The organism is Wenjunlia vitaminophila DSM 41686 (genome assembly GCF_000380165.1).
GTDB classification, from domain to species: Bacteria; Actinomycetota; Actinomycetes; order Streptomycetales; family Streptomycetaceae; genus Wenjunlia; species Wenjunlia vitaminophila.
The window spans coordinates 171,669-228,979 of record NZ_KB904634.1 but is presented as its reverse complement, the minus strand read 5'-3'; the positions used below and the strand labels follow the sequence as shown (position 1 = coordinate 228,979).

Below are 57,311 nucleotides of genomic sequence, written 5' to 3'. Positions count from 1 at the left end.
TGGCCGGGTCGGTTCTCGTCATCCCCGACGCGGGCCAGGGGCTCCCGGGGCACGCCTTCGCCGGCTGAGCCCGGGGCCTGCCGACGCCGGGCCGGGCCCCTGTGCTCATGTCAACAAGGCGACGGCCCGGTCTCTCGAGCGGGATTCGAGCGTCCTTCGGTCGCCGCGCCGGCCGACGCGCCCGTGGATGTGCCATGGTGTCAGTGGCTCGCGGGGAGCCGTGTCAGTGGTCGAAGTCATGTTCATGTTGCCCAGGACGTGACAGACCCCTGCCCGGCGGGAATCACCATCTCGTGGACGCGTCCACGGGAACCCCGGGGGAGGGCGCATGGCTGGTTCGACAGGGGGCCCGGAGCACGCTCCGGACACTCCGGACGAGGTCCGGCGGCTCGCGGGATCAGGGCCCAGGGCGCCGGTGACCGATCCCACCGTGGGCGTTCCGCTGCGGCCCACCTGGCAGGGCGCACCGAGGCACCGCCTGGTCACCATCGGCGACTCCCTCACCCACGGCTTCCAGAGCGGCGCCGTCTTCGCCACCGACCTCTCCTACCCGGCGATCATCGCCCACGAGCTGGGCTGGAGCGAACACTTCCGGCGGCCGAACTACCCCGGACTCGGCGGACTCCCGCTCAACATCGAGGTGCTGCTGCGCGACCTCGAACGGCGGTACGGCGCCGAACTGGACTGGTGGGAGGCGCCAGGGGCGGTCTTCCACGCCCGGGACCTGATGGACAGGGTGGAGGACTACTGGGAGCGCGGCCCCGGCACCGTCCGGCCCCTCACCCAGGGGATCAACCACAACCTGGGGATCTACGGCTGGGACCTGCGGGACGTGCTCGACCGCACGGCCAAGAGCTGCGCGGACGAACTGCGCAGGCCCAAGGACCACCTGCTGAGGCAGGTCATCGAGCACAACAACGCCCGCGCCGCGCTGCGGGTCCTGCCGTCGATGACCCCGGAGGAGCGTTCCCTGACCGTCCCCGCGGCGGCAGCCCAACTCGGCGAGGAGGTCGGTGGCCCGGGCGGCGACCCCGACCACGGGGTGGAGACGCTGGTCGTCTTCCTCGGCGCCAACAACGCCCTGTCCGCGGTGAGTCAGCTCAAGGTGGTCTGGAGCGACGACGGCTATGACGACCTCGAGCGCAAGCGCGACTTCACGGTGTGGCGGCCCAGCCACTTCCGGGCCGAGCTGGCCGAGCTCGCCGCGCAGGTGCTCGCCATCCGGGCCAGGCACGTCATCTGGTGCACGGTCCCGCACGTCACCATCGCCCCCATCGCGCGCGGTGTGCGGGCCAAGGTCCGCCCGGGTTCCCGGTACTTCCCCTACTACACCCGCCCCTGGATCAGCGACGACGACTTCGACCCGGACCAGGACCCCCACCTGACGGGAGCCCAGGCGCGGGACATCGACCTGGCCGTGGACCAGTACAACGAGGACATCACGGCCGTGGTGCGGGCGGCCCGCCGCGAGGGCCGGGACTGGTTGCTGCTGGATGTCGCCGGGGTCCTGGACCGCCTCGCCTGCCGGCGTTACCTGGAGGACCCGCTGGCCAGGCCCGACTGGTGGGAGCCCTACCCCCTGCCGCCGGAAGTGGCCGCCCTCGACCCGCCGCCCGACTCCCGGTTCCTGTCCGTGGACGGCGGCCGTCGCTGCCGCGGCGGGCTGTTCTCCCTGGACGGGGTGCACCCCACCACCGTCGGCTACGGCCTGATCGCCCAGGAACTGATCAACGTCATGCAGGGGGCGGGCGTGGAGTTCCGCCGCCCTGACGGCCGCACGCCGCGCACCGCGCCGGTCACCGTGGACTTCCGCCGGTTGATCAGGCGGGACACGTTGATCAACCGGCCGCCGGCGAACCTGGACTCCTCGCTGTCCGTGCTGGCCTGGGGCGACGAGGTGCTGGACCTGTTCCGTCGCACCCTGCGCTTCCGGTTCTGACCTGCCGCCGACCCCCGTTGCCCAACGGGTCCCGGTGTGGGGACCCGTACTGGGGTGACTGACGAGCCGCCAGCCGCCAGGCCCGGTTCACCCACCACGAGCGGTACCCGCCTGCCCGCGCTGCCCCATCGCGCGGCACGGTGCGCGGGTCACCGCGCCACGGCCGCCGCGCGGGGCCGAGAGGTGCACCCCCGGGACCGATCCCGCCCCGCGCCCCGCCACCCCGGCCCGAGAGGCCCTCTCGAGCCGTCCGTCCTGTGCGGACATGTCATTTCGCAACTCAGGAGAACACGATCCATGGGTCACCACCATCACCCTCACGGACACCACCACGACCACAGCCACCACGAGCACCATGGGTCCACGGACCTGCCGGAGCTGCTGGACACCTCGATCCCCGACTCCGAGCTGGACCCCAAGAAGGTGTCCCGGCGGGGGATGCTGCGCTCCGCCGGCCTGCTGGGGGCCGCGGTGGCCGCCGGCAGCGTGCTGCAGGGCCAGGGGACCGCGGCGGCCGAGGACAGCGGGGGCGCCGCCACCACGGAGACCAACAGCGGCGGCTACCAGTGGCTCACCGGTGACCACCACATACACACCCAGTACTCCCCGGACGGCAAGTACCGGGTGATCGACCAGGTGCGCCAGGGCCACCTGCACGGCCTGGACTGGATGGTGATCACCGACCACGGCTACGACGCCCACGTCAAGATCGGCGTGGACAAGATCAACCCGGAGATCAGGACGGCCCGGCAGGAGTACCCGAGGGCGCTCGTCTTCCACGGCCTGGAGTGGAACATCCCGGCGGCCGAGCACGGCACCGTGATCATTCCCCCCAGCTCCCAGGAGGTGTCGGTCCTCAAGGACTTCGAACTCGCCTACGACGGCCTCGTCAACCGGGCCACCAGCTCCACCCCCACCAACGAGGCGCTGGCCATCGCCGGCGTCAACTGGCTCGCTGACGCCGTGCGCGCCAAGCGCATCCAGGACGCGCTGTTCGTCGCCAACCACCCGGCGCGCCGCGGCATCGACTCCCCGCACGAACTGCGTGCCTGGAGGGACACCGCACCGCACATCGCCGTCGGCATGGAGGCCGCCCCCGGGCACCAGGCGGCCGGCATCCCCAAGCCGCTCGGTCCGGGACAGGCCCGCGGCCTGTACGGGATGGAGCCCACCGTGGACTCCTTCCCCGACTACCCCGCGGAGTGCTACCGGACCCACGGGGGGTTCGACTGGATGACCGCCACGGTCGGCGGCCTGTGGGACAGCCTGCTCGCCGAGGGCAAGCCCTGGTGGATCACCGCCAACTCCGACTCCCACACGGTGTACGCGGACACCACGAAGGTCGGCCCGGGCAGCGACTTCGCGACCAACGGGAAGCTCAACGACCCGGTGTACAGCGGCACGCTCGACCTGGATGGCGTGGACTTCTGGCCCGGCCAGTACACCCGCACCCACGTGGGAGCGGACAGCTTCGGGTACCTCGCGGTCATGGCGGGAATCCGGGCGGGCCGCGTCTGGGTGGACCACGGCGCGCTGCTGAAGGACCTGAACATCCGGGCCCGGGGCGGCGGCCGGCTGGCCGGCCTCGGCGGCACCCTCACCGTCGCCCGCGGCACCAGTGTGGACCTGGTGATGGACATCACCCCGGCCAACCGGCCCAACTGGGCCGGGTTCGTACCCAAACTGGCCAAGGTGGACGTGATCCAGGGCGCGGTGACCGGACCGGTCAGGGACAAGGACACCTTCACCACCCCCAGGACCCGGGTGGTGAAGTCCTACGACGCCAGCACCCAGACCGGGGCGTTCCGGCTGGTCTACTCGCTCGGTCCGGTGGAGGAGCCGTTGTACCTGCGGGTGCGCGGCAGCGACGGGAACCGCACCGCGCCCGGCCTGATGGGGGCCGACGTGGACCCCGCGGGCCCCGCCCAGGACGTCGTCGCTGACGCCGACCCGTGGCTGGACCTGTGGTTCTACGCCAACCCCATCTTCGTCGTGCCGGTCTGACCGACACCCGGCGGCCACGTCGGCGGACGTGGCCGCCGTCCGGCGGCGGACGGCACGCCAACCGACTCGTCCAGCGGTGGGGGCCGCGACGAGCACGGGGCGGGCAGCCCCGGCCAACGGTATGCTGCCGCCGCCGGAGGCACCGCCCGACGGCGAGGGCCGGTTCGGTGGCGACGTCTGTGCGACGGAGGTGCGTCGTGTTCGGCAGTTCGGTTGACGTGGTGCTGGTGAAGGCCGGCCGCACCAAGCTCCGCTATCCCGCGACCGTCGTCTCCGACGACGGCACCCGGCTCACGGTGCGCGCGGCCTGGGCCGCCGAGGGGGCGCGGGACTTCGGCTTCGTCCGCTTCGAGCCGGGTGACGTCCTCACCGAGCACTACTGGAGGGACCGCTGGTACGCGGTGAAAGAGGTCCGCGCGGGCGACGGCACGCTGAAGGGCTGGTACTGCGACGTGACCCGCCCGGCCGCGATCGCCGGCGGGGAGGTGGTCTCCGAGGACCTGGACCTGGACCTGTGGGTCTCGGCGGACGGTGCCACCGTGCTGCGCCTTGACGAGGACGAGTTCGCCGCGAGCGGCCTGGCCGACCGGGACCCGGCGGCGGCCGACCACGCCCGTCGGGCCCTCGACGAGCTCGAACTGCGGGCGAACGGCGCCGGACTCGGGGACCTGCTGGCGTAGCACGCGGGCGCCCTGCCCCACGCGGCCCGCTCCCCGGCGGGCTGGGTCCTTCGGCCCGGGACGAGGGACCGCCGCCCCTGGCGGGGCGGCGGTCGTGCTCGGGCACCCCCGCGGGGGTGCCCGAACGGGGACGGACCCTAGTCCTGCTGGGCGCCCGCCGGGAGCTGCCGCAGCGTCATCGTGCTCGCGGTGCTGCTGCCGTAGGCGTAGTCCAGTAGCTTGGCCGCGTCGGTGTACCGGTTGGTGTCGTTGAGGACCACACCGGCCACCACGTGGCCGTTGCGGCTGGCGGCGAAGACCAGGCAGGGCCCGGCGGCGGTGCCGGTTCCGGTCTTGATGCCGATCGCCCCGGTGTAGGAGCCCAGCAGCTTGTTGGTGTTGTACCAGGTGTAGGTGCGGCCGTTGGTGGCCCTCTGCACCGACTTCTTCTTCGTCGTCACCGCGCGCAGCGTCTTGTTGGTGATCGCGCGCCTGGCGAGCCTGGCCATGTCCTGCGGGGTGGAGTAGGTGTAGCCGTTGGGGGAGATGCCGTCGAAGGAGTCGAACTTGGTCCTGGTCATCCCCAACGCCACCGCCTTGCTGTTCATCTGGCTGATGAACGAGGTGGTGCGGGCCTTGATGCTGGTGCCCCGGCCGAAGGTGTCGGCGAGCGCGTACGCCGCGTCACAGCCCGAGGGCAGCATCAGCGCGTCCAGGAGCTGGCGAACCGTCAGCTTGTCCCCTGCCTTGAGGTCCGCCGTGCTCGCCCCCTCGCGGACCACGTAGTCGCGGTAGGTCTGCTTGATGGTGACCAGCCGGTCGAGGTTGAGGTTGGACTGCTCCAGGACCACGATCGCAGTCATGATCTTGGTCGTGCTGGCCAGTGGCCGCTTCGTGGTGCCGGCCTTGCTGTACCGCGTCCTGTTGGCGCTGACGTCCAGCAGGTAAGCGCCCTTGGCCGAGATGCTGGGCAGTGTCGCCAGGGTGGAGGCGGACGACGAGGTCGCGGTGGTCGTCGCCGTCGAGGTCGACGGCTGTGGCGAGTCGGCCGCGTAGGCCGACACGGCCGGTGCCCCGGTCACCAGCAGGCCGGACGCGATGACCGCCGCGCCGAGCCGCTTCGCTCCGGAGGTACGAGATATCACCTGTGCTCCGCTTCTTTCGGGTGGAGGTTTCCGGTGCACATCGTCGCAGCGGGAAGAGTGGGCAGGCGCACGGGGGAGCGAATTCCGGTATCACGTCGCCGAAGTGTTACCGCCCACGCCGTTTCCGCGCCGGAACCACTGGGGAAACCAGGGGTTCCGCTCGCGCTGGCGCGGCGCCACGGGCGTGGACGAACCCCGGCGCGCGGGTGCGGCGGGCGGCTGGGGTTCGATCGAGCGGTGCGTCTCAGCCGAAGTGGGCGGTCAGTACCGGAGTGTCTGACTGGATGAAGGCAACCGACTGGATGTCGCTGACCCGCACGGGGATCTTGCCGCCCCAGGCGATCGCCTTCGTGGACGCCTCGAACGGCCGCAGCGCCAGGCAACGGCCGTCCTTCGACAACAGGTGCACCTGGTAGTTGCCGGGGTCGGGCGGGCTGCGGAAGGTGGCGTAGACCCAGGAGGGCTCGCCCTGGTAGGCGAAGAGGGTCCCGATCTCGGTTCCCTTGCGGGTCCGCAGCGGTGCGGCGCTGAGCCCCTGACCGTGTGCCACCTCCAGGGTGTGCCGGTAGGCCGCGGCCAACTCCCGGTCGTCCTCGGTGGCCCGCCAGACGAGACCGGCGGCGAGCAGGGCCAGCGCGACCGTCGCCGCTGCCACCACGCCCAGCAGGGTCAACCGGTTCCGGCCCGGCGGTGGGAGCCAGGCCAGGCGCGACCAGCGCGACGGACGCCCGGGGGGGACCGCGGAGGCCGCCACCGGGGCGGTGGGCGCCGGGACGGGCGACGGGACGGGCGACGGGACGGGCGCGCCGGCGTCGTCCTCCTCGTTCAACCGGGCCAGGACGGAGCACTCGAAGCCGGTGCCTGGCTCCTCCTCCGGGACGAGCAGCAGCAACTCGTCCATCAGGTCCGTGGTCGCGGCCAGCTCACGCCGGCAGTCGAGACACCTGCCGAGGTGCGCCAGGGCGTCCGCGCGCTCGTCCCCCGCGGCCGTGCCGGCCGCGAGCTCGGGGACGAGTTGCCGCGTCACCGCGCACTCCGGCCGCTCAGTCATCAACCACTCCCAGCACATCCCGCAGCTTCGCGAGGCCGCGCCTGATCCGGGTCTTCACCGTACCCAGCGGGATGCCCTCCTTCTCCGCGATCTCCCTGGCCGTCATGCCATGGAACACCGATAGCACGATGGGCGTGCGCTGTTCCGGGGGAAGCGCCCGCAGCGCCGTGCGGAGGTGCTCCCGCTCCGCGTAGTCCGACGCCGTCTCGGTGCCGCTCTCCCCCGACACCAGCGCCGCGGTCAGCACGTGCGGGTCCATGGGACGTTCGCCGCGCAGCCGGAGCGTGTCGATGGCGAGGTTCCTGGTGATGGTCAACAGCCAGGTGGCCACCCGGCCCCGGCGCGGGTCATAGGTGGCGGCGTGCCGCCAGGCGCGGACGAACGCCTCCTGGGCCACCTCCTCGGCCACCGCCCGGGACCCGACGATGGCCATCGCCATGCCGAACACCCGGGACTGGTAGCGGCGCACGAACGCCGCCGTGGCCTCGGGGTCCCGGGTGGCCATTCCGGCCAGTAAAGACTCGTCTGTCAGCGCTCCCACCGGTCTCCTGCCCCACGCGTGGACATCGCTCCCGCCCTCCTGTCGTCGCCGCATCATGTCGGAGCCGGCCCGCCGCGTCGACCGGGTCCGCCCCGAGCCGGTCGTCGGACACGGCCAGCGGTGGCCCGGAGCCCCCGGCGGTGGGCACCGCCGGGGAGGACGTCGTACACCTCCTGGGCGGGGTGGGCCCGGGCGGTCCCTTCCCCCTCCTGCGGGGACAGCGCCGCCACGGGTCACACCGCCCGGGGCCCCGCGGCGGAGAGGGAGGAGTCCCAGTCCGTCCGCGGGTTCGGCCCCTGGGCACCGGTGCCGGTGGGCGGTGGGGTGACGGGGAGGGGCCGACGGTGCCGCGGAGTGCGGTGGAAGGGGGCGCCCGGACCCGGGCCCTCCTCCGGCGCCGGGTACGGGCGCCCCGCCCGCTGCCGGGGGTACCCGAGTCGCAGACCCGGCGGGCCGGCACCGGTCAGCCGGTAGTCGGTGGCTTCCACGCGGTTCCTCCGAGGTCGTCGCCGAGGTGTGCCCCCTTGCAGGGGTTGTACGGCGGCGACACCCGGAGGGATTCACCCCGCTGTCACGAGTTGACGGTGAAACCGGTGAACTCCACCAGCCCCCTGGCCCCGCTGCCGCCGTTGGCCGCCGACATGAACAGGCCCACGTCCTGTCCGCCGGCCGTGCCGCCGGGCGCGGTGACGGTGGCGACGGTCCGCCAGGTCACCCCGTCGTCGGTGGAGAACTCGCCGGTGTACGCGGCGCCGGACCGGGTCAGCCGCAGGGTCACCGGGGCCTTGACCCCGGTGACCCGCCGGTAGGTGTCCAGGGTTCCGTCGCCGTTGGCGTCGAACGACAGCACCACGCCGTTCGCCGGGGTCACTGACAGGTTCACGAACCCCCGGGAGCCGGCGGTCGCCAGACTGTCCCGGACGATGATCCCGGCCCGCGCCCACGGACCGGTGACGGCCTGGCTGTCCACCCGGGTGGTCACCGAGGTCCCGTCGCCCATCGCGCCGGCCCGCACGATCGCCCCGAAGTGGGCCTGCGCGGTCCACAGGTCGTTGCCCGCGCCGTCGATCGCGTACCGCTCACCGAGCTGCCCGAAGACCGCGTCGTTGTTGGTGACCGTGGTCAGCGCCGCGTCCAGCGGCCCGGCCACGTAGAGGCTGCCCGAACGCACCGTCCGCACCCGGGGCTGGCCCTGCGGCCCGTAGGTGGCGGTCAACTCGTACGGCAGCGGGCGCAGCGGGCGGTCGAGCGGCCCCTGGGGTGCGGTGGCCTGCCACCGCACCGTTCCCTGCCCGCCCGCGGGGACCTGCGGCAGCCAGGTCGGGCCCTCGGGCCGGGCGTCGGGACCGGTCAGCTCCAGGTCCACCCTGCCGGTGGGGGCGAGACCGTTGACGTTGGTGAAGGTGGCGGTGAGCAGGGTGAGCCGGTCGGGGGACAGGGTGGTGGGCTCCGCGCTGATCGTCACGTTCCCCTGGTGGGGGGCGCGGGCGAGCACGTCGCGCACCCGCTGCGCCGCCGGGTGGGGGAGCGCCACCGGCCGCTGCGGGTAGGGCGTGCGGTCCCTGGTCCACGGCTCCTCCATGGCGTACCAGTCGATCGACCTGGGGGCCCTGCCCTCGACCAGCGCGTCCTCCAGCTCCGTGAAGTACCGCTGCCAGCGGGGCAGGTAGAAGTCGCTGATCAGGCCGTGCCACTCCCGGTTCGCGTACTCGGCCAGGTCGCCGGCGTCCGCCGCCGCCCGGTGGCCCCAGGTGGTCACCAGCACCCGGGCGGTGCGCTCCAGCTCCGCCGACTCCGACGCGCTCGACGCCATGCGCTGGGCGTCGGCCAGCCAGGGACCGAGCAGGAAGTGCCGGTGGGTGCCGGCGAGTTCGTCGCTGAGCCGCATCAGCCGCAGCCACAGCTCGGTGATGTCGCGGAACGTCTCCAGGTCCTTGCGCGCGTAGGCCGTCCTGAGCACCGGCAGCAACTGCCGGCTCCGGTTGGCCAGCGCCTGGCGGGCGACGTCCACCAGGTCCTGGCGGTACGAGTCCCGCTCCCGCAGCTCCGGGCGCACCCGCAGCAACTCGTCCAGCGCGGTGTCCAGCACGGAGGGGTCGTACGTGAGCGTCTGGGGTGCGAACACGGCGGCCGAGTTGGCCGTGAGCGAGGGGCGTGCCTGGAACAGGCTGTCGTGCGGGTCGCTGCGCTGGCGCGCGGAGTGCTGGTACGCGCTGAGGTGCAGCGCCGACCAGGCCTTCCTGGCGTGTCCGTCGCGGTCTCCGTAGCGCAGGTCCGCGTACTCCGCGAACCACTGCTCGGCGTCCATGGGCTCGTCCCGCCAGGCCAACTCGCTGAAGAACTCGAACGCCGCCGGGTCGCGGTCCACCGCCTCGGGGAGGTAGGCGGTGCCCACCAGGGCGCTGCCGGGCTTGTCGCGCCAGGCGAAGTACCTGTCCAGCCACCGGTGGGTCCTGGCGCCGAGGGTGGTGCGTCCGCCGTAGTTGGGGATGGTGCCGAACGCGTAGGGCGTGCCGCCCCAGTCCACGTCCCGGTCGGCCTCCGCGTCGTACCGGTCGGAGAGCCCGTCCACGATGAGCATCTGCTGCTTGTCGATCGCGTCGAGCAACTGCCGGCGCGGGTTGTTCTGCCAGCCCAGGATCACCCAGGTGCTCTGCGGGTGGGCGGCGCGCAGTGCCCGTTCCACGCCGCGGGCCGCGTCCCCCACCGGGACGTCACCGGGGGTGCCGCCCTCGTGCAACAGGTCCATCTTGAAGTACCGGGCCGATCCGAACAGGTCCCTCTGGTGCCGGTAGAACGAGGCGGCGAACTCCCCGAACACCGCCGTGCGCGGGTCCTGCCAGTCCGGGCGGCGGAACCCCTGCCACGTGCCCTGGGGCACCACCCGCGCACCGGGGTTGCGGTCCACGAACCCCTCCGGAACCTGCCCGAAGTAGCCGGGGAACACCGGTTCCATCTCCAGGGCCCGCAGCCGCTCCGCGATCCGTTGGCCCAGCTCGATGCGGGTGGCCAGCAACTCCTCGCTGATGGGTCCGCCGTAGCCGCTGAGGTTCTGCAACAGCCACCAGGGCTGGTGGGTGGGGGCGGGAATCCAGGCCCGCGCCTCGGCGTCGGAGTAGCCGAATTCCATCAGTGCCCGGTGGTAGACCGCCTCCATCCCCGCGATCACCAGGACCTCGTTGCAGCCGTGCAGGGCCAGCACGTCGATCAGCCGCTCCCAGTGCGACCAGTCGCCGTACGGCCTGGTGTAGCCGTCGTTGGTGTCGTTCAGCGCGAACCGGTGTGGCACCGTCGTCCGCTGCCGCAGGGTCTGGCCCACCGCGGGCAGCGTGTCCGGCAGGTCGAGTTGGTCGTTGGTCCAGGAGACCTGGGCCCGACACACGTATTTCAGGTACCAGTGGACACCGGTCAACAACGTGGTCGGGGAGGTGCCCCGCACCTCGATCCGTCCGGCGGGGCCGGAGACCACGAACTCCTCCTGGGAGTCGGAGCGCGGGACCGGAACGAGCTGGAACTGCGCCGCGTGGGTGGGGCCGAGCAACCGCACCAGCGCCTCGTTCGCCGAAGCGGTGGCGAACGGTTGGTCCGTGGCGCCCGCGGGCGCGTAGCCGCCCAGCGCGGTGCCGGCACCGAGGATGGCCGCCGTGCCCAGCACGGTGCGCCTGGAAAGCTCCGTCATCGTTCGCTCCCTTGGCTGAAAATGTGTCAGCGGAAGTGGCAGGGAGCACCGTAACGACCGGCAACTTTGCAAAGCAACAAAACTGACATGGGTGCATAAATATGCGGTTCATGTTTGAGTTGACTTCTGGTCAATATTGGTCGTGATCTTGTCACATTGACACTCCGGACCGCCCAGGCCCAGGATTCCTGAGTACTGCCCGCTGTCGTTACGACACACCACGTGAGATCCACGAGCACTGCGTCGGCGGCGAATGGGGGATCGGTACCGGCCACGCCGCCATCGCGGCATGTCCTTTCCCTCTCCGACCGGTGCCCGACGCATCGCCTGGAGGAGAGCGGTTTTGCGCATGCCATTAGATCTGGGGCTCGGACACATCGAGTTCTTCGTCACCGACATCGCCGCCACCGGAGCCGACCTGGTCGCACGGTACGGATTCCAGCCGGTCGGCTGGGCCGGATCACGGGGGGCCGAGGGGGACAGCTACTCCCTCGCGCTGCGTCAGGGAGCCATCTCACTGGTGCTGACCAGGGGACTCAGCCAGGACCACCCCGCCAGCCGCTACGTCCTGGCCCATGGGAACGGTGTCGCCGACATCGCCCTGACCACCGGAGACGTCCCCGCGGCGGTGCGGGAGGCGACCCGCGCCGGCGGCCGGGTGGTGGCCGGCCCCGACACCCTCGCCGACGGCAGCGTCACCGCCACCATCAGCGGTTTCGGGGACGTCACGCACACCCTGGTGCAGCGGTCCGCGGACACCCCGGACGGGCTGCCGCCGGGCTTCACCCCGGTTCCGGACCTCCAGGACCAACCGCGGACCCACCTGCTCAACGCCCTGGACCACCTCGCGGTGTGCCTGGAACCCGGGCAGCTCGAACCGACCGTGCGGTTCTACGAGACGGTCCTCGGCTTCACGACGATCTTCACCGAGCACATAGCCGTCGGCCGCCAGGCGATGAACTCCAAGGTGGTGCGCAGCGCCGCGGGTGAGGTGGTGCTGACCCTGATCGAGCCGGACACCTCCGCCGCCCCCGGACAGATCGACGAGTTCCTCCGGGACCACGGCGGCCCCGGCGTCCAGCACCTGGCGTTCCGCACCGACGACGTCGTCGGGGCCGTGGGGACGCTGCGAGAGGCGGGGGTGCGGTTCCTGAGCACCCCGGACGCCTACTACGACCTGATGCGCGGGCGCCTCGAACTGGTCGCCCACGACGTGGAGCAGCTCCGCGACCTGAACGTCCTGGCCGACGAGGACCACGACGGTCAGCTCTTCCAGATCTTCACCCGTTCCACCCACCCGCGCGGCACCCTGTTCTTCGAGGTCATCGAACGGTGCGGGGCGCGGACCTTCGGCAGCGGCAACATCAAGGCGCTCTACGAGGCCGTGGAGGCCGAGCGGCTCAGGGCCCAGGGAACCCCGGCGTGACCCCCGACGCGGCCGCCGTCACCCCCTCCCCGCCCGTCCCCGACGCCGTCGGGCGCGCCCTGCGTCTGGACGACCTCGCCGACGCCGCCAGACGGGCACTGCCCCGCGACGTGTGGGACTTCGTCAGCGGCGGCAGCGGCACCGAGTCCGCCCTCGCCGGCAACCGGGCCGCCTTCGACCGGCTGCGCGCGGTGCCCCGGGTGCTCGCCGGCCAGCCCGAGGGCCCCGGGGCGTGGGACCTGGTCGGCGTCCGCGCCCGGCTCCCCCTGGCCATCGCACCCATGGCCTACCAGCGGATGCTGCACCCGCGGGGAGAACTGGCCACCGCCGGGGCCGCGGCAGCCGCCGGGGTCCCGTTCACCATCAGCACCCTCAGCAGCCAGCGCATCGAGGACATCACCGCGCTCGGCGGCACGCCCTGGTTCCAGCTCTACTGGCTCCGGGACCGGGGGCTCGTGCACGACCTGGTCCAGCGGGCCGAGGACAGCGGGTGCCGGGCGCTGATGGTCACCGTGGACGTCCCCCGGATGGGCCGGCGGCTGCGGGACATCCGCAACGACTTCGCCCTGCCGGTCGGCGTCAGCGCGGTCAACCTCAGCCCCGAGGTCGCCCGCGGACCCCAGGACCGCCGGGCCGGGGCGTCCGCCGTCGCCGACCACACGAGCTCCGCCTTCGACCCGACCCTGAGCTGGGACGACCTGGCCCGACTGCGGGAGCGGACCCGGCTGCCGCTGATCCTCAAGGGAGTGCTCCACCCCGACGACGCCGACCGGGCAGCCGACCTGGGCGTCGCCGCCCTGGTCGTGTCCAACCACGGCGGCCGACAGTTCGACGGCGCGGTGGCCTCCGTCGACGCCCTCCCCGCGGTGCGCGACGCGGTCGCCGGGCGGTGCGCCCTGCTGCTGGACAGCGGGGTGCGCCACGGGACCGACGTGCTCAAGGCCCTGGCGCTGGGCGCCAGCGGGGTGCTGATCGGCCGCCCCGCCCTGTGGGGCCTGGCCGCGGGTGGGCAGGAGGGGGTGCGTACCGCGCTGTCGCTGCTCGACGAGGAACTGCGCGAGGCCATGGCCCTGTCCGGCTGCGCCGACCCGTCCGCCGTCCGGCGCCTGCGGCTGGTCAACGGGCCGTGCCACACCCCCGACGCACCGCCCCGGGCGCGCTGGGAACCGATCTCGTCCCCCGTCCGCCCGGAGGGCGGGGCATCCACGGAGGAACCCCGATGACGACGAACCCGTTCGTGCTCACCGACACCGAACTCGACCTGCTGCCCACCGACGAGGACGTGCGCTTCTACCAGGAACACGGCTGGTACCTGAGCAAGAAGCTGCTCACCGATGACGAGGTGGACGCCCTGACCCGGGCCAGCGACGACTTCTACGCCGGCCACCGCGACCACCCGCTGCCCACCCACCCCCCGCGCATCGCCTACTGGACCCCGGAGCACGGCGAGGTACAGCGGCACAACGACTACGTGCACGTCGAGGTGGACGCCATCCGCCGCGTCCTCACCAAGCCCTTGATCGGCGCGGTGGCGGCCCGCCTGGCCGGCGCCGAGGCGATACGGGTCTTCCAGGCCACGATGATCTACAAGCCGCCGCGGCCCGAGGAGCAGAGCAACATCGTGCCCTGGCACTTCGACAAGCACTACTGGTCCACCAGCACCTCGGAGCGGATGCTCACCGCCTTCATACCGTTCCACGACTGCACCGAGGAGATGGGCACCATCACCATGGTGGACGGCAGTCACCAGTGGAAGGAGATCGGCGCGGACGACTCGGTGACCCGGCACTTCGCCGACCGGGACCGGTCCGAGCTGGAGGCCATGCTCGCCGCCAACGCCGAGCACAACGGGGCCGAGGTGACCAAGGTCCCGATGGTGATCCCCCGGGGACACATGAGCTTCCACCACTGCAAGACCTACCACGGCAGCGGAGCCAACCGCAGCGACCGGCCCCGTCGGGCCATCTCCCTGCACCTCCAGGACGGCGACAACCGTTGGCAGCGGTACCCCCTGGCCGACGGGTCGGTGCTCAGCTACAACCACGACCACGTGGTGCGCCGCGACGCGCAGGGCAACCCGGACTACACCGACCCGCGCTACTGCCCGCAGACGTGGGCGGGCCCGACCGCATGACCAGCCGTGTCGAGCCGGCCGTGGCCGCCGGGCGCCTCCACCTGCACGACCTGCACCCGTCGCTCGGCGATCCGGCCCTGCTGTCGATGAACTTCCTCAACGAGGTGGCCAACCGGTTCCCCGACGCCGTCTCGTTCGCGCCCGGTCGGCCCAGCGAGGCGGGGTTCGACGTCGCGGACCTCCACCGGTACCTGGACCGCTTCTGCGACCACCTGGCGCGGGACCTGCACTACGACGACGAGCGGGTGCGCCGCACCCTGTTCCAGTACGGCCGCACCAAGGGCGTCATCCACCACCTGATCGCGAGGAACCTGGCGGTGGACGAGGGGATCGAGGTGGACCCGGAGTCCATCGTGGTGACCGTGGGCTGCCAGGAGGCGCTCTTCCTGACGCTGCGTGCCCTGCGCGCGGACGAACGGGACGCCGTCCTGGCCGTCTCCCCGACCTACGTCGGGCTCACCGGGGCGGCCCGGCTGCTCGACATGCCGGTGCTGCCGGTGCGCGAGGACGGCACCGGGGTGGACCTGGACGACCTCCGGGCGAAGATCGGCACGGCCAGGCAGGCCGGCGTCCGCCCCCGGGCGCTGTACCTGGTGCCGGACTTCTCCAACCCGGCCGGGGTCAGCCTGTCGGCGGCGACCCGCCGGGAGCTGCTGCGGGTCGCCGCCGACGAGGGGGTGCTGCTGCTCGAGGACAACCCCTACGGCCTGTTCTCCGCCGACGGGACCCACCCCCCCACGCTCAAGGCGCTCGACACCGAACGCGGCGTCGTCTACCTGGGTTCGCTCGCCAAGACCTGCTTCCCCGGGGCCAGGATCGGCTTCGCCGTCGCCGACCAGCGGGTCGTGGCCGCGGACGGCACGGAGTCCCTGTTCGCCGACGAGCTGTCAAAGGTCAAGAGCATGCTCACGGTGAACACCTCGCCGGTGAGCCAGGCGGTCGCCGCGGGCAAGCTGCTCGAGCACGACGGCAGCCTGCTGCGGGCCAGCGCCCGGGAGGCCGAGATCTACCGGAAGAACCTCGCCCGGGTCCTCGACGGGCTGCGGCAGCGGTTCGCCGGGGTCCCGACGGTGAGCTGGAACACGCCGGCCGGAGGGTTCTTCGTGGTGGTCACGGTGCCCTTCGCGGCGGACGATACGCTGCTGGAGCACTCGGCACGGCGGCACGGGGTCCTGTGGACGCCGATGAGCCACTTCTACGAGGGCGACGGCGGACGCACCCAGCTCAGGCTGGCTTGCAGCTCGTTGACCCCGAGCGAGATCGACGAGGGCCTGGACCGGCTCGCCGCCCTGGTGCACGAGCGCCTGGCCGTCGGATGACGGCCGCCCGCCGCCGCGGGCCGCGCCACCCGGGGCACCGCCCGCGGCACTGAGCAACCCCCCGCACCACCCCTGACGCCACGCCCGTTCACCGTCATCGGGCCAGTAACGAAGGAGAGTTGATGGCCGGCGCCCCCGCATCCGGGCCCACGGTGCAGCGCAAGACCCTGCCCGTCCTGCTGTTCGCGCTGATCGTGGCGTTGTGGGGCTCCACCTGGATCGGCATCCAGCTCCAACTCGGCAGTGTGGACCCGGCGGTGTCGGTGGCCTACCGCTTCCTGCTCGCCCAGGCGTGCATGTTCGCGTGGTGCTTCGCCCGCCGGTTGCCGTTGCGGTTCCCGGGGACCACGCACCTGCGGTTCGCCCTGGTCGGCCTGCTCCAGTACTGCGGCAACTACGTGCTCTTCTACTACGCCTCCGACCACATGGTGTCCGGCCTGGTCTCCATCGTCTTCGCCCTGTCGGTGGGCTTCAACATCCTCGGCGGGGTGGCGTTCCTCGGACGCAAGGTCACGCTGTCCGTGGTCGCCGCGGCCGGCTCCGGGGTGCTGGGGCTCGTGTTGGTGTTCTGGCAGGAGATCTCCGCGGCGGGCGGCTCGGACACCCTGGCCATCGGGGTGCTGCTGGGGGTGGGCGGCACCGCCTCGTTCTCCCTGGGGAACATCGTCTCGGCCAAGAACCACCAGGCGGGGCTGCCGGTGGTGCAGGCCACCGCGTGGAGCATGCTCTACGGCTCGCTGTTCACCTCCCTCGGCTGTCTGGCCACCGGCCAGCGGTTCACCGTGGAGATGAGTTGGTCGTACCTCGCCGGACTCGCCTACCTCGCACTGTTCGGCTCCGCGTTCGCCTACGTCGCCTACCTCACCCTGCTCGGCTGGATCGGCCCGGACCGCGCCGCGTTCGCCACCGTGGTCTTCCCGCTGGTGTCCCTGCTGCTTTCGACGATCTTCGAGGACTACTCGTGGTCGGCGCTGGCCTTCGTCGGGGTCGCGGTGGTGCTGGCCGCCAACGCGGTGATCCTGGTCGGTCCGCAGCTCAGGACCGCGGCGCTGGCCCTGGCCCCCGGCCGGAAGGAGGTCGCCGCGACCCGGGCCGCCCCGGGTCAGCAGGAGCGGTGAACGTAACCGGGGTCACCCGGGGTGGACACCGCGAGGTCCCGCTGGACCACCGCGAGCCGTTCTCCCCAGGTGTCGCACGCCCGGCGGAAGTCCACCGTGCGGTACTCCACGTCCAACACCCGGCCGGGGTAGGCGTCGAGGTAGGCGCCGCACTCCCGGTACCGCGCGCAGTCCTCGACCACCGCGAAGTCGAAGCCGATCCGGGAACGCCGGTCGAGCAGCTCAACGGTGTTCTTCTGGGCGGCGGCGAGGCCGCGCAGGTGGGCTCGGCGCACCAGCAGTCGGGCCATGTCGGCGGCGTGCTCCTGGGTGAGCCGACCCCCTGAGCGGGAGTACGAGTCCAGGTTGTCGAACTCCACGGCCTGGAAACCGTTGCTGGCGCAGCCGTCGGTCCAGCCGCCCACCACCGTGGCGACGCGTCCGCGCTTCGCCGCGGTGGACAGGTCGAGCAACGCCTCGTCCCAGTCGCGGTCGATCACCAGGGAGCCCTGCTCGTCCCTGAGCAGCAGGTCGGGATGGTTCCGCCGCCACCAGGCCAGCTCGTCGGGCTGCGCCTGGAAGGCGTTGACGTAGCAGATGGAGTAGGCGCCGGGCGCCGGCCGGTCCCTGCGGTCGCGGGCGACCACCCGGACACCGTCGGCCGGCGGGTAGCCCTCGGTGATCTGGTAGTCGAACGCGCCGCCCGTGGGGGGCGGTTCGACCGCGGGTCGCGGCGGCGTCTTCGTGGTGGGCTCCGGGGAACAGCCGCCGGCCAGGAGGGCGACGGTGGCTACCGCGGCCATGGCCAGTGCGGCGGCGACCCGGTCGGAGGTACGCACGTACGGGAAGGTATCAGCCGTGCCGGGGCACCCTGATGGGGCGGCAGACGGCGCCGCTGGCGTGGGAGAACGGCTGCGTCCTCCAGTCGAGGCCCTCGGGGAGGGTGAGCAGTGCGGCGGCGACGTGCTCGTCCTCGGTGTCCAGGACGTCCACCACCGGGCCCGCGTCCTCCACCGGGCGCCCGGAGCCCCGGCACACGCTCAGGCCGAACGGGTTCCAGGGTGTGGGACACAGGGCGTGCTCGGGCAGCACCTCCTCGTCGGCCAGGAGCGCGATCGGCTGCCGGCAGTCGGGACAGACCACGCGGAAGATCTCCCACATGTCCTCATCGGTCGTGCCCGTTCCTGCGAAACCGTCACCGGGGTCGGCGGACTGGTCGCTGGTGGATGGGCGCAATGGCTCAGAACTGCGCATGACTTCCCCCTCGAGGTGGGCCTGGCGGGCCTTCTGCCTCGGCCATAGCGAGCATTTCCCGTCCCGTGACCTGGCTAATCCCGTGGTCTCACGCCGTGGATCGCACTCGGTGTGGCGTTCGTCACACGAAGCGTCACCGAGCTGCCCGCCGGCCACCGCGCGGCGGTCACGGCGGGCTGGTGCGGGGGTCCTGGAGGACCGCCCTGCGGAGCTGCTCCAGGCGGTAGGGCAGCGGCTCCCAGCCGGCACGGCCAGCCATCTCGGCGTTCAGCCGCACCACCGCCCGGGTGTAGGCGCGGGCCAGACCACGCGGCATCAACGGCATGCCGGCAGGGCGCCGACTGGCCCTCCCGTCCTCGTCGAGGACGCCCGCGTGGTTGCTCCGCACCGACACCCACAGCGCCGTCTTCGCGCCCTGCAGACCGGCCACCAACTCCTCGCGGGCGGGGAGCCAGTGCCGAAGGGCCGCGCGGGACGGCGCGGACAGCGGCAACACCTCGGTGACCGGCGGACTCACCGACCGGGCCTGGGGGCGGCGCACGATCCGCACCGTCGTGAGGTCATCCGCCAGGTCGTCCACGCGCAGGGCGCACAACTCACCCGCCCGTGCCCCGGTGTCGAGCACCACCCCCACCAGGGCCAGCAGGCGCACCCGCCCCGCGTCCGCGTCCCGGTGCCCGGCCTGGTCCGCCAGGTGCCGTCGCAGCAGCGACCGCTGCCGCGACGGCACCACCGGCCTGGGGTCGGGCGCCACCGGCCGCTGGGCGGGGGGCGGCGGCAGCCCCGCCGCCCCCGCCACCAACTCCAGGCAGTCGGCGCGCACCCGCATGCTGGCGTCGGACACCCGGGCCGGGTCCGGCACCACCCGGGTACGCAGCTCCCCCCGGCGGGCCAGGGCCAGGTAGGCGGTCACGGCGGGGGAGTCGAGCAGAGCGGCCAGTGAGGCGCCCGCGCCGGCGGGGAACTCCCGGTGCCCGCTGGCGCGCCGGATCTCACCGGCGACCCAGCGGAGCTGACGCGCCCGCGCACCGCTCACCCCGGGGCGCTCCACCAACTCGCCCACCACCCGGTCCAGCTCGGCGAGACCGGCGTCGCGGGGGCCGCCCGCGTCGCCGGGCCCCCCACGACCACCGGGCCCACCGGACCCCCCGTTGATCCCCCCACCACCGGTGTCCGCCGCACCGCCGGTGCCGTCCGCTCCGTCCCTGCGCGGTCCGCGGGGACCCGCGGGCCCGGAGGAGCCCGGGCTGTCCCCCCGCACGCCGGAGAACCTGGTCACAGCAGCCATGGGCGTCAAGGTAACCGGCACCTCCGACAGCCCGTGCCGTCCTCCGGGGGCACCTCCCCGTCCGGCCGGCGGTCCGGTGCGCGGGGTCCACGGATCGAGACCGCGCAGCTCGGTGGGTGCGCCGACCCCGCTGACCCGAGTAGGTTGATCCGCTGTGGAGGACCTCGACCGGCAGATCGTACGACTGCTCCTCGCCGACGGGCGGATGAGCTACACGGACCTGGGCAGGTCCACCGGCCTGTCCACCTCGGCGGTGCACCAGCGGGTGCGCCGACTCGAGCAGCGGGGGGTGATCCGCGGCTACACCGCGGTGGTGGACTGCGAGGCGGTGGGGCTGCCGCTGACCGCGTTCATCTCGGTCAAGCCGTTCGACCCCAGCGCCCCCGACGACCTGCCGGAACGGCTCTCGCAGGTGCGGGAGATCGAGGCGTGCCACAGCGTCGCGGGAGACGAGAACTACATCCTCAAGGTCCGGGTGGCCGCCCCCGGCGAACTGGAGCACCTGCTGGCCAGGATCAGGTCCCTGGCCGGCGTCTCCACCCGCACCACCGTGGTGCTCAGCACCCCGTACGAGGCCAGGCCGCCGATCACCTGACCGGTCCCCGCGGCCCGGGACCCGCCGGGCACACTGGGCGCATGACTGAGCACCCGGCCCGCACCGTGCTGCTGCGCGGTGGCACCGTCCACAGCCCCGCCGACCCGTTCGCCACCGCGATGCTCGTCCAGGGCGAGCGGATCGCCTGGATCGGCTCGGACGACGCCGCCGCCTCGTTCGCCGACGGGGCGGACGAGTGCGTGGACCTCCACGGGGCGCTGGTCACCGCCGCGTTCACCGACGCCCACGTGCACGCCACCGCCACCGGGCTGGCCCTCACCGGCCTCGACCTGACCGACTGCCCCTCGCTGACCACCGCGCTGGACCGGGTCGCCGCGCACGCCGCCGCGCACCCGCACCACCGGGTGGTGCTGGGCCACGGCTGGGACTCGGCGCGCTGGCCCGAGCGCCGCGCCCCCAGCCCCGCCGAGCTCGACGCCGCCGCGCCCGGCAGGGCCGTCTACCTCACCCGTACGGACATGCACTCCGCAGCGGTGTCCCCGGCGCTGCTCGCCGCCGTCCCCGACATCGCGGCCCTGCCCGGGCACGAGGCCGACGGGACCCTCACCCGGGACGCCCACCACGCCGCCCGGCGGGCCGCCCGCGCCGCGGTGCCCCCGGCACAGCGCAGGGACGCCCAGCGCGCCGCCCTGCGCCACGCCGCCGGCCTGGGCATCGGGGCACTGCACGAGTGCGCGGGACCGGACATCTCCGACGAGGACGACCTCACGGACCTGCTGCGGCTCGCCGCGGAGGAACCCGGCCCGCTGGTCTTCGGCTACTGGGCCCAGGCGCTGACCGCGGGCGACGCCGACGGGGCGGCCCGAATCCGTGACCTCGGTGCCGTCGGGGCGGCGGGCGACCTGTTCGTGGACGGTGCGCTGGGCTCGCACACCGCGCTGCTCAACCAGCCCTACGCCGACGCCGAAGGACGGCGGGGAACCGCGTTCCTCGACGCGGACGGCGTCGCGGAACACCTGACGGCGTGCGCGGAGGCCGGCCTGCAGGGCGGGTTCCACGCGATCGGCGACGCCGCCGTGGAGAGCGTCGTCGCCGGCGCCAGGCGGGTCGCGGAACGTCTGGGGCCGACCCGGCTGGCAGCCGCCAGGCACCGGGTGGAGCACGCCGAGATGCTCACCCCGGCGACCGTCGACGCCTTCGCCGAGCTCGGGCTGATCGCCTCCGTCCAGCCGGCCTTCGACGCGGCGTGGGGCGGCGAGGAGGGCATGTACGCCGCGCGGCTCGGCGCCGACCGGGCCCGCACCCTCAACCCCTTCGCGAGCCTGCTGCGGGCCGGGGTGCCGCTCGCCCTGGGCTCCGACTCCCCGGTCACCCCGCTCGACCCGTGGGGGTCGGTCCGCGCCGCGGCGTTCCACCGCACCCCGGAACACCGGATCTCCGTCCGTGCCGCGTTCACCGCGCACACCAGGGGCGGCTGGCGGGCCCTGGGCCGCGACGACACCGGCGCCCTGCTCCCCGGCGCGCCCGCGCACTACGCGGTCTGGGCGGCCGGCGACCTCGTCGTCCAGGTCCCGGACGACCGGGTCGCCGGCTGGTCCACCGACCCGCGCTCGGGGACCCCGGGTCTCCCGGACCTCTCCCCGGGCCGTGACCTGCCCCGCTGTCTGAGGACCGTGGTCGCGGGACGTCCGGTGTTCACCGCGCCGAACGGGTGAACGCGAGCGGGAGATACCGCCGAACGACGTGCCCTCAGCCTGTGTTGCGGAGCCCGCCAACCCCGCACTGACCTGCTGATTTTCCGTATCCACGCAGGTGAGACGGTTGTTGACAGGCAACGGGCGCGGGCGAGTAGGTTCTGCGGCGTCCACCTACGGGACGTCCGACCGGGAAAACCGCACACCTGGAGTGCCAGTCGCCCCTGGGCCACAGGCGGTGCGCGCCGCACAGGCGTACCGCCTCGTCCGAGCCAGGTCCAGCGCCCGACCACTTCGACGGTGGCCGTCCGGTCCGGTCGACGGGTGCGACGCGGACGGGACCCGGACGCTCAGTAGACAACGGCTTGTCGTCGATCCGCAGCCAGCGGGTTCCGGGCCGGCCCGAAGGGTGTTCCGGGTCCTCGTCCGCAGCCGGAATCCGGTGTGAGCGGTCATACGTTGTACGGTCACTCCACCAACCGGAACAGCAGGAAGGCGGCGACCCGTGCGTTCGCGTCCCGAATCCCCCGCCGTCGCGCCCCCCGAACGCCCCGACGGCGGCTCCGGAGCCCTCGCGGCTCCCGCTGACGAGCCGGCCGACGGCGGTCGGGACCAGGCGGCGGTCGGGTCGGAGTCGTCCGGGAGCGACACCGCACCCCCGGTGGCCGCGGCTGAGGAGCCCGCGGGCGGTCCGCGGCCCGGCCGCTGGCAGCGCTTCACCCGCACGGCCCGGGCCGCGGCCCCCAGCAGCGCCGTGGCGGCGGTGAGCGGGCTCGGCCTGGCCGCCGCGTTCCCCCCGTACGACGTCTGGCCGCTGTCGGTGGTGTCGGTGGCGGCGTTCGCCCTGGTGGTCCGGGGACGCACCGCGCGGCAGGGCGCCTGGCTCGGGTTCGCGTTCGGGCTGCCGTTCTTCTGCTGGCTGCTGATCTGGCTGCGGGTGGTGGGCCTCGACGCCACCTTCGGCCTCTCCGCCATCGAGTCCGGGTTCTTCGTGCTGATGGGCGCCGGCATGGCGGTGACCTGGCGCCTGCCGGGGGCTCCCCTGTGGGGCGCCTGCCTGTGGGTGGCGCAGGAGTGGGCCAGGGACCGCGTGCCGTTCGGCGGTTTCCCCTGGGGCCGACTGGCGTTCGCCAACACCGCTTCGCCCTACACCCCGCTGGCCGCCCTCGGGGGTGCGCCGCTGGTCACCTTCGCGGTGGCGTTGACCGGTGGGCTGCTCGCCTGGGCCGCGTGGCGGCTGTGGCGGGCCCGGGGCCGGTTCGACCTGGTCGCGGTCGCCGCGACCGCCGGGGCCGGTGCCCTCGTCGCCGCCGGTTTCGCGGTCCCGGTGCCGACCGACGCCGACGACACCGTGGACATCGCGGTGGTCCAGGGCAACGTGCAGAAGCCCGGCATGGACTTCCTGGGCCGCCCCATGATGATCCTCGACAACCACGTCAACGCCACCCTGGACCTCGCCGCGGACGTCAGGGCCGGCCGGAAGGCCAAGCCCGACCTGGTGATCTGGCCGGAGAACTCCTCCGACCTCGACCCGTACCGGAACCCCGAGGCGCGTGCCCGGATCGAACAGGCGGTCGCCGCCATCGACGTTCCGATCCTGGTCGGCGCGCTGGTGGAGGGGCCGGACGAGACCCACGTGCAGAACCAGGGCATCGTGTGGGACCCCAGGACCGGGCCCGGGGCCAGCTACACCAAGCAGCACCCGGTGCCGTTCGGCGAGTACGTGCCGTTCCGCGCGCAGCTCAGCAAGGTCATCTCGCGACTCGACCGGGTCCCCCGCGACTTCTGGCACGGCACCGAGACCGGGGTGCTCCAGGTCGGCCCGGCCCGGCTCGGCGACGTGATCTGCTTCGAGGTGGCCTACGACGGCGTGGTCAGGGACACCGTCAACGCCGGGGCCCGCGCCCTGATCGTGCAGACCAACAACGCCACCTACGGGCGCACCGGGCAGCCGGAGCAGCAGCTCGCCATGTCCAGGCTGCGGGCGGTGGAGCACGGCCGCGCCGTGGTCACCGCGGCCACCAGCGGCATCAGTGCGGTGGTCGCGCCGGACGGCACGGTCGAGCAGCGCGCCGACGAGTTCACCCAGGAGGTGCTGACCGCCCGCCTGCCGCTGCGGGACGGGACCACCGTTGCCGACCGCGTCGGCGCCGCACCTGAGTGGACGATCAGTATCGTGGGACTCCTCGCCTGGCTCGCGGTGGCCATCCTCGACCGGCGGGCACGCAACGGACAGAAGGGGCAAGCGTGAACAAGGGCCACGGTCCGCTCGGCGACGTGCTGGTGATCATCCCCACCTACAACGAGGCCGAGAACGTCGAGTCGATCGTCGCCCGGGTCCGCAAGGCGGCACCCCAGGTGCACGTTCTGGTGGCCGACGACAACAGTCCCGACGGCACCGGTGAGATCGCGGACCGCATCGCGGCCGAGGACTCCTCGGTGCACGTGATGCACCGCGAGGGCAAGCAGGGACTGGGCGCCGCCTACCTCGCCGGCTTCCACTGGGGGATCGACCACGGATACGACGTGCTGTGCGAGATGGACGCCGACGGCTCCCACCAGCCGGAGGAACTGCCGCGGCTGCTCACCGCGCTGCGCGGCGCGGACCTGGTCATCGGCTCCCGCTGGATCACCGGGGGGCGGGTGGTCAACTGGCCCAGGCGCCGGCAGGTGCTCTCCCGCGGCGGCAGCACCTACGCCCGGCTGCTGCTCGGCATCCCGGTCCGCGACGTCACCGCCGGCTACCGGGCGTTCCGCAAGGAGACGCTGATCGGCCTCGGCATGGACGACGTCGCCTCCCACGGCTACTGCTTCCAGATCGACCTCACCCGACGGGCGCTGGCGGCGGGCTACCGGGTGGTCGAGGTGCCCGTGACGTTCGTCGAGCGCGAGCTCGGCGACAGCAAGATGAGCCGTGACATCGTCGCCGAAGCGGTCTGGCGGGTTCCCGCCTGGGGGCTCCGCGATCGCACCCGGCGGATGCGACGCAACAGGCACAATTGAAAGATGAGCAGTTTTTCCACCTCACGCGGGCAGCGGCCCGCCCGGCGTTCCCGGGCCCGGATCGTCGTCCCGTTGCTGCTGGTCGCCTGGTTGGTCCTGGAGGTCTGGCTCATCGGGCTGGTCAGCCAGGCCACCAGTGTCCCGGCGACCCTCGGGCTGCTCGTCGCGGGCGCGGTGCTCGGCGGCCTGGTGATCAGGCGTGCCGGGGTCCGTGCCTGGCGCGCGCTGTCCGCGGCCGTGCGTGCCGGAGCCACCACCGTCCCGGAGTCCACCGGTGCGGGCCTGGTGATGCTCGGCGGCGCCCTGCTGATCCTGCCCGGGTTCGCCTCCGACGCCGTCGCCCTGCTCCTGCTCTTCCCCGTGACCCGAGCCCTGTTGCGCCGCGCGGTGCACGCGGTGCCCACCGGCCACGGCCCGTTGGGCACCGCGTACCAGCAGGCCCGCATCCACCACCCCGGGGGCCAGGTCATCCAGGGCGAGGTCATCGACCGCGACGCCCCCGCCGGGCCCGAGGGCGGTCCCCGGGCCTGAGCGGCTCAAAGCCCCCGAGCAGCTCAAAAGCCCGGGCCGCAGCGCAGGGGGGGGATGCGCCGCGGCCCGGGGGATCAGGGGCCCGCCCGTGGGGCGGGCCGGTCCGGTGTGGGTCGGTGTGGTGGGGAACTCGCCGGTGGTTCCGTGGGTGGGTGGTCGGGTCAGGCGGACTTCCGGTTGTCGCGCGGATGCACGGCCAGGTTGATGCCACCGGAGCGCAGGATCGCCAGCCGCTCCGCGAGCACCTCCTCCAGCTCCTCGCGGGTGCGCCTTTCCATCAGCATGTCCCAGTGCGTGCGCGCCGGTTTGATCTTCTTCTCCTCGGGCCCGTCACCGTCGACCAGCAGGGCTTCCGCGCCGCATGCGCGGCACTCCCACTGCGGCGGTACCTCGGCCTCCACCGAGAACGGCATCTCGAACCGATGTCCGTTCACACACGCGTATTCCACGGTCTGGCGGGGCGCCAGGTCGATACCGCGGTCGGTCTCGTAGCTGGTGGCGCCGAGTCGCGTGCCGCGGAGAGCTCGCTCACTCATGAATCGTGCCTCCCGGGCTTGTCGCCCACAGGACAGTCGTCCACTGTCGTCGTCAGTCAGGTCAACGTCCGGTCGGCGGAGAAGATTCCCGATTCGGGACGTGCGTCGCCCGTCGTGCCGCCCCTGTTGTACCCATAGCCGCCGGTTTTGTCACATCCGGCACCTGATATCACCCAGCGTTTTCGGACCAGATACGCGCAGCAACGACTCATCCAGCGTGCTGAAGGCGTACACTACCCGCCCGCACCGATGACGCGTAGACATTTTCTGGCAGCTCCCTACCCTGATCCCGCCGACGCACACCCATATGTCCCCGGGACAGTGTGTGGGGATACCGTCGCGAACGCCTCAAGGTCCGCCACAGCCGACCAGACCGTCCAACCGCCCGCAGCGGCGGCTCACCGTCCGGTCGCCGGCCAGCTCCCGCGCTCCACCAGCACCGCGCGCAGCCCCCGCACGTTGTCCGTCATGATCCCGTCCACGCCCAGGTCGAGCAGCCGCCGCATCGAGGGCTCGTCGTTCACCGTCCACACGTGGACCTGGAGCCCCCGGGCGTGGGCGGCGCGCAGGAACGCCCGGTCCACGACGGTCACCCCGGAGGACCGCTCGGGGACCTGGACGCAGACCGCGCCCCGGCGCAGCACCGGACCGAGCAGGCGGTCGACCGGCACCCGGCCGGTGAGCGACCGCACGCGCAGCGCGAGCACGCCCCGCGGGCCGAGCGAGGTGGCGAGCCGGGGCCCGGCCAGGGCGCGCACCCGGGCCAGCCGCTGCTCGGAGAACGAGCTGACGCAGACGCGGTGCCAGGCATTGGCCCGCCGGACGGTCTCCACCAGCGGGACCACGGCGGCGACGGCCTTGACGTCGATGTTCAGCCGGGCCTCGGGGAAGGCGTCGAGCAGCTCCTCCAGCCGCGGCACCGGTTCGGTGCCGCCGATCCTGGCCCGGCTCACCTCGTGCCAGGAGAGGTCGGCGACGGCCCCCTGCCGGTCGGTGACCCGGTCCAGGGTGAGGTCGTGGAAGGCGACCAGGACCCCGTCCCGGGTGGCGTGCACGTCGGTCTCCAGGTACCGGTAGCCCAGGCGCACCGCGTCGGCGAAGGCGGCGAGCGAGTTCTCCGTCCCGGCGGTGCCCCCGCCGCGGTGGGCGAAGGCCAGGGGGAGCGGGTGGTCCAGGAACGGGTGCCGGGGCCCGGGCGCGCTCATCACCCGGCGAGTATGACAGCCCGGCCGGTGGGGCGGACGGCTCGCGGACCGCCCCCTGCCCGGCCCGCGCCCCGCCCGCTACCGCGCCCCCTCGGCTGCTGGCACCGGTCCCGCGCCGTCGGTCTCCCCGCCCTTCGCCTCCGGTCCGTCGTTCGCTCCCGGTGCCCGGGCCCCCTCCGCGGGAGCGAACAGCCGCAGGAAGACCTGGGCCAGCGGTCCGATGCCCAGCGCGTAGACCACCGTGCCGACCCCGACACTGCCGCCCAGCAGGAAGCCGACGGCCAACACGGTGAGCTCCACCGCGGTGCGGACCAGCCGGACGGAGCGCCCGGTGCGCCGGTGCAGTCCGGTCATCAGGCCGTCCCGGGGGCCGGGGCCCAGCCCGGCGCTGATGTAGAGGCCGGTGGCCAGCCCGTTGAGCACCACGGCCGAGAGCAGCAGCGGTACCCGTGCCCCCAGGTGCTGGGGGCTGGGGAGCAGCGCGACGGTGGCGTCGAGGGCGAGGCCGACCACCACCACGTTGGAGACGGTGCCGAGACCCGGGCGCTGCCGCAGGGGTATCCAGAGCAGCAGGACCAGCGCCCCCGTGACGATCAGTACGGTGCCGATGGACAGCCCGGTGTGCTCGGCGACGCCCTGGTGGAACACGTCCCAGGGGTCGAGGCCGAGGCCGGCCTCGACCTGGAGGCCGACGCTGGCTCCGTACAGGACGAGCCCGGCGTAGAGCTGGACGAGGCGACGGACGAGCGACACGGGAGCTCCTTCTCTGTGTGGCCTTGCCCGTGTCACTCTGTGGCCCGGAGTCATGCCGGCTCCATGGCCAATCGCTTCGAAGTGGACTGATTCCCCATGGCGCAGTGGACCTCCTCAGTGGGGGCGGCTCGGATGGCCCGGCTGTTGGCATCCGGGGGGCCGGGGCGCGGCCCGGCGTATCGGCGGCTGGCGGCGGGGGTGCGGTCGTTGGTGACCGAGGGCGGCGTCCCGGTCGGCGCCCGGCTGCCGGCCGAGCGGGAGCTCGCCCGTGCCCTCGGGGTGAGCCGCACCACGGTCGCCGCGGCGTTCGAGGTGCTGCGGGAGGAGGGCTTCCTCCGTTCCCGTCGCGGGGCGGGGAGTTGGACGGCGTTGCCGAGCGGACACGTGGAGCCGGCGCAGGGGGTCCACCCGGTGGCCGTCGAGCACGCGGGGCGGGTGATCGACCTGGGCAGCGCGGCGTTGGCCGCGCCCGAGCCGTGGCTGTCCCTCGCGGCACGCGGGGCCGCCGAGGAACTGGCCGCGTTCACCGGCTCCCACGGCTACTACCAGGCGGGGCTGCCGGCCCTCCGCGAAGAGCTCGCGGCGCGGTACACCGCCCGTGGGGTGCCCACGGCACCGGAGCAGATCCTGGTGAGCTCGGGTGGGGCCATGGGCGCCCTGACGCTGCTGATGGGGCTACTGGTGCGCCCGGCGGACCGGGTGGCGGTGGAGGCGCCGGGCTACGCCAACGTACTGGCCATGCTGGCCCGGTGCGGGGCGCGGCGGGTGCCCGTCGGGATCGGTGCGGGCGGCTGGGACATGGAGGCGTGGCGCCGGGTGCTGCGGGAGGCCGCGCCGCGCCTGGCGTACGTGATCCCGGACTTCCACAACCCCACCGGGGTGTTGGTCGGCGACGACCAGCGCAGGGAGCTGGTGGAGCGGGCGCGGGCGGTCGGGGCGGTGGTGCTGGTGGACGAGACGATGGTGGACCTGGCCCTGGACCCGTGGATCACGCCCGCCCGCCCGGTGGCGGCCTTCGACCGCGCGGGGAGCACCGTGGTGACGGTCGGCTCGGCCGGGAAGGTCTTCTGGGGCGGGCTGCGGATCGGTTGGGTCAGGGCGGCTCCGGCGCTGGTGCGGCGGATGGCGGCGGCGCGGGTGTGTGTGGACCTGGGCACCCCGGTGCTGGAGCAGCTCGTGGTGCTGCGGTTGCTGACCGACCACCTGGAGCCGGTGTTGGGGGCCCAGCGCGATCGGCTCAGGGCCGGCCGGGACGCCCTGGCCGTGGCGTTGCGCCGGGAACTGCCCGAGTGGGAGTTCACGGTGCCCGGCGGCGGCATGACGCTGTGGGTGCGCACCGCCGGGCTGTCCGGTTCGCGGTTGGCGGCGGCGGGGGAGCGGCTGGGGGTGCGGCTGGCCTCCGGGCCGCGGTTCGGGGTGGACGGCGCGTTCGAGTCGTTCCTGCGGTTGCCGTTCACGGTGGGGGAGGCGGTGGCGCGGGAGGCGGTGGCCCGGCTGGTCACGGCTGCGAGCGAGGTGCGGGAGGGCGGGGCGGCGGAGGAGACGGAGGTGTTCGTCGCCTGACCGTCAGGGGGTGAACCCCCCCAGGAGGCCGGCGAGGCTGGCGCCACCGGCCTTGATGCTCGGCGCGACGGCGGTTCCGGCGAGGTAGAAGCCGAAGAGGGCGCACACCCCGGCGTGGGACACCTTCATGCCGTCCTTGCGGAAGAACAGGAACATGATCACGCCGAGGAGCACGACACCGGAGATGGACAGGACCATGAGGTTCCTCCTGGGGAGGGAAGGCGCGGGGGCGTGCGGTACACACGGTGGCTCTATGGTGACAAATGGTAATTATTAAGAAAAAGAGGAGATCGGGTGATTCTCTCGGAGTGTGCGGGGGCGGCGCGCGGCCCGTGTCCTCGAGGCACGTGCGGTCCGGGGTGGAGACGGGATGGTTAGGGTCTGTCCTGACAGACGGCGGAGACGCGGGACCGAGGCGCGGGACGGGGCGAGGATGACGGACGAGCAGGCGCAGCCGGCCGAGCGGCAGGAGCACGACCCCGAGGTGCTGCGCCTCGCCGCCAAGGTGTTCGAGCTGGCCCGGCGGGGAGATGCCGGGACGCTCGCCGCCTACGTGGACGCCGGGGTCCCGGCGAACCTCACCAACGACCGCGGCGACACCCTGGTCATGCTGGCCGCCTACCACGGGCACACCGAGGCGGTGACGGCCCTGCTCACCCGAGGCGCGGACCCGAACCGCAGCAACGACCGCGGGCAGACCCCCCTCGCCGGCGCGGTCTTCAAGGGCGAGGACGAGGTGGTCCGGGCCCTGCTGTCCGCGGGCGCGGACCCCCGGCGGGGGCAACCGTCGGCGGTCGACACCGCCCGGATGTTCGGCCGGGACGCGCTGTTGGACCTTTTCGACGCCTCCGAGTCGCAGTGACCCGGGGGCTCCTTCACGGGCCGTGCCCCGAACTGGCGTTTGTATGATGACTCGGTGAACATCGAAGTGGCCCGCTACGACCACCCGGACGCGCTGAAGCTGACCGAACAGTTGCAGCAGATCTACCTGGACCGGTACGGGAGCCAGGACAGCACCCCGGTGGACCCGGACCAGTTCGCTCCTCCCCGAGGTGTGTTCCTCCTCGGCTACGCGGAGGGGGCTCCGGTGGCCTGCGGGGGCTGGCGCGCCCGGGACGCCTCCGCTGAGGGGTTCCTCGAGGGGGACGCCGAGATCAAGCGCATGTACGTCGCCACCGACATGCGCGGTCGTGGGTTCGCCCGGCGCATCCTGGCCGCCCTCGAGGCCAGTGCCCGGCAGGCCGGGCGGTCGCGGATGGTGCTCGAGACGGGCACCCCGCAACCCGAGGCGGTGGCCCTGTACGCGTCGTCGGGCTACACCGACGTCCCCAAGTTCGGGATCTACCGGTCGGAACCGTCGTGCATCTGCATGGGGAAGCCGCTGTAGGAGCCGGGCGCCGTCCTGGGTTCCGGGACGGGGCCGACGGTGGCGGTGGCCCGGCGCCTCACCCACCCGCATCCGGACGGGACCGGTCCGGGGACGGCTTGTGGGGATCCAGCGGCGGGCATTGCGGCCCGGGCGGCGCCCCGTTAGCGTCCTTCGACCATGACATGGGAGTTGTCGCCGCTGACCGCCGAGCGGGTTCCGGAGGCCGCGGACCTGGTGGACCACTGGTACGGCCGGGCCCGGCGGGCCCTGCCGCACCTGTCCGGCCGGGGGTTCCCCCCGGGGCTCGAGCTCGTACAGGCCCGGCTCGCCGAGACCGGGTGCGTGGCCGCCGCGGTCACGCGGCGCTCCGCGACCTCGGGGTTCCTGGTGGCGGCGCCCCTGGACACGGACCAGGACGGCCAGGGGGCCCTGTCGGTGCAGCCGGGTGCGGCCCGCGTCGGCATGGGGGGCTTCGCGGTGGTCACCGGACACGAACCGGAGGCGCTGCGGGAGCTGTACGTGCCGGTCGCGGCCCGGTTGGTGGTCCAGCGCCGGTTGGTGCACCACGTGGACATGCCGGCCGACGACGCGGTGGCCATGGCCTGGTTCCGACTGGGGTTCGGCCTGGACCACGTCCGCGGCCTGATGCCGATCAAGGTGCGGGGACGCCAGCCGCGGGAGGTCGAGGGCCTGGCCATCCGCCGGGCGGGTCCGGGGGACCTGGCGCAGGTGGGACGGATGGCGGTGGAGTCGGCCCGCTGCCAGGAGCAGTCCGCGGTGTTCGTGCCGCAGCCCGAGCCCGTCCTCGCCGCGTTGCGCGACCGCTACGCGGACACCCTCCGCGAGCCGCGCCAGGCCGCCTGGCTGGCGCTGCGCCACGGCGAGGACGTCGGCATGGTGGTGTTGACCCCCGCGCCGGCCGGCCCCGTGGTGCCGCCGGATACCGTGGAGGTCGCCGAGGCCTTCGTGGAACCCTTCGCCCGTGGTGAGGGGATCAGCCGGGTCCTGCTCGCGACCGCGTTGGCCTGGGCCTACGACAGCGGCTACCGGTACGTGACGGCGCGCTGGCGCAGCGGTTCGCGGCTCTCGGCCGGTCACTGGCCGAACCTCGGGTTCAAACCGGTGGCCTACCGGCTGTCCCGGGTGCTCGACCCCCGGCTGGGGTGACGGGCCGGGCTGGGCGGGCACCAGGTCGCCGGCGTCCGGCAAGCACGGAACGAGAACGGAACGAACGTGACAGACGGCGCAAGGGTGACCGCGGTGTGCCGAGGTCCGGAGCACACCTTCGGCAAGCAGCCGCGGGACAGCGTCCGCCTGCTCGCGGGACTCGGCGTGGAAGGTGACGCGCACCTGGGGGTGACCGTGCAGCACCGGTCCCGGGTGGCGGCGGACCCGACCCAGCCCAACCTGCGGCAGGTCCACCTGATCCACGAGGAGCTCCACCAGGAGCTGCGCGCCGCCGGCTTCGACGTCGGCCCCGGCGAGATGGGCGAGAACGTGACCACCCGGGGGGTGGGACTGCTGGACCTGCCGACCGGGACGGTGCTGCGCCTCGGCGCCGACGCCAGGGTGGAGATCACCGGTCTGCGCAACCCCTGTCAGCAGATCAACGACTTCCAGCCGGGCCTGCTCCGCGAGGTCCTCGGCCGCGACGAGCAGGGTCGGGTGGTCCGCAGGGCGGGGGTGATGGCCGTGGTGCTCACCGAGGGCGTCGTGCGCCCCGGCGACCCGGTCGAGGTCATCCTGCCCCCGCCGCCACACCGCCCGCTTGAAAAGGTGTAGCCCCGCGCTCGTCATGGGTGACGGTGCGTCAGCACCACTGGGGCGGCGTGCCCGGCTGTCAGTGGCTGGCGTTAGGGTCGGGGCCCATGCGCCTGCTGCACACCTCCGACTGGCACTTGGGCCGCGCCTTCCACGGGGAGAGCCTGCTCGCCGCGCAGGAAACGTTCCTTGACCACCTGGTGGACGTGGTGCGCACCGAGGGCGTGGAGGCGGTGCTCGTCGCGGGGGACGTCTACGACCGGGCGCTGCCCTCCCTGGACGCGGTCGCCCTCTTCGACGACGTGCTGCACCGGCTCGCCGACCTCGCCGTGCCCACGGTGCTGATCTCCGGGAACCACGACAGCGCCAGGCGGCTCGGCGTGGCCGCCGGGCTGATCGGCCGGGCCGGGGTGCACCTGCGCACCGACCCGCTGGCCGCCGGGGTCCCGGTCCTGTTGGCCGACGACCACGGGCCGGTGGCCTGCTACGGCCTGCCCTACCTGGAGCCGACCCTGGTCCGGGAGCGGCTCGGGGCGCCCAAGGCCAGGCACACGGCGGTGCTGAGGGCCGCGATGGACCGGGTGCGCGCCGACGTCGCCACGCGCTCGGGCACCCGTTCCGTCGTCCTCGGGCACGCGTTCGTGGTCGGCGGGCAGGGCTGCGACAGCGAACGGGACATCAGCGTCGGCGGCATCCAGAACGTGCCCGCCCGGGTGTTCGACGGCGTGGACTACGTGGCCCTGGGGCACCTGCACGGGGCGCAGACGCTCACCCCCCGGCTGCGCTACTCCGGCTCCCCGCTGGCCTACAGCTTCTCCGAGGCCACCCACCGCAAGACCATGTGGCTGGTGGACCTCGGCCCCTCCGGCGAGGTCACCGCCACCCGGGTGGACTGCCCGGTGCCCCGCCCGCTGGCCCGGCTCCGCGGACCCCTCACCGACCTGCTCGCCGACCCGGCGCTGGCCCGGCACGAGAAGGCGTGGGTCCAGGTGACCCTCACCGACGCCGAGCGGCCGGCCACCCCGATGGAGCGGCTGCGCCGCAGGTTCCCGCACACCGTTCACCTGGAGTTCGAGCCGGACCGCCCGGCTGCGCAGGACGAAGGGGCGAGCTACCGCTCACGCCTGCGGGGGCGGGACGACGTGCAGATCGGCATGGACTTCGTGGCCCACGTGCGGGGCCGCCCGGCCCACGGGGCCGAACGGGCCCTGCTGGCCGCCGCGTTCGACGCGGCCCGCCTCGACGGCGCCGGGCCGGTGGGCTGATGCGACTGCACCGACTGGTCATCTCGGGGTTCGGCCCCTTCGCCGGCACCGAGACCGTCGACTTCGACGCGCTCGCCGAGGCCGGCCTCTTCCTGGTGCACGGCGCCACCGGCGCCGGCAAGACCTCCGTCCTGGACGCGGTCTGCTTCGCCCTGTACGGGAAGGTGCCCGGTGCCCGGCAGGGCAGCGCGCTGCGCAGTGACCACGCCTCGCCGAGCGTGCCCACCGAGGTGGTGCTCGACTTCACCGTCCGCGGCCGGCGCCTGGAAGTCACCCGGCGTGCCCCGTACCGGCGCACCACCAGCAGGGGCGGCAGCACCACCGTCAGCGGGCAGACCCTGCTGCGCGAGTGGAGGGCGGGCCCCCCGCCGGGCTGGACGGCGATCAGCAGCTCCCACCAGGAGGTCGGCGCGGAGCTCGAACTGCTGCTCGGGATGAGCCGGGAACAGTTCTGCCAGGTGGTGCTGCTTCCGCAGGGGGACTTCGCCAAGTTCCTGCGCGGCGACGCCAAGGACCGCGCCAGGCTCCTCGGGCAGCTCTTCGACACCGGGCGGTTCTCCGCGGTGGAACGCTGGCTGGCCGAGCGACGGCTGACCACCGAGAAGGCCGCCCGTGCCGCCGTGGACGAACTGCTGCACACCGCGCACCGGACCCACCAGGCCGCGGGGAGCGCGGAACGGACGCCAGTGGCCGGCTCCGCCCCGTCCTGGCCCGACCTGGTCGCGTCGGTGACCACCGCCGCGGCCGGGCTGCGCTGCGACGCACGGGAACGCCGGGACCACGCGGCCATCGCCCTGGCCAGCGCGGAACGCCGCCACCGCGCCGCGGCCCTCGACGCCGAGCGGGTCAGGGCCCTGGCCGACCGGCAGTCCCGCGCCGCCCGGGCCCGGGACCGCGCCCGGGAGCTGGACGCGGCGCGACAGGAGATGGCGGAGGTGGCCGACCGCTGCGACCGGGCGCGCCGGGCCGCCGAGGTGCTGCCGCTGGTCCGGATCGCCGAGACCGCCACCGCTGAGGCCGCCGCCGACGCGACCCGCGAGGCAGCCGCCCGCGAGCGGCTCGCCCCGGAGCACCGCACGGCCGCCCCCGAGGAACTGGCCCTCACCGAGAAGGGCATCCGCCAGGAGCTGGCCCGGCTCGCCGACGCCGCCGAGGCCGAGAGGGAAGGGCACCGGGCCGAGGCGGAACGGGACCGGCTGCGCGCCGAGGCCGAACGGGCCGAGGCGGAACGGGACGAGGCCGCCCGCTGGCTCGCCGGGTGGCCGACGCTGCGGGAGCAGGCAACGGGCAGGCTGCGCCGGGCCGAGGAGGCAGCCCAGCGCGCCACGGACCTCGCCGACCAGCTCGACACCGCCACCCGCCAGCGGGACGCGGCTCGCGCCGCGGACCACCTGGACACCGCGGTGGCCGTCGCGGAACGGGCCGAACACGACGCCCGGGCCCGGGCGGTCACCGCCGGGGAGCAGTGGCTGGCGCTGCGCGAGCAGCGCCTCGACGGCATGGCCGCGGAACTCGCCGCCGGGCTCACCCCCGGCCAGCCCTGTCCGGTCTGTGGCGCCCCCGACCACCCCCACCCCGCCAGGCCCACCCGGGGCCAGGTCACCGGCGCCGACGAGCGGGCCGCGAGGGACCGTTACCGGGAGCTGGAGCGGGCCGCCGGGACGGCGGCGGAGGAGCTGCGGGAAACCCAGCAACAGGCGGCCCTGGCCCGCGCTGCCAGCGGCGGTCTGGGCAGTGACGAACTGTCCGACCGGGTCACCCGGCTCACCGACGAGCACGCCGCCTTCCGTGACCTGGCCGCGGACGCCGTGGCCGCCGCCTCCCACCTCCAGCGCCTCGAGGCCGAGCACGCCCGTCGGCTCGAGGAACACCGGGAGGCCGGGGAGCTGCTGGCCGCCCGCACCGCCCGGATCGAGGACCTCGACCGGGCCCGGCGTCAGCTCGCCGAACGGCTGGCCGCTCTCCGTGGCACCGACCCGACCATCGCCGCGCGCGTCGCCCGGCTCAGCGACCTGGCCGACCGCTGCGCCGCAGCCGTCGAGGCCGCCCGCGCCGCCACCGACGCCCTCGCCAGGGCCGACCGCGCCGGCGCCGACGCGACCAGGGCCGCCGTCGCCGCGGGATTCCCCTCCGTGCGGGCCGTGGCCGACGCCGCGCNCGACCCTGCCACGTCCCAGGCGCTGCACCGGCGGCTGGAGGACCACCGGGCGGAGCGTGCCGCCGTCCGAGCCGCGCTGGAGGAACCCGAGCTGACCGCGGCACGGGCCGCGCCCCCCGCCGATCCGGTCGCGGCCGAGCGCCGGCTCGAGGAGGCCACCGCCGCGCTCCGCCAGGCGACCGCCACCCACCAGACGGCCGTGACCCGCTGCGCCGACCTCGACCGGCTCGGCCGGGACCTGACCGCCAGGGCCCGCGGCCTCGGCCCCCTCCTCGACGGGCAGGCGCTGGCCAGACAACTGGCGGACCTCGCCTCCGGCGGCGGGGAGAACACCCTGCGGATGCGCCTGGAGTCCTACGTGCTGGCCGCCCGTCTCGAACAGGTCGCGTCCGCGGCGAGCCACCGCCTCCAGCGGATGTCCGCCGGCCGCTACACCCTCGTCCACTCCGATGCCAAGGCCGCCGGCACCAAGCGCTCCGGGCTGAGCCTGCGCGTCGTGGACTCCTGGACGGGGACCACCCGCGACACCGCCACCCTCTCCGGCGGTGAGTCCTTCTTCGCCTCCCTCGCCCTCGCCCTCGGCCTCGCGGACGTGGTCACCGAGGAGGCCGGTGGGGTCCGTCTGGACACCCTGTTCATCGACGAGGGCTTCGGCAGCCTGGACCCGCAGACCCTGGACGACGTGCTCGACGTGCTGGACTCCCTGCGCGAGCAGGACCGCACGGTGGGCATCGTCAGCCACGTCGCGGAGCTGCGCCAGCGCATCCCGACGCAGCTCAGCGTCGTCCGGGGCCGGCGTGGCTCCACGCTGCGCAGCACCGTTCCCACGGGCTGACCGCCCAGGGCCCGTGCCGACCGCTGCCGGCCCGGCGGGGGCCCGCCGTCAGGGCTCCACCAGGGCGGGCCGCCGCGGGTCGTCCGCCCGCACCACCACCGTGGCCTGCCGGGTCGGCTCCACCTCCGTCGCGTAGCGGTCGTACGCCGGGAGCGTCCAGGCGAGCTCGTCCGGGGTGCGGCGGGCCAGCGCGCCGGACGACAGCGACAGGTGCACCACCAGGTCGAACGGCAGCCAACGCCCCAGCAACAGCGTTCCGTCCACCAGCAGGACCCCGCCCTCGGGAAGGGTGACGTACTCCGCCCGGGTCGCCCGGTCCCGTCGTGCGTCCCACAGCGAGGGCAACACCCGGCCGTCGCCGCCCTCGGTGGCGAGCGGGTCAAGCACCTCCCTGCGCAGCGCCCCGGCGTCCAGCCAGTCCTCGTAGTACGCGTCGGGGTCGGTGTGCCCGTGTTCCAGGCGCACCGACGCCGGCCGCAGGAAGTCCCACGCCCCCACCCGCAGCACCGGACGGCCGCGCAGCCGCAACGGCTCCACCAGGTCGTCCGCGAGCGCCTGGGGGCGGGCGGCCGGCGCGCCGTCCACCGCCACCCGCGACCAGGGACGTCCGGGCAGCGCCGCGATCCGGTCGGCCAGCTCGTCCACCAGCAGGTCGGGGGAGATGGGTCGCACACGCATGCGACCATTGTTGCCGACGCCGGACACCGCGGCCGCTCCCGTCGGCCCTGCGGGCCGGGGGCGCGACAGGGCCCCGAACGGGCGTTGGTAGCGTCGGCCCCAGCGAAGGACGGCGGGGAGACGAAGGGTGGGCGGCGGGTGCGTGACGGGATTTCCCTGACGCTGATCGTGTTGTCGTTGCTGGTTGCCGGATGGGGTGCGCTCACCTGCGCCCTCAACCGACCCGCGGGCCGCAGCCACCTGGTGGCGGGCGCCGCGGTGGAGGCCGTCACGCTGGTGCAACTCGCCGTGGGGATCGCCGCCGTCGCCGGCGGGGACCCCGACGCCAAGGCGATGTTCCTGCTCTACCTGCTGGGGTGCGCGCTGCTGCCTCCGGCCGCTGGTTTCCTGGCCCTGGTGGAACGCACCCGTTGGGGTTCCGCCGTGGTGGCCGTGGCCGGGCTGTTGCTGCCCGTGCTGGTGGTGCGGTTGCAGCAGATCTGGGACGGCGCCGGTGCCTGAGCCCGTGTCCCCGACCGCCCCGTCCCCCGCGCCCACCGGCGCCGGCCCCGGGCGTCTGCTGGTCTGGCTCTACGGCGTGTTCACCGTGGCGGCGGGAGCGCGCAGCGCGGTCCAGATCTCCACCGGCTTCGGCGACGCGCCGGTGGCCTACCTGCTCTCCGCCCTGGCCGCCGCCGTGTACGCCGTGATGACGGTGACCCTGGCCCGGGGCGGCCCCACCGCCCGGCGGATCTCCTGGGCCGGCGCGGTCCTCGAGCTCACCGGGGTGCTGGCCGTGGGCACGGTGAGCTTCCTGGCCCCGGACGCCTTCCCGGACGCCACGGTGTGGTCGCACTTCGGCAGCGGTTACGTGTGCATCCCGCTGGCCCTGCCGATCGCCGGCCTGCTGTGGCTGAGGCGCACCGGCGCGCCGGACGCGGCGCCCGCGGGGAGCCGTTGACCGCACGGTGACCGCGCCGCTCCGCCGGCGCCCTGGTGTACCCGGACGCCCCGCGGGCCGATACTGCATGACATGAGGAAGCGGGACTGGCCAACCGCGGTGGGCCGACTGCGGGAACGCGGCACGGCGGCCTGGCGGGCCGACGCACGGGTCCAGCAGCTCCGAGCGGAACTGGCGGCGGCCGAGGAACCGGGAAGGCGGCGGCTCGCCGAGGTGCTGGCCGCGCACGAGGCGGTGTCCAAGGCGCTCGACGTGGCGTACCTGCGCGCCGCGAGCCTGCTCCTCGACCACTTCCAGACGGGGCAGTGGCCGCCGCTGCGCTGGCCCAGGGGCATGCGTCCGCCCGGCGGCAGGCCACTGCCGTCGTGGGTGCGTTCGGTTCACGCCAGGGACGCCAGGATCTGGCGGTACCTGCCGGTGACGGTCCCTGGGGACGACGGGGCGGGAGGCGCCGACGACCACGCGAACCTCAGGTACGCGGTGGCCCGTGCGGCCCGCACGTTGCGGGCCAGTGAGCTGGCCCACCGGCTCGGCCCCGGCGAGGACCAGCGGGAGCAGACCCGTGACGACCTGGCGGCCGTCTGGCAACGGGCCAGGGCCTACGGTGACGCGGTGGTCGCCCTGCTGGCCCACGACGCGCAGCTCCTCACCGCCGGCTGACCCCGCACTCCTTCGGGTGACCCGGGCGGCGTGCTGGGTCACTCGTCCGGGTGAAAACCGTCCACGTGCTCCCGCTGGGAACCAGCGGGGGCGCTGTCCCGTCCGAGCGGCATGACACGAACGGGAACACACCTCGGCGGCGCGGTGCTCGCCGTGTGCGCGGCCCTGCTCCTGGCCGGCTGCGGAGAGCAGCCCCGGGGCTCGGGAGCGCGGCAGGTCGCCGCGGGCACGGACAAGGGGGACCCGGCGGGGGACCGGGGCGGCCGGGGGACCGACGGCGCGGCGCCGGGGGAGGACGCCGGGCGGAACCTGGTCCCGGCGGGCTACGGCGGCCGCTACCGGGTCCACGCCACCGTGTTGCAGAGCCCGGACCACGGGCCCCAGCTCTGCGACGCGGTGATGGAGTCCTGGCCCCCGCAGTGCTCGGGCCCCGACATCGTCGGCTGGACGTGGGACGGGGTGACGTCCGACACCGGGTCCGGGACGACCTGGGGCACGTACCGCCTGGTGGGGACCTGGGACGGCACACGGTTCACCCTCACGGAACCCGCCCGGGACGCGGCCGGGAACGGGCCGGGGTCCGACGTCCCGGCGCCCGGTGCCGGCCACGACGGCGGCTCCGAGCCGGACCGGGGGAGGACCGCGGACCGCCCCTCAGCCGGGGCGCACAGCCACGCGGAACTGCTGCGCATCCAGCGCGAGCTGCACCGGGACCACCCGGACCTGTTGAGCAGCGAGGTGCGCGACGGGGAGGTGGCGGCCCACGTCCGGGTCGCCACCGAGGAGCTGCGGGGCGAACTGGACCGACGGTACGGCGCCGGGACCGTGGTGCTGCACGGCTGGCTGACCCCGATCGACTGAGTGCCCGCGCCCGGCCTCCGGGGGAGGGCCGGGCCGTTGCCTCACAGTTCCCCGGTGCGGCGTCCCAGGAAGGTGACGTCCTCGCGGTCCGGCACCGGTATCTCGGTGAACCCCAGCCGGTCGTAGAACGCCCGGGCCCGGGTGTTCGAGGGGTGCATCCCGAGGTGGACGGTGGGAACGCCGTGGTCCGCCAGGGCGGCCAGGCAGGCCGCCATCAGTGCCCGGCCGTGACCAGCCCCCTGGTACTCGGGGAGGATGTCGATGTGCAGGTGGGCCGGGTACTCCGCGACCACCTGCGGGAGCACGATGTTCTCCGGTGTGTGCAGCAGGTGGAGCATCTGGTCGGTCGGCGTCCGCGGGGACGCGTCAGGCGCGGGGCGCGGGTACCGGTCGGCGAGCGAGGGCAGCCAGTGGTCCCGGAACTGCTGGGCGAACCGCACGGTGTCCGCGGTGGCGATGACGTAGCCGACCGCGCGCTCGCCGTTGTCCAGCACGAACGCCAACTCCGGGTCGTACTCGACGTAGGGGCCGGCGAAGATGCTGGGCAGCAGGTCGTGGTCCGGGTACAGGTGCCTGGCGTCGCCGCCGCGGTCCCCGGTGCGGATGCAGATGTCGTACACGTCGCCCCGGTCCTCGGGGCGGTAGGGCCTGACCCTGACCTGCCGCGCCGGGCCGGGGGCACCCGGAGTGGGTTCGGTGGAGTTCATGCCGATCACCCTAGGTCAGCCGCCCCGCGGGGGCTCCGCCGCCTGCCCTGTGCCCGCCCCGCCCCGGCCCCGCCGCCCCACCGCCACGGGTCCGTGCCGCTTCCGGAGCGGACCAAGTCCGGGACGGCCGCCCCTCGTTTTTGGTACGACACCGGGGAAGGGTGTGTTTCAGCCGGCGCGGGGCCGTTCGCCCCGGCGTCATCGAGCGAGTGGAGGGCGAGTGGCTCAGATCAGTGAGACCGGCAGCGGGCACCTGGACGACGCCGGGTACCAGCCGACGACGGACCTGCGGACCAATCAGCCACACGCAGCACGGATGTACGACTTCCTGCTCGGGGGAAGGGACCACTTCGCCGCCGACCGCCAGGCCGCCAAGAAAGCCCTCTCGGCCTTCCCGACGCTGCGGATCGCCGCCGAGGAGAACCGTCGGTTCCTGGGGCGGGCGGTGGAGTACCTGGTGCGCGAGGCCGGAATCGAGCAGTTCCTCGACATCGGCTCGGGTCTGCCGACCGCGGAGAACGTCCACCAGGTGGCGCAGCGCCATTCCCCGGGGGCGCGGGTGGTGTACGTGGACAACGACCCCATCGTGCTGGCCCACGGCCGGGCACTGCTGGAGGAGGACACCAGGACCACGGTGATCCAGGCGGACGTCCGCGAGCCCCGCTCGATCCTGGAGCACCCCGGGGCCAGGCAGTTGCTCGACTTCTCCCGGCCGATGGCGGTGCTGGTGGTGGCGTTGTTCCACTTCATCGGGGACGACGAGGACCCCATCGGCATCCTGCGGACGCTGCGCGACGCCGTCGCCCCCGGCAGCTACTTCGTCCTGTCCCACGCGACGGCGGAGATCTCCCCGGAGACGGCGCTCGGTGTCCAGCGTGCCTACCGGGCCCAGGGGGTGCCGCTGACCCTGCGGGACCGGGCCCAGTTCCTCGAGTTCTTCCAGGGGATGGAGCTGGTCGAGCCCAGGGTGCAGGTGGTGTCGGACTGGCGTTCCGGCCTCACGGAGGGCCAGCGGCCGTCGCACGCGGAGGTCTCCTGGTACGGCGGGATCGCCAGGGTGTAGCGGCGCCGGCCGTGCCGGCTGCCCGCCGGCTCAGGGAAGGCGCCAGACCGAGTCGCGCAACTGCTGGCCGGCGTGCGGCCCCATGTGCAGCATCCCGCCGTCCACCACGTAGGAGGCGCCGGTGATGTAGCCGGCCTCCTCACTGGCCAGGAAGGTGATCAGGGCCGCAACCTCGTGGGCGTCACCCGCGCGGCCCAGCGGAATGCCCGGCCGGGCCATGGGGCGCGCCGTGGCTTCCTCCTCCCTGGGCGTCAGGCTGGTGATCTCCCCCGGCGCCACCGAGTTGACCGTGATCCCGTACTCGCTCAGCTCCAGTGCCATCACCTGGGTGAGCAGCCGCAGGCCGCCCTTGGCAGCGCAGTACGGGGCCCCGCCGACCAGGGGCGCGTGCTCGTGGACGCTGGTGACGTTGATGATCCTTCCGCCCCTGCCCTGGGCGATCATCCGGTGGGCCGCGCGCTGCCCGCAGAGGAAGGGTGCGATCAGGTCGGCGTCGATCACCTCGCGCACCCGGTCGAGGGTGACGTCGAGGAACAGCGCGGTGGCGACCGTGCTGGCGTGGTTGACCAGGATGTCCACCCGGCCGAGGGAGTCCGCGAGCCGGTCCACCACCTGAGCCGCCTCCGGCAACCGGGTGGGGTCGAGTTGCTCGACCGCCACCAGGCGACCGGTCCGTCGTACCTCTTCGGCGGTGCGTTCGATGCTCTCCGCGTCGGCCTGCCAGGTGAGGCCGATGTCCACGTCCTCTCTGGCCAGGCGCAGCGCGGTGGCCCGGCCGACGCCGGAGTCGGCTCCGGTGAGCACCGCCACCCGGCGGCCGGTGTTCCACTCGCTCATGGTGCGCCTGCCCCTCGAGGAATCCGAGCCCACCGCGTACCCGTCCAGGAGTGGGCAAAACCGGCGCGGCCCCCGATTGGTCGGACCGCCACCCGCCCGGGGCCGCGACCCGGTCCCGCCGGTTACTGGCCAGGTCAGGGATGGTGCTGGTCAGGGATGGGGCAAGGTTCACCAAAGTCGCACCCCGAGTCCTGCTTCTCCAGGGTGATAATCAACCGTGGCCAGGAAACGAGCGACGAGACCTGGGTTCAGGCCGCTCGGGCCCCGCCCCGGACGCCCGGACACCAGGGCGGACATCATCCGCGCCGCCAAGCGCCAGTTCGCACAGGGGTACACCTCCTGCAGCCTGCGCGCGGTGGCTCGGGAGGCCGGTGTTGACCCGTCCCTGGTCGTGCAGTTCTTCGGCAACAAGGAGGGGCTCTACCTGGCGGCCATGGCCGACGTGATGCCGGGGGACGAGGTGGTGGGGCGCATCGTCGGCGACGCCTCGATGGGGGTCGGGGAACGCATCGCCGACTACTACTTCGGGCTGTGGAACGACGTGGAGACCCGGGGGCCGCTCCAGGCGATGCTGATGTCCGCGGCCTCCTACCGGCCGGCCGCCGACATGTTGCGCGAGTTCGTCTCCCGTGAGCTGGTGGGCAAGGTCGCGGACCGCGCCGTGGCGGACCGTGCCGAACTGCGGGCGGCGCTGGCCAGTTCGCACCTGGTGGGCACCGCGATGATCTGTTATGTGGTGCGGATGGCGCCGCTCGCCGACCTGCCGCTCGCCGAGTTGGCGCGGTTCGTCGGTGCCACCATCGACGCTTATCTGTTCGGTCCGCTGCCGCTGTCCGCGTCCTGGAACCGTCCCGGTGGGTTGGACGGTGGCGCGGAATAGCCCGAAGCCGACGTGGCGTTGGTCACGGCCGCTGTTCGCTCGCGGCGTACAGCGGCCCGGACAACTCGGCGCGAGGAGCTGGCGGTTCCTGGCGCAGCCGTTCGACCGGGACTCGGCCGCGCCCTTTCCGCATCACCGAATCCGACTTCCGAATGGCCATCTGCCAGGGCATCGTGGGTCGTTGCAGGGAGACGGGGAGTGGGTGCGCCGGCGTGCCCGGGGAGCGGGACGGACGCGAGTCGCGCTCCAGTGTCGCCGGTGGCGTCGGAAGGCGCTTCTGGACCATACTCACCCCAACTCAACTGCTGTTGATATAAAACCAAGTACCGTGATGGACTCAGCGCGTTTGGGATACAGAGTGTGCCTGGGACGTGACCGTCATGTCCGGTGCAGTGCAGGACGTGTTCCGCCTTTCGACCCCCGAGGATGACGAGAGCCATGACCTTCGACATAACCGGCTACATCAACAACGCCGGGCGGGTGCAGGTCGATGATCTGGACCATGAGGCATTCGTGCGCCGCCCCCTTTCGCCGGAGACGCTGCGTTGCCTGCGCTACATGTCCGACGTGGAGAGCCACACCATCTGTTACCTGCGGGACGTCCTGGTGACGCCCTCGCACCGGGACCCCGACGTCACCGCGTTCATGTCGATGTGGGCGTTCGAGGAGTTCTGGCACGGCGAGGCGCTCGACGCGGTGCTGCGGACCCACGGGGTGAAGGCGGACTACGACCACATCCGGTCGGTGCGGCTGGCCCAGGGCATCAAGGACCGGCTGTCGCCCATCTACCAGTCGCTCGCGGCCAACACGGTCGGGGACGACTTCGTCGCGGTGCACATGACGTGGGGCGCGATCAACGAGTGGTCCGCGCACGCCGCCTACGGCAGCCTGATCGCCAAGGAGCAGCACCCGGAGCTGACCAAGCTGCTCACCAGAATCCAGCGGCAGGAGACCCGCCACCTGGCGTTCTACGCCAGCCAGGCCAGGGAGCGCCTGGAGCGTTCCAAGCGGGCCAGGGCGATCACCCGGTGGATCACCCAGCGCTTCTGGCAGCCGGTGGGCTCCACCATCGAGCCGGAGGAGGAGACCCGGTTCGTCCTCCAGCACCTGCTGGGTGACGAGGCGGGCGCCGAGGCGATCCGTAAGATCGACGACAAGGTCGAGAAGTTGCCGGGCATGGAGGGGCTGAGGCTGGTGCAGCAGGGTGTCGCCGCGTTCGGCGCCGGCGTCCCGGTGCCCGTGGTGCCCAAGACGAGCAAGCCCCTGGCCAAGCCGCTGGGGCTGCTGGCGGGGGCCGCCGCCGCGGCCGGCGCCGCCAAGGTGGTCGGAACCAAGATGGCCAAGAACCGCCGACGTTCGGCACTCGGCTTCTCCGCATGACCGGCTCCGCACCCCTCCCCGTGTCGGCCGGCCCGTCCGGCCGACACGGGGAACCCGCGCCGCCGTCGGAACCCGTTGATCCCGCGCTTGCCGAAGCCGCCCTGCTCACCGAGGTGGAGCGGCTCGGCAGCGTGGCGGTGGCGTTCTCCGGCGGCGTGGACTCCGCGGTCGTGCTGGCCGCAGCCGTGCGTGCCCTCCCGCACGGCCGCGTGGTGGGGGCCATCGCCGACTCCCCGGCGCTGGCCCGTGACGAACTGGCCCTGGCCAGGCGGACCGCCGAGGAGCTCGGCGCCGAGCTGGTCGTCCTGGCCACCGACGAGCTCTCGGTGGACGGGTACCGGGCCAACGCCGGCGACCGCTGTTACTTCTGCAAGCAGACCGTGCTGGGCCGGGTGTCCGAGCTGGCCGCCGCCCGGGGCCTGGAGCACGTCGCCACCGGCACCCACCTGGACGACCGGTCCGCCCCGCACCGCCCCGGGCTCCGCGCGGCCCGTGAACTCGCCGTGGTCGAGCCGCTCGCGGACGCCGGGCTCACCAAGGCCGCGGTGCGCGCGGTCGCCCGGCACTGGGGGCTGAGCGTCTCCGAGAAGCCGGGCATGCCCTGCCTCGCCTCACGGATCGCGGTGGGCCTGACCGTCTCCAGGGACCGCCTGCACCTGGTGGAGCAGGCCGAGGCCCGGGTCCAGGCCACCCTCGCGGAGCACCGGGTCAACGCCCGGGACGTGCGGGTGAGGCTCCTTGACCGAGGTTTCCGGATCGAGTTGGACGCCCCCGCGCTACGCCTCGCCGAGGCCCGCCCCGGCCTTACCCACGCCCTGCTCGAGGGGGTCGGCGCCGTGGGGCCGATGGGGACCGGGAGACTGGGGCCGTACAGTTCCGGGGCGGTGAGCACGTCAGCCGCCGGGTCCCGAACCGGATCCGCCGGGCCAGCACGAGAGGAACCAGCACCATGATCGAGGTCGAGGAGACGTCGCCGCAGCGGGACCCCGATCCCGAGCGGGGTGACTCCGCCCTCGCCGCGACCCTCGCGGACCTGCTCGACGGCGCCGTGGCCAGGGTCGGGGACTTCGCCCGACTCGACACCGGACGACAGCGCCGCACCGGCGTGCCGGAGGTGGTGTTCGCCGAGGGCAAGACCCCGGAGCAGACCCTGCGGCTGCTTGCCGAGCTCCGTGACCGCGCCCCGGAGACACCCGCGCTGGCCACCAGGTGCCCCCAGGAGGTGCTCGCCGCGGCCCCGGACGCCTTTCCCGGACAGCCGGTGCTGGTGGACCCCGTGGCCAGGACCGTCACGGTTGGTGACCCACCCGCCGAGCACGGCTCCGTTTCGGTGCTCACCGCCGGCACCAGCGACCTCCCGGTGGCCCGGGAGTGCGTCGCCGCGCTGAGCGCCTGGGGTGTGCGCACCCGCCTGCTCGACGACGTCGGGGTGGCCGGTCTGCCCCGGCTGCTCGAACACCTCGCCGACATCCGTGACGCCGACTGCGTCATCGTGGTCGCCGGGATGGACGGGGCGCTGCCCAGCGTGGTGACCGGCCTGGTACCGGCCCCCGTGGTCGGGGTGCCGACCTCGGTCGGCTACGGCTTCGCCGACGGCGGGCGCGCCGCCGCGGCCTCGATGCTCTCCTCCTGCGCCCCCGGACTGACCGTGGTCAACATCGACAACGGTTTCGGTGCCGCCGCGCACGCCGCGAAGATCGTGCGGAGGATGCACGGTGGATGAACGCAAGGCCGCCCACCTGGACTGCACCGCGGGTGTGGCCGGGGACATGCTGTTGGGCGCGCTGCTGGACGCGGGGGCGGACCATGACCGGGTGCGCGGGGCCGTGCTCTCCCTCGGTGTGCCGGACCTCGACCTCACCGTCGGGAGGGACCGCCGCGGCGGTTTCGGCTGCCTGAGGGTCACCGTCTCCCGGCCCTCGGTCCCCGACCACCACCGGCATCTGCCGGACGTGCTCGAACTGGTGGCGCGGGCCCGGCTCTCCCCGAGCGCCGCCGCGTTCGCCTCGCGGGTCTTCACCCTGCTCGCCAAGGCGGAGGGCGAGGCCCACGGCACCGACGCCAACGCGGTGCACTTCCACGAGGTCGGCGCCTACGACGCGCTCGCCGACGTGGTGGGTTGCGCCGCCGCCCTGGACGACCTCGGGCTGCTCGCCGAGGGCAGCGAGGTCACCTGCTCGCCGTTGGCCGCCGGGAGCGGCAGCGTGGACTGCGCCCACGGCCGGATGCCGGTCCCCGTGCCCGCGGTGCTCCTCCTCGCGGCCCGGGCCGGCCTCGAGCTCACCGGCGGGGAGCTCGCCGGTGAGCGGACCACTCCCACCGGGGCCGCGCTGGTCGCGGCACTGGCCACCCCGGGGCCGCTGCCGGCGATGACCGTGCGCGCCGTGGGCACGGGTGGTGGGTCCCGGGACACCAGGGACCGCCCCAACGTCACCCGGGTGGTGGTCGGACGGGCCAGCGCCGCGGCTTCCAGCGAACCCGTCCCCGACGAGGTCGTCGTGGTGGAGTCCACCGTGGACGACCTCGACCCCCGCCTGTGGCCCTCGGTGCTCGCCGCCCTGCGGGACGCCGGCGCGTGGGACTGCTGGACCACCGAGACCGTGGGCCGGCACGGCCGCCCGGGCCGGGTGGTCACCGCGCTCTGCGCCCACCAGGTGCGCCCGGCGGTCACCGAGGCGCTGTTCCGCCACACGACTACGCTGGGCGTGCGCTGGGTCGCACAGCAGCGGGTGATGTTGCGACGCCGTCAGGTGACCGTCTCCGTCGGCCCGCCCGACTCCGCACAGCACGTCACCGTTAAGGTCGCCGATGGACCCGACGGTGCGGTGACCGTGCAACCGGAGTTGGCGGACGCGGAGTTGGCCGCGACCGCGCTCGGCTGGCCGGTGCGCGCGGTGTGCGAAGCTGCCGTGAGCCGCTACCGTCAGGACCTCACCCCGTCCGTGGCCGCGCGGTCCCTCGCATGAGCGTGCCCGCCGGTCCGGACCTGGCACCATCAACCTGCCCACCCACCGAACCACCAGATCCCGACCCCAGGAGGACACGAGTGCCGAGCAAGTACCGGATCGGGCACCTCGGGGGCTCGCACATCCTCCTCACCGGAGCCACCGGGTTCATCGGACAGGCGCTGCTGGAGCGACTGCTGTCCGGGTACCCCGAGACCCGGGTCTCGGTCATCGTGCGACCCCGCGGAAACGGCACCGCCCAGGACCGGTTCACCAGGCTGCTGCGCAAGGACGTCTTCCGTACCTGGCGCGAGAAGCTCGGCGCCGACGAGGCCATCGCCCAGGCGCTGGAGCGGGTCAACGTCCTCGAGGGCGACCTGGGCACCGCCGAGATCCCCGGGGACGTGGACGTGGCCATCCACTGCGCGTCCACGGTGTCCTTCGACCCGCCCATCGACGAGGCGTTCAGCACCAACGTCTCCGGTGCCGTCTCGCTGTACGAGAAGCTCGCCCAGCAGGAACGCCCGCCGCACGTGGTGCACATCTCCACGGCGTACGTCTCCAGCGGTGGCCGTGGCCTGATCCACGAGGGCCGACTGACCCACGACGTGGACTGGCGCACCGAACTCGCGCTCGGCCTCGCCGCCCGCGCCGAGGTGGAGCGCGACTCCCGCCGCCCCGAGGTGCTGCGCAAGACGCTGCGCAGCGCCAACCGCGCCCACGGCAAGGCCGGTCCGCAGACCGCCGCCCGGGACGCCGAGGAGGCCCGCCGCGCCTGGGTGGAGGACCGCCTGGTGGACCACGGCCGCACCCGGGCGCAGATCCTGGGCTGGCCCGACGTCTACACGTTCACCAAGGCCATGTCCGAGCGCGCAGCCGAGGAGCTGTGGGCGGGCAAGCCCCTGTCCGTCGTCCGCCCCGCCATCGTGGAGAGCGCCCTGCGCCACCCGTACCCGGGCTGGATCGACGGCTACAAGATGGCGGACCCGCTGATCATCGCCTACGGCAGCGGCCTGCTGCGGGACATCCCGGGGCAGCCCGACACCGTGATGGACGTGATCCCGGTGGACCTGGTGGTCAACGCCACCCTGGCCGCCGCGGCGGCGCCCCCGCCGCCGGACGCGCCGCACTACTTCCACGTGGGCTCGGGTGCCACCAACCCGCTGACGCTGCGGCAGATGTACGGGCACGTGTACAGCTACTTCGGTCGCCACCCGCTGCCGGAGAGCACGGGGCGCGGCCACGTGAAGGCCCCCGCCTGGACGTTCCCCGGCGCCTCCCGGGTGGAACTGGCGCTGACCGCCGGCGAGCGGGCGGCCAACGCCGCCGAGAAGCTCCTCGGGCACCTGCCGGGAACCGAGCGGACCCAGGAGTGGGCGACCAAGCTGCACCGGGAGAAGCGCTCCCTGGAGACCCTGCGCAAGTACTCGGACCTGTACGGCGTCTACACCCGCACCGAGGTGGTCTACGACGACACCGAGCTGCGGGCGCTGCACGAGTCGCTCCCCGCGGACCGGACCGCCGAGCACGGCTTCGACCCCAGCGAGATCGACTGGCGGGTGTACCTCGAGGAGGTGCACTGCCCCAAGGTCACCGCCCCGCTGCGGGCCAGGACGGGGGGGCGGGGCTCCACCGCGCGCGGGGGGCGGGTCAACCTGCCGGCGGGCGAGGGCATCGCCGCCGTGTTCGACCTCGACGGCACCATCCTCGCCTCCGACATCGTCGAGTCCTACCTGTGGGCCCGGCTCGCCTCGTTGCCCCGCGGCAAGTGGGCGCCGGAGTTCTGGGACCTGCTCCGCGACGCGCCGCGCTACCTGATCGCCGAGCGTCGGGACCGAGGGGACTTCGCCCGGACCTTCTTCCGCCGCTACGCCGGCGCCAACGTGGAGGAGCTGCGCCGTCTCGTCGACGAGCAGCTCAGCGACGCGCTGCTGCACCGGGTGATGCCCGAGGCGGTCCGCCGCATCCGCGCCCACCGGGCCGCGGGACACCGCACCATCCTGATCACCGGCAGCGTTGACCTGCTGGTGGAGCCGTTGCGACCGCTGTTCGACCACATCTCGGCCTGCCGGCTGCACACCGAGGACGGGGTGATGACCGGGTTCCTGGAGACCCCGCCGGTGGTGGGCGAGGCCCGGGCGGCCTGGCTGCGGCACCACGCCCAGCAGCACGACCTGGACCTGGCGCGTTCCTACGCCTACGCCGACAGCTACTCGGACCGGCCGCTGCTCGAGGCGGTGGGCAACCCCTGCGCGGTCAACCCGGACACCCGCCTGTTCCGGCACGCCAAACGCCGGCACTGGCAGATCTCCCGCTGGGGAACCCACACGGCGAGCCGCTGGGACACCGTGTCGGACTCCGTTGTCGCCCACACCCGCCCGCGGCCCGTGCAGGACCTCTCCGTGCACGCCCTGCCCACCGCCGGCACCACTCACCAGGAGAAGGCCCGATGAGCAGCCTGGCGCTTGAGTACCACCGTTCTCCCGGGCGCTTCCTGGCCGCCCGCGGACTGAGCCGCACCCGCAGCCGGGTCGGCGGCACCCTCGCCGGGGCGCTCGCTCCCCTGCGGCTGGTCCGCAACGGGGACCCCGAACTCCCCAAGGGCGACGGCTGGACCAGGGTGTCCCCGACGCTCTCCGGGATCTGCGGCTCCGACCTCGGGCTGCTGCACGGCACCGCCTCCCCCTACCTGGGGCCGCTGACCTCCCCGCCGTTCGTGCTCGGCCACGAGGTGGTCGGCACCACCCTGGACGACCTGCCGGGGATCGCCAAGGGCACCCGGGTGGTGCTGGACTCGGTGCTGTCCTGCCGGGTGCGCGGGCTGCCGCCCTGCGAGTCCTGCCAGGAGGGGCAGACCAACCGCTGCGACCACATCACCTCCGGCCACCTCGCGCCCGGCCTGCAGACCGGGTTCTGCGCGGACACCGGCGGCGGGTGGAGCCAGCGGATGGTGGCCCACGAGGAGCAACTGCACCCGATCCCGGACTCGCTGTCCGACCAGCGGGCCGTCCTGGTCGAGCCGTTGGCCTGCGCCATCCACTCGGTGCGCCGGGTGCCGATCCCACCGGGTGCCTCCGTGCTCGTGGTCGGGGCGGGCACCGTCGGGCTCTTCACCGTGCTGGCGCTGCGCCAGCTCACCGAGGCCGGTTCCATCCACGTGGTCGCCAAGTACCGCCACCAGCAGGAGAAGGCCCGGCAGCTCGGGGCCACCGAGGTGGTCGAGCCGGGCCGGGCGCTGCGCGCGGTGCGCAGGATGACCTCGGCGCTGGCCCACCGGCCGGAGATCGGCTCGGAGTTCCTGCTCGGAGGTGCGGACTTCGCGTTCGAGTGCACCGGGGGTTCCTCGGGCCTGGACACCGCCCTGCGGTCGGTGCGGGCCGGGGGTACGGTGCTGCTGTCCGGCATGCCGACGGCGGGTGCTGACCTCACGCCGCTGTGGTTCAGGGAACTGAACCTGGTGGGGGCGTACGCGACGCGCCAGCGGGAGCCCGGGGGACCGGAGGAGGACACCAGCTCCGACTTCGCCAAGGCCGTCGCGCTCGCGGCGTCCGCACCCCTGGACGGGTATGTCGAGCGCTACCCGCTGCACCACTGGCGCCAGGCCCTGGAGCATGCGTCCTCGGCCGGCTCCGCGGGGTCCATCAAGATCGCCTTCGACCTGTCGCTGGAGGGCTGACCGCGGGGAATGGCAGGGCGGAAGCACCGCAGACAGGGCGGTCGCACCGGCCACCGCACCACAACCGCATGCACCGTCGCCCGAGGCGTCGTGCCGGCGACCACGACGAGGAGAGAGTGTGAGCAGACCAGGCTTCGTGCTGGAAGTCGATGAACGTACCCCGCCGCTGCTGGTGCACGAGGGCGAGAATTTCCGGCTGGAGCGGCTGCCCCACGGCAGCAGGGTGATCTACCCGCCGGACTCGCTGCCGGGTATCAAGGACCTGGACGGAGCGATCCGCCGTGCGCTGCTGAACCCGCACGGGATGGACCCCCTGCCCGAGCTGTTGACGCCGGGGATGCGGCTGACGATCGTCTTCGACGACCTGTCGCTGCCGCTTCCCTCGATGCGCAGTCCTGACGTGCGCCAGCGCATCATCGAGCAGGTCCTCGAGTTCGCCGCGGCCAAGGGCGTGGACGACGTCGAGCTGATCGCCGCCAACGCCCTGCACCGCAGGATGACCCCGGCGGAGCTCAAGCACATCGTGGGCGAGCGGGTGTTCCGGTCGTTCTTCCCCAAGCACCTGACCAACCACGACGCGGAGGACCGGGAGAACCTGGTCCACCTCGGGAACACCCACGAGGGCGAGGACGTCGAGATCAACCGCCGGGCGGCGGAGAGCGACCTGGTGGTGTACGTCAACATCACCTCCACCGCGATGAGCGGCGGCCCCAAGTCGGTGGCGGTGGGACTGGCCAGCTACCGCAGCCTGCGGCACCACCACAACGTGCACACGCTGCAGCACTCGCGGTCGTTCAACGACCCGCCGAACTCGGCGATGCACCACTCGTACCACCGGATGGCGGACCTGCTCGGCGGCCACGTCAAGATCTTCACGATCGAGACCACGCTCAACAACGACACGTTCCCGAGCGCGGCACGCTTCCTCAACAAGCGCGAGTGGGAGTGGAACTACGCCGACCAGGCCACCTACCTCGCCACCCGGCGGGGCAACGGCCTGCTGAAGCCGGCGATGCGGCGCCGGCTGTGGCACAAGACGGAGGCGCCGTACGGGGTCACCGGAGTGCACGCGGGGGCGCCGAGCGAGGTGCACCCGCTCACCCTGAAGAACGTGCACCGGCAGCAGCTCACCGAGGTGGACGGCCAGGCCGACGTGGCGGTCTACGGGTTGCCCTACATCGGCCCGTACAACGTCAACTCGGTGATGAACCCGATCCTGGTGATGTCGCTGGGCCTGGGCTACTTCTTCAACCTCTACGTGAACAAGCCCATCGTCCGGGAGGGCGGGGTGGCGATCTTCTACCACCCGATGCCCAACGAGTTCCACCCGGTGCACCACCCCAGCTACATCGACTTCTACGAGGAGATCCTGGCCGAGACCACCGACCCCGCGGTGATCGAGGCCAAGTACGAGAAGCAGTTCGCCACGGACCCCTGGTACACCCACCTGTACCGGAAGAGCTACGCGTACCACGGGGTGCACCCGTTCTACATGTGGTACTGGGGTGCGCACGCCATGCAGCACCTCGGTGAGGTGATCTTCGTGGGCGCGGACCGCAAGACCGCCGCCCGGCTGGGCTTCCGGGCCGCCTCCACGCTCAACGACGCGCTGGAGCTGGCCTCCCACACCGTGGGCACCAGCCCGTCGATCACCTACCAGCACATGCCCCCGCTCACCCTGGCGTCGGTCCGATGAGCGGCGCCAAGAAGGGCGGGGCCAGGCGCACCGGAGGAAGCCTGCGCGGCGACCTGGCGATGCTGCGGAAGAACCGGGACCTGCGGGGCCGCGCCATGACCCCGCGGGGCTACCCGACGGCGAGCGGGAGCACGGGCGGCTACGGCAGCGGGGACGAGGACACCACGACGTTCCCGACCGCGTGGGCGCGCACCCCGGCCGCCGGGGCCGTGCGCAACATCCTGCAGCGCGGCGTCCTCAAGCCGTACGCCTGGGCGAAGACCCGGCCCACCATCGAGGGCCTGGACCTGCTCGAGGGCCTGCGCGGACCCGCGGTCTTCGTGGCCAACCACTCCAGTCACCTGGACACGCCGCTGATCCTGGGGGCGCTGCCCCGCAGGATCTCCGACCGCACCGCGGTCGGCGCCGCCGCGGACTACTTCTTCACCTCCAAGGCGGTCAGCGTCACCACCACGCTGGTCTTCAACGCCTTCCCGGTGGACCGGTACGGCCGGCGACGCGGCGGCCCCAGCCTGCCGGCCCAGCTCGTCGACGACGGGTGGAGCCTGCTGCTCTTCCCGGAGGGCACCCGCTCGCACGACGGCTGGATGACGGCGTTCAAGCGGGGTGCCGCCCGGCTCTGCCTGAGCATGGGCGTCCCCGCGGTGCCGATCGCGGTGCGCGGCACGTTCGCGGCGATGCCCCGCGGCGCCAGCCTCCCGACGCGCAACGCGACCCGTCTGGTGGTCCGCTTCGGCCGGCCGCTGTACCCGGGCAAGGAGGAGGGCACCGCGGAGTTCCAGGCCAGGATGCTCAAGCAGGTCGCCGCCCTGTGGGCCGAGGAGGACCTCGGCTGGTACCAGTCGCTGCGGGCGGCCGAGGAGGGCAAGTTGCACCTCCCCGAGGGCCGGGAGCCCGCGCTGCCGGTCACCAGGACCCCGGTGGAACGGGGCAGGCCCGTGGCCGACTGGCGCAAGGTCTGGGAGTCCACCCGTCCCTCGGGGCCCGACGGCAACCCGAGGGTGTGGCGGAACTGACCCGCTGAGCCCCCGCCGCCGGTCGTCGCGACCACGCGCCCCGCCCCGCCTCCCGTGGGGGCGGGGCGCTGCGCGTGGGACCGGCACCCGGCACGGCGGGGGGGCCGGCCGAGATGACGCGGGCGTCCGCGCATCAGGTCGAGAAATGGGGGTACCGCAACCGGCCACTGGACCTCCCGCCGCACGGTGGGGAGGAAGGAGCGGCCATGTCACCCCCATCCGGGGCGCCGGGGCACCGGCCACGGTCCGCAGGCCCGCCGCCGGAGGCGGGTACCGGGCGGGACGTCCTGGCGCCGCCGTTGCGGGCGGTTCGTGCCGTGGTGCTGGACACCGACGGTGTGCTCACCGACTCGGCCCGGACGCATGCCGCCGCGTGGAAACTCGCGTTCGACGGCTACCTGCGGGAACGCCCCCCGCGGGACCCCGCCCAGCGCGGGCCCTTCGACCCGGTGGGGGAGTACCGGGAGCACGTGGACGGCCGGCCCAGGCTGGACGGGGCGTCCGCGTTCCTGGCCTCCCGGGGCGTCCACCTCCCCACGGGCACGCCGCAGGACCCGCCCGGAACCGACACGGTGTGGGCGGTCGCCGCCCGCAAGGAGCAGGCGTTCACCCGCGCACTGCGCGAACAGGGGGTCGACACCTGGCCCGGGACGGTGCGGCTGCTGAGGGTCCTGGAACGGGAGCGGGTGCCCCGCGCCGCCGTCTCCGCCTCCCGGCACGCCGGGCAGGTGCTCGCCGCGGCCGGGGTGCGGGAACTGCTCCCGGTGCTGGTGGACGGGGACGAGGCGGCGCGGCTCGCGCTGCCGGGCAAGCCCGACCCGGCGCTGTTCCTCGAGGCGGCGCACCGGCTGGGGGTCCCGCCGAACGACACGGCCGTGGTGGAGGACGCCCTGGCCGGTGTGGAGGCCGGCCGGCGGGGCGGGTTCGGCCTGGTGGTCGGGGTGGACCGCGGGCCGGACCCGTCGGGCGCCGCCGGGCTGCGGGCCCACGGCGCCGACCTGGTGGTGGACGACCTGTCCCGTCTCGTCGTCCGGGAGGGGTGAACCATGTCCCGATGGACCTGGGAGTACGAGGGTTACCGGCCCGAGGACGAGGGATTGCGCGAGTCGCTGTGCACCCTCGGCAACGGGTACTTCGCCACCCGGGGCGCCTGCCCGGAGGCGGCCCCGGGACCCCACCACTACCCCGGCACCTACGTCGCCGGCTGCTACAACCGGCTGGTGTCCGACGTCGCCGGCCGGGCCGTGGAGAACGAGGACCTGGTCAACCTCCCCAACTGGCTGCCGCTGCGGTTCCGCGTCCTGCCCCCGGACGACCGACCCGCCGAGGGGCCCATCGAACGCGGCGCCGACACCGCCTGGCTGTCCCCGGACGGCCCCGGGCTGCTGGACTACCGGCAGACCCTCGACCTGCGCGGGGGCACGCTCACCCGCCGGATGACCTACCGGGACCCGTACGGCCGGCTGCTGCGCGTGGAGCAGACCCGGCTGGTCCACATGGGGGACCCGCACGTGGCGGCGCTGCACACCGTGTTCTCCGCCGACGACTGGTCCGGCACCGTGGAGGTCGAGTGCACCCTGGACGGGACGGTCACCAACCACGGTGTCGCCCGCTACCGGGACCTCGAGGGCCGGCACCTGAACGGGGTCCAGACCGGGATGCACAGCCCCGAGACGGCCTGGCTGCGCTGCCGCACCACCACCTCGGGCATCACCGTGGCCCTGGCGTCCCGGGTCCGCGGCACCGACGGGGCCGGGCCCACCCCGGTGTTCCCCCGGTTGATGGAGCGCAGGGCCACCCAGCGCACCGAACTGGCGGTGGGCAAGGACCAGCCGTCCGTGGTGGAGAAGGTCGTCGCGTTGCACACGTCCCGGGACACCGCGGTCTCCGACCCGCTGCGGGCCGCCCTGGAGGAAGTCGAGTTGGCCCCGGACTTCGCCACCCTGCTCGCGTCCCACCGCGCCGCCTGGCGGCACCTGTGGCAGCGCAACGAGCTCGACGTGCCCGGTGAGGCCGGGCACATCCTGCGGCTGCACCTGTTCCACGTGCTCCAGACGCTCTCCCCGCACACCGCGGAGCTGGACGTGGGGGTACCGGCCAGGGGACTGCACGGCGAGGCGTACCGCGGCCACGTCTTCTGGGACGAGCTCTTCGTCCTGCCCTACCTCAACCTGCACCTCCCGGAGGTGTCCAAGGCCCTGCTCACCTACCGCCACCGGCGGCTGCGCCAGGCCTGCCGCGCCGCCCGGGAGGCCGGGTACGCCGGGGCCCGCTACCCGTGGCAGAGCGGCAGCGACGGCCGGGAGGAGACCCAGCGGCTGCACCTGAACCCGCGCTCCGGACGTTGGCTGCCGGACCATTCCCGGCTGCAGCACCACGTCGGCTCGGCCGTGGCCTACAACGTCTGGCAGTACTCCAGGGCCAGCGGGGACGTCGAGTTCCTGCACACCAAGGGCGCCGAGATGCTGACGCAGATCGCCCGCCACTGGGCCGCCCTGGCCGCGTTCGACCCCGAGGTGGGTCGGTACCGCATCCGCGGGGTGATGGGTCCCGACGAGTACCACGACGGCTACCCCGACGCCGAGCGGCCCGGGGTGAACGACAACGCGTACACCAACGTCACCGCGTCGTGGGTGTTGCAACGGGCCCTGGAGCTCGCAGCCACCCTCCCCGAACCCAGGCGCCGGGAGCTGTTCGAGCGCATCGGCCTCGAGGACGGGGAGCTGGACCGCTGGGCGGAGGTGGCCCACGGGCTGTACGTGCCGTTCCACCGCGGGGTGATCAGCCAGTTCGACGGCTACGGCGACCTGTTGGAGCTGGACTGGGACGGTTACCGGAGGCGCTACGGCGACATCCGGCGGCTCGACCGCATCCTGGAGGCGGAGGGCGACACGGTCAACCGCTACCAGGCGTCCAAACAGGCCGACGTGCTGATGCTCGGCTACCTCTTCGCCCCCGAGGAGCTCGCGGGGCTGATGCGCAGCCTGGGCCACCGCCTGGACGACGACGACTGGCACCGCACGGTGGACTACTACCTGGCCCGCACCAGCCACGGCTCCACCCTGAGCGGTCTGGTGCACGGCTGGGTGCTGGCCAGGGAACGACGCGTGGACGCCTGGCAGTACGTCCTTGAGGCGCTGGCCGAGGACGTCGCCGACGTGCAGGGCGGCACCACCGCGGAGGGCATCCACCTGGGCGCCATGGGCG

At 73.5% G+C, this 57,311-nt stretch carries 52 protein-coding genes (2 of these 52 cut by a window edge); 37 read left to right on the top strand and 15 right to left on the bottom strand.

The window, feature by feature from the left end; all coding sequences use genetic code 11:
- From A3IG_RS0100930 to A3IG_RS0100915, 4 genes are all read left to right on the top strand, one after another.
- A protein-coding gene (locus A3IG_RS0100930; RefSeq protein ID WP_018381659.1) for an SMP-30/gluconolactonase/LRE family protein crosses the window boundary here: on the top strand, positions 1–68 show its 3' portion. 805 nt of this gene lie to the left of the window's left edge; 68 of the gene's 873 nt are visible here — the last part of the coding sequence; its start codon lies beyond the left edge, outside the window; its stop codon occupies positions 66–68.
- A 260-nt stretch (positions 69–328) separates the two neighbouring features.
- Positions 329–1,939, top strand: a complete 1,611-nt coding sequence (locus A3IG_RS0100925) for a hypothetical protein (protein WP_026219764.1) — start codon at positions 329–331, stop codon at positions 1,937–1,939.
- Positions 1,940–2,236: 297 nt separating this feature from the next.
- Positions 2,237–3,943, top strand: coding sequence for a hypothetical protein (locus A3IG_RS0100920; protein WP_018381657.1), 1,707 nt, complete (start codon positions 2,237–2,239; stop codon positions 3,941–3,943).
- A 197-nt stretch (positions 3,944–4,140) separates the two neighbouring features.
- The gene (locus A3IG_RS0100915) at positions 4,141–4,623 is read left to right on the top strand and encodes a DUF402 domain-containing protein (protein WP_018381656.1); all 483 of its coding nucleotides are present in this window, start codon (positions 4,141–4,143) and stop codon (positions 4,621–4,623) included.
- 137 nt (positions 4,624–4,760) lie between these two features.
- Here the strand turns inward: A3IG_RS0100915 and A3IG_RS0100910 are convergent, their stop codons facing one another.
- The 5 genes from A3IG_RS0100910 to A3IG_RS0100890 all read right to left on the bottom strand — a co-directional run bounded on the left by A3IG_RS0100910 (position 4,761) and on the right by A3IG_RS0100890 (position 11,018).
- The gene (locus tag A3IG_RS0100910) at positions 4,761–5,747 is read right to left on the bottom strand and encodes a D-alanyl-D-alanine carboxypeptidase family protein (protein ID WP_018381655.1); all 987 of its coding nucleotides are present in this window, start codon (positions 5,745–5,747) and stop codon (positions 4,761–4,763) included.
- Positions 5,748–5,991: 244 nt separating this feature from the next.
- Positions 5,992–6,798 (bottom strand): zf-HC2 domain-containing protein, encoded by an 807-nt coding sequence (locus tag A3IG_RS0100905; protein WP_157862244.1) that lies wholly within the window; start codon positions 6,796–6,798, stop codon positions 5,992–5,994.
- Positions 6,791–7,339, bottom strand: a complete 549-nt coding sequence (locus tag A3IG_RS0100900; RefSeq protein ID WP_040910608.1) for an RNA polymerase sigma factor — start codon at positions 7,337–7,339, stop codon at positions 6,791–6,793. Before A3IG_RS0100900 ends, A3IG_RS0100905 begins: the two co-directional genes overlap by 8 nt.
- Before the next feature lie 233 nt (positions 7,340–7,572).
- Positions 7,573–7,827 (bottom strand): hypothetical protein, encoded by a 255-nt coding sequence (locus A3IG_RS0100895; protein WP_018381652.1) that lies wholly within the window; start codon positions 7,825–7,827, stop codon positions 7,573–7,575.
- Positions 7,828–7,910: 83 nt separating this feature from the next.
- The gene (locus A3IG_RS0100890; RefSeq protein WP_018381651.1) at positions 7,911–11,018 is read right to left on the bottom strand and encodes an alpha-N-acetylglucosaminidase; all 3,108 of its coding nucleotides are present in this window, start codon (positions 11,016–11,018) and stop codon (positions 7,911–7,913) included.
- Positions 11,019–11,367: 349 nt separating this feature from the next.
- On the opposite strand from A3IG_RS0100890, the gene hppD reads away from it, so the two are divergent.
- From hppD to A3IG_RS28070, 5 genes are all read left to right on the top strand, one after another.
- Complete coding sequence (hppD, locus tag A3IG_RS0100885; protein WP_018381650.1) at positions 11,368–12,444, top strand: 4-hydroxyphenylpyruvate dioxygenase; 1,077 nt, start codon at positions 11,368–11,370, stop codon at positions 12,442–12,444.
- Complete coding sequence (locus A3IG_RS0100880; RefSeq protein ID WP_018381649.1) at positions 12,441–13,667, top strand: alpha-hydroxy acid oxidase; 1,227 nt, start codon at positions 12,441–12,443, stop codon at positions 13,665–13,667. The genes hppD and A3IG_RS0100880 overlap by 4 nt, the downstream gene beginning before the upstream one ends.
- Entirely contained in the window at positions 13,664–14,578 is a 915-nt protein-coding gene (locus tag A3IG_RS0100875) for a phytanoyl-CoA dioxygenase family protein (RefSeq protein WP_018381648.1), read from the top strand. The genes A3IG_RS0100880 and A3IG_RS0100875 overlap by 4 nt, the downstream gene beginning before the upstream one ends.
- Entirely contained in the window at positions 14,575–15,897 is a 1,323-nt protein-coding gene (locus A3IG_RS0100870; protein WP_051087338.1) for an aminotransferase-like domain-containing protein, read from the top strand. Before A3IG_RS0100875 ends, A3IG_RS0100870 begins: the two co-directional genes overlap by 4 nt.
- A 122-nt stretch (positions 15,898–16,019) precedes the next feature.
- Complete coding sequence (locus tag A3IG_RS28070) at positions 16,020–17,015, top strand: DMT family transporter (protein ID WP_018381646.1); 996 nt, start codon at positions 16,020–16,022, stop codon at positions 17,013–17,015.
- Here the strand turns inward: A3IG_RS28070 and A3IG_RS0100860 are convergent.
- From A3IG_RS0100860 to A3IG_RS35615, 3 genes are all read right to left on the bottom strand, one after another.
- Positions 17,000–17,833 (bottom strand): endo alpha-1,4 polygalactosaminidase, encoded by an 834-nt coding sequence (locus tag A3IG_RS0100860; protein WP_018381645.1) that lies wholly within the window; start codon positions 17,831–17,833, stop codon positions 17,000–17,002. The genes A3IG_RS28070 and A3IG_RS0100860 overlap by 16 nt on opposite strands.
- 13 nt (positions 17,834–17,846) lie before the next feature.
- Entirely contained in the window at positions 17,847–18,248 is a 402-nt protein-coding gene (locus tag A3IG_RS0100855) for a hypothetical protein (protein WP_407701001.1), read from the bottom strand.
- 166 nt (positions 18,249–18,414) lie between these two features.
- The gene (locus A3IG_RS35615; RefSeq protein ID WP_157862245.1) at positions 18,415–19,536 is read right to left on the bottom strand and encodes a site-specific integrase; all 1,122 of its coding nucleotides are present in this window, start codon (positions 19,534–19,536) and stop codon (positions 18,415–18,417) included.
- A 154-nt stretch (positions 19,537–19,690) separates the two neighbouring features.
- On the opposite strand from A3IG_RS35615, the gene A3IG_RS0100845 reads away from it, so the two are divergent.
- The 5 genes from A3IG_RS0100845 (at position 19,691) to fxsA (ending at position 25,320) form a co-directional block, all read left to right on the top strand.
- On the top strand, positions 19,691–20,131 hold the full coding sequence (locus tag A3IG_RS0100845; protein WP_018381642.1) for an Lrp/AsnC family transcriptional regulator: 441 nt from the start codon (positions 19,691–19,693) through the stop codon (positions 20,129–20,131).
- Between the two features lie 41 nt (positions 20,132–20,172).
- Positions 20,173–21,807, top strand: a complete 1,635-nt coding sequence (locus A3IG_RS0100840) for an amidohydrolase (RefSeq protein WP_018381641.1) — start codon at positions 20,173–20,175, stop codon at positions 21,805–21,807.
- Positions 21,808–22,291: 484 nt separating this feature from the next.
- A complete protein-coding gene (gene lnt, locus A3IG_RS0100835; protein WP_018381640.1) occupies positions 22,292–24,037 on the top strand; it encodes an apolipoprotein N-acyltransferase in 1,746 nt (581 codons plus the stop codon).
- Positions 24,034–24,789 (top strand): polyprenol monophosphomannose synthase, encoded by a 756-nt coding sequence (locus A3IG_RS0100830; RefSeq protein ID WP_018381639.1) that lies wholly within the window; start codon positions 24,034–24,036, stop codon positions 24,787–24,789. Before lnt ends, A3IG_RS0100830 begins: the two co-directional genes overlap by 4 nt.
- A gap of 3 nt (positions 24,790–24,792) precedes the next feature.
- A complete protein-coding gene (fxsA, locus tag A3IG_RS0100825) occupies positions 24,793–25,320 on the top strand; it encodes an FxsA family membrane protein (protein ID WP_018381638.1) in 528 nt (175 codons plus the stop codon).
- A 161-nt stretch (positions 25,321–25,481) separates the two neighbouring features.
- On the opposite strand, the gene A3IG_RS0100820 is transcribed toward fxsA, so the two are convergent.
- The 3 genes from A3IG_RS0100820 to yczE all read right to left on the bottom strand — a co-directional run bounded on the left by A3IG_RS0100820 (position 25,482) and on the right by yczE (position 27,868).
- A complete protein-coding gene (locus A3IG_RS0100820; RefSeq protein WP_018381637.1) occupies positions 25,482–25,856 on the bottom strand; it encodes an RNA polymerase-binding protein RbpA in 375 nt (124 codons plus the stop codon).
- Positions 25,857–26,254: 398 nt separating this feature from the next.
- Positions 26,255–27,061: a glycerophosphodiester phosphodiesterase gene (locus A3IG_RS0100815; RefSeq protein WP_018381636.1), complete on the bottom strand. Its 807-nt coding sequence runs from the start codon at positions 27,059–27,061 to the stop codon at positions 26,255–26,257.
- Between the two features lie 78 nt (positions 27,062–27,139).
- A complete protein-coding gene (yczE, locus tag A3IG_RS0100810) occupies positions 27,140–27,868 on the bottom strand; it encodes a membrane protein YczE (RefSeq protein ID WP_051087329.1) in 729 nt (242 codons plus the stop codon).
- 42 nt (positions 27,869–27,910) lie between these two features.
- Between yczE and yczR the strand changes: the two genes are divergently transcribed.
- The gene (yczR, locus tag A3IG_RS0100805) at positions 27,911–29,377 is read left to right on the top strand and encodes a MocR-like transcription factor YczR (RefSeq protein ID WP_026219758.1); all 1,467 of its coding nucleotides are present in this window, start codon (positions 27,911–27,913) and stop codon (positions 29,375–29,377) included.
- A gap of 3 nt (positions 29,378–29,380) precedes the next feature.
- On the opposite strand, the gene A3IG_RS0100800 is transcribed toward yczR, so the two are convergent.
- Positions 29,381–29,575, bottom strand: a complete 195-nt coding sequence (locus A3IG_RS0100800; protein ID WP_018381633.1) for a hypothetical protein — start codon at positions 29,573–29,575, stop codon at positions 29,381–29,383.
- A 235-nt stretch (positions 29,576–29,810) separates the two neighbouring features.
- Between A3IG_RS0100800 and A3IG_RS0100795 the strand changes: the two genes are divergently transcribed.
- From A3IG_RS0100795 to A3IG_RS0100770, 6 genes are all read left to right on the top strand, one after another.
- Positions 29,811–30,239, top strand: coding sequence for an ankyrin repeat domain-containing protein (locus tag A3IG_RS0100795; protein WP_018381632.1), 429 nt, complete (start codon positions 29,811–29,813; stop codon positions 30,237–30,239).
- Positions 30,240–30,293: 54 nt separating this feature from the next.
- The gene (locus A3IG_RS0100790; RefSeq protein ID WP_018381631.1) at positions 30,294–30,764 is read left to right on the top strand and encodes a GNAT family N-acetyltransferase; all 471 of its coding nucleotides are present in this window, start codon (positions 30,294–30,296) and stop codon (positions 30,762–30,764) included.
- A 159-nt stretch (positions 30,765–30,923) separates the two neighbouring features.
- Positions 30,924–31,913 (top strand): GNAT family N-acetyltransferase, encoded by a 990-nt coding sequence (locus A3IG_RS35610; protein ID WP_040910607.1) that lies wholly within the window; start codon positions 30,924–30,926, stop codon positions 31,911–31,913.
- An 84-nt stretch (positions 31,914–31,997) separates the two neighbouring features.
- Positions 31,998–32,528, top strand: coding sequence for an MOSC domain-containing protein (locus A3IG_RS0100780; RefSeq protein ID WP_018381629.1), 531 nt, complete (start codon positions 31,998–32,000; stop codon positions 32,526–32,528).
- Between the two features lie 86 nt (positions 32,529–32,614).
- Positions 32,615–33,772, top strand: a complete 1,158-nt coding sequence (locus tag A3IG_RS0100775) for an exonuclease SbcCD subunit D (protein ID WP_018381628.1) — start codon at positions 32,615–32,617, stop codon at positions 33,770–33,772.
- Positions 33,772–36,765 (top strand): AAA family ATPase, encoded by a 2,994-nt coding sequence (locus A3IG_RS0100770; protein ID WP_018381627.1) that lies wholly within the window; start codon positions 33,772–33,774, stop codon positions 36,763–36,765. The genes A3IG_RS0100775 and A3IG_RS0100770 overlap by 1 nt, the downstream gene beginning before the upstream one ends.
- 48 nt (positions 36,766–36,813) lie before the next feature.
- Here the strand turns inward: A3IG_RS0100770 and A3IG_RS0100765 are convergent, their stop codons facing one another.
- Positions 36,814–37,443 (bottom strand): nucleoside/nucleotide kinase family protein, encoded by a 630-nt coding sequence (locus tag A3IG_RS0100765; RefSeq protein WP_026219757.1) that lies wholly within the window; start codon positions 37,441–37,443, stop codon positions 36,814–36,816.
- A gap of 138 nt (positions 37,444–37,581) precedes the next feature.
- On the opposite strand from A3IG_RS0100765, the gene A3IG_RS0100760 reads away from it, so the two are divergent.
- From A3IG_RS0100760 to A3IG_RS31640, 4 genes are all read left to right on the top strand, one after another.
- Positions 37,582–37,944, top strand: coding sequence for a hypothetical protein (locus A3IG_RS0100760; protein ID WP_018381625.1), 363 nt, complete (start codon positions 37,582–37,584; stop codon positions 37,942–37,944).
- Complete coding sequence (locus A3IG_RS0100755) at positions 37,937–38,383, top strand: hypothetical protein (RefSeq protein ID WP_051087328.1); 447 nt, start codon at positions 37,937–37,939, stop codon at positions 38,381–38,383. Before A3IG_RS0100760 ends, A3IG_RS0100755 begins: the two co-directional genes overlap by 8 nt.
- A 72-nt stretch (positions 38,384–38,455) precedes the next feature.
- Positions 38,456–39,043, top strand: coding sequence for a hypothetical protein (locus tag A3IG_RS0100750; RefSeq protein ID WP_157862246.1), 588 nt, complete (start codon positions 38,456–38,458; stop codon positions 39,041–39,043).
- 111 nt (positions 39,044–39,154) lie between these two features.
- Positions 39,155–39,904: a hypothetical protein gene (locus A3IG_RS31640; RefSeq protein WP_157862247.1), complete on the top strand. Its 750-nt coding sequence runs from the start codon at positions 39,155–39,157 to the stop codon at positions 39,902–39,904.
- A gap of 41 nt (positions 39,905–39,945) precedes the next feature.
- Here A3IG_RS31640 and A3IG_RS0100740 read toward each other — a convergent pair whose 3' ends face one another.
- Positions 39,946–40,611 carry a GNAT family N-acetyltransferase gene (locus tag A3IG_RS0100740; protein ID WP_018381621.1) on the bottom strand — a complete coding sequence of 222 codons (666 nt, stop codon included), beginning with the start codon at positions 40,609–40,611 and terminating at the stop codon, positions 39,946–39,948.
- 220 nt (positions 40,612–40,831) lie between these two features.
- Between A3IG_RS0100740 and A3IG_RS0100735 the strand changes: the two genes are divergently transcribed.
- The gene (locus A3IG_RS0100735; protein WP_018381620.1) at positions 40,832–41,674 is read left to right on the top strand and encodes an SAM-dependent methyltransferase; all 843 of its coding nucleotides are present in this window, start codon (positions 40,832–40,834) and stop codon (positions 41,672–41,674) included.
- Between the two features lie 30 nt (positions 41,675–41,704).
- Here A3IG_RS0100735 and A3IG_RS28055 read toward each other — a convergent pair whose 3' ends face one another.
- Positions 41,705–42,511, bottom strand: a complete 807-nt coding sequence (locus A3IG_RS28055; RefSeq protein ID WP_018381619.1) for an SDR family oxidoreductase — start codon at positions 42,509–42,511, stop codon at positions 41,705–41,707.
- Positions 42,512–42,728: 217 nt separating this feature from the next.
- Between A3IG_RS28055 and A3IG_RS0100725 the strand changes: the two genes are divergently transcribed.
- The 11 genes from A3IG_RS0100725 to A3IG_RS0100675 all read left to right on the top strand — a co-directional run.
- Positions 42,729–43,391 carry a TetR/AcrR family transcriptional regulator gene (locus tag A3IG_RS0100725; protein ID WP_018381618.1) on the top strand — a complete coding sequence of 221 codons (663 nt, stop codon included), beginning with the start codon at positions 42,729–42,731 and terminating at the stop codon, positions 43,389–43,391.
- Positions 43,392–43,829: 438 nt separating this feature from the next.
- Entirely contained in the window at positions 43,830–44,771 is a 942-nt protein-coding gene (locus A3IG_RS0100720; RefSeq protein ID WP_018381617.1) for a ferritin family protein, read from the top strand.
- On the top strand, positions 44,768–45,724 hold the full coding sequence (locus A3IG_RS0100715) for an asparagine synthase-related protein (protein ID WP_018381616.1): 957 nt from the start codon (positions 44,768–44,770) through the stop codon (positions 45,722–45,724). The genes A3IG_RS0100720 and A3IG_RS0100715 overlap by 4 nt, the downstream gene beginning before the upstream one ends.
- Complete coding sequence (gene larB, locus A3IG_RS0100710; protein WP_018381615.1) at positions 45,721–46,494, top strand: nickel pincer cofactor biosynthesis protein LarB; 774 nt, start codon at positions 45,721–45,723, stop codon at positions 46,492–46,494. Before A3IG_RS0100715 ends, larB begins: the two co-directional genes overlap by 4 nt.
- Entirely contained in the window at positions 46,487–47,737 is a 1,251-nt protein-coding gene (larC, locus tag A3IG_RS0100705; protein WP_018381614.1) for a nickel pincer cofactor biosynthesis protein LarC, read from the top strand. Before larB ends, larC begins: the two co-directional genes overlap by 8 nt.
- An 80-nt stretch (positions 47,738–47,817) precedes the next feature.
- Complete coding sequence (locus A3IG_RS0100700; RefSeq protein WP_018381613.1) at positions 47,818–50,169, top strand: HAD-IB family hydrolase; 2,352 nt, start codon at positions 47,818–47,820, stop codon at positions 50,167–50,169.
- The gene (locus A3IG_RS0100695) at positions 50,166–51,392 is read left to right on the top strand and encodes a zinc-dependent alcohol dehydrogenase (RefSeq protein WP_018381612.1); all 1,227 of its coding nucleotides are present in this window, start codon (positions 50,166–50,168) and stop codon (positions 51,390–51,392) included. Before A3IG_RS0100700 ends, A3IG_RS0100695 begins: the two co-directional genes overlap by 4 nt.
- 118 nt (positions 51,393–51,510) lie before the next feature.
- Positions 51,511–53,088, top strand: a complete 1,578-nt coding sequence (locus A3IG_RS0100690) for a lactate racemase domain-containing protein (protein ID WP_236719068.1) — start codon at positions 51,511–51,513, stop codon at positions 53,086–53,088.
- The gene (locus A3IG_RS0100685) at positions 53,085–54,104 is read left to right on the top strand and encodes a lysophospholipid acyltransferase family protein (protein ID WP_018381610.1); all 1,020 of its coding nucleotides are present in this window, start codon (positions 53,085–53,087) and stop codon (positions 54,102–54,104) included. Before A3IG_RS0100690 ends, A3IG_RS0100685 begins: the two co-directional genes overlap by 4 nt.
- Before the next feature lie 206 nt (positions 54,105–54,310).
- Positions 54,311–55,147: an HAD family hydrolase gene (locus A3IG_RS0100680; protein WP_078499879.1), complete on the top strand. Its 837-nt coding sequence runs from the start codon at positions 54,311–54,313 to the stop codon at positions 55,145–55,147.
- 3 nt (positions 55,148–55,150) lie between these two features.
- On the top strand, positions 55,151–57,311 hold the 5' portion of the coding sequence (locus tag A3IG_RS0100675; protein WP_018381608.1) for a glycoside hydrolase family 65 protein. Its footprint extends 272 nt past the window's final position; 2,161 of the gene's 2,433 nt are visible here — the first part of the coding sequence; its start codon is at positions 55,151–55,153; its stop codon lies off the right edge, out of view.

Excerpts from the sequence above, each read along its gene's own strand:
- A3IG_RS28070 (WP_018381646.1), top strand. The coding sequence starts at position 16,020 with ATGGCCGGCGCCCCCGCATCCGGGCCCACGGTGCAGCGCAAGACCCTG.
- A3IG_RS0100905 (WP_157862244.1), bottom strand. The coding sequence starts at position 6,798 with ATGACTGAGCGGCCGGAGTGCGCGGTGACGCGGCAACTCGTCCCCGAG.
- A3IG_RS35615 (WP_157862245.1), bottom strand. The coding sequence starts at position 19,536 with ATGGCTGCTGTGACCAGGTTCTCCGGCGTGCGGGGGGACAGCCCGGGC.
- A3IG_RS0100685 (WP_018381610.1), top strand. The coding sequence starts at position 53,085 with ATGAGCGGCGCCAAGAAGGGCGGGGCCAGGCGCACCGGAGGAAGCCTG.
- larB (WP_018381615.1), top strand. The coding sequence starts at position 45,721 with ATGATCGAGGTCGAGGAGACGTCGCCGCAGCGGGACCCCGATCCCGAG.
- A3IG_RS0100740 (WP_018381621.1), bottom strand. The coding sequence starts at position 40,611 with ATGAACTCCACCGAACCCACTCCGGGTGCCCCCGGCCCGGCGCGGCAG.
- A3IG_RS0100920 (WP_018381657.1), top strand. The coding sequence starts at position 2,237 with ATGGGTCACCACCATCACCCTCACGGACACCACCACGACCACAGCCAC.
- A3IG_RS0100815 (WP_018381636.1), bottom strand. The coding sequence starts at position 27,061 with ATGAGCGCGCCCGGGCCCCGGCACCCGTTCCTGGACCACCCGCTCCCC.
- A3IG_RS0100890 (WP_018381651.1), bottom strand. The coding sequence starts at position 11,018 with ATGACGGAGCTTTCCAGGCGCACCGTGCTGGGCACGGCGGCCATCCTC.
- A3IG_RS35610 (WP_040910607.1), top strand. The coding sequence starts at position 30,924 with ATGACATGGGAGTTGTCGCCGCTGACCGCCGAGCGGGTTCCGGAGGCC.
- A3IG_RS0100875 (WP_018381648.1), top strand. The coding sequence starts at position 13,664 with ATGACGACGAACCCGTTCGTGCTCACCGACACCGAACTCGACCTGCTG.
- A3IG_RS0100870 (WP_051087338.1), top strand. The coding sequence starts at position 14,575 with ATGACCAGCCGTGTCGAGCCGGCCGTGGCCGCCGGGCGCCTCCACCTG.
- A3IG_RS0100855 (WP_407701001.1), bottom strand. The coding sequence starts at position 18,248 with ATGCGCAGTTCTGAGCCATTGCGCCCATCCACCAGCGACCAGTCCGCC.
- A3IG_RS0100715 (WP_018381616.1), top strand. The coding sequence starts at position 44,768 with ATGACCGGCTCCGCACCCCTCCCCGTGTCGGCCGGCCCGTCCGGCCGA.
- A3IG_RS0100750 (WP_157862246.1), top strand. The coding sequence starts at position 38,456 with ATGAGGAAGCGGGACTGGCCAACCGCGGTGGGCCGACTGCGGGAACGC.
- fxsA (WP_018381638.1), top strand. The coding sequence starts at position 24,793 with ATGAGCAGTTTTTCCACCTCACGCGGGCAGCGGCCCGCCCGGCGTTCC.
- A3IG_RS31640 (WP_157862247.1), top strand. The coding sequence starts at position 39,155 with ATGACACGAACGGGAACACACCTCGGCGGCGCGGTGCTCGCCGTGTGC.
- A3IG_RS0100775 (WP_018381628.1), top strand. The coding sequence starts at position 32,615 with ATGCGCCTGCTGCACACCTCCGACTGGCACTTGGGCCGCGCCTTCCAC.
- A3IG_RS28055 (WP_018381619.1), bottom strand. The coding sequence starts at position 42,511 with ATGAGCGAGTGGAACACCGGCCGCCGGGTGGCGGTGCTCACCGGAGCC.
- A3IG_RS0100765 (WP_026219757.1), bottom strand. The coding sequence starts at position 37,443 with ATGCGTGTGCGACCCATCTCCCCCGACCTGCTGGTGGACGAGCTGGCC.
- A3IG_RS0100925 (WP_026219764.1), top strand. The coding sequence starts at position 329 with ATGGCTGGTTCGACAGGGGGCCCGGAGCACGCTCCGGACACTCCGGAC.
- A3IG_RS0100820 (WP_018381637.1), bottom strand. The coding sequence starts at position 25,856 with ATGAGTGAGCGAGCTCTCCGCGGCACGCGACTCGGCGCCACCAGCTAC.
- A3IG_RS0100795 (WP_018381632.1), top strand. The coding sequence starts at position 29,811 with ATGACGGACGAGCAGGCGCAGCCGGCCGAGCGGCAGGAGCACGACCCC.
- A3IG_RS0100695 (WP_018381612.1), top strand. The coding sequence starts at position 50,166 with ATGAGCAGCCTGGCGCTTGAGTACCACCGTTCTCCCGGGCGCTTCCTG.
- yczR (WP_026219758.1), top strand. The coding sequence starts at position 27,911 with ATGGCGCAGTGGACCTCCTCAGTGGGGGCGGCTCGGATGGCCCGGCTG.
- hppD (WP_018381650.1), top strand. The coding sequence starts at position 11,368 with ATGCCATTAGATCTGGGGCTCGGACACATCGAGTTCTTCGTCACCGAC.
- yczE (WP_051087329.1), bottom strand. The coding sequence starts at position 27,868 with ATGACTCCGGGCCACAGAGTGACACGGGCAAGGCCACACAGAGAAGGA.
- A3IG_RS0100720 (WP_018381617.1), top strand. The coding sequence starts at position 43,830 with ATGACCTTCGACATAACCGGCTACATCAACAACGCCGGGCGGGTGCAG.
- A3IG_RS0100840 (WP_018381641.1), top strand. The coding sequence starts at position 20,173 with ATGACTGAGCACCCGGCCCGCACCGTGCTGCTGCGCGGTGGCACCGTC.
- A3IG_RS0100800 (WP_018381633.1), bottom strand. The coding sequence starts at position 29,575 with ATGGTCCTGTCCATCTCCGGTGTCGTGCTCCTCGGCGTGATCATGTTC.
- A3IG_RS0100680 (WP_078499879.1), top strand. The coding sequence starts at position 54,311 with ATGTCACCCCCATCCGGGGCGCCGGGGCACCGGCCACGGTCCGCAGGC.